The sequence below is a fragment of the Sphingomonas sp. GW821-FHT10C01 genome, assembly GCF_059415525.1.
This window is the reverse complement of sequence record NZ_JBWKNK010000001.1, coordinates 1,292,009-1,346,094: the sequence shown is the minus strand read 5'-3', so window position 1 is coordinate 1,346,094 and position 54,086 is coordinate 1,292,009. Positions and strand designations below refer to the sequence as shown.

Genomic DNA, 54,086 nt, shown 5'->3' with positions numbered 1-54,086 from the left:
TGCCACCAGCGCAGCCAGCGACAGCGCGACCGAGATCAGCGCCAGCCGCAGCACCTGCGCCTCCCCGTCCGGCGTCTGGAGCGCGGCGTAGATGGCGAGCGGCAAGGTTTGCGTCTCGCCCGGCACGTTGGAGACAAAGGTAATCGTCGCCCCGAACTCACCCAGCGCGCGGGCGAAGCCCAGCACCGCCGCCGCCAGCACGCCGGGCAAGGCGAGCGGCAAGGTGATCGTGCGGAACACGCGCGCGCGTCCGGCTCCAAGTGTCCGCGCGGCATTTTCCAGCCGCCGGTCGACCGCCTCGATCGACAGGCGCATCGCGCGCACCATCAGAGGGAGCGCCATCACCCCCGCCGCGATCGCCGCGCCGGTCCAGCGGAACATCACACTGATCCCGAACCACTGCTCAAGCCATCCGCCGACCGGTCCCGCGGGCGCGAAGGCGAGCAGCAGCAGCCAGCCCGTCACCACAGGCGGCACGACGAGGGGCAGATGCACCAGCCCGTCGACCAGTATCTTCCCCGGAAAACGCGCCCGAGCGAGCAGCCAGGCGAGCGCGAAGGCGATCGGCAGCGTGACGATGGTCGCGACCAACCCGACCTTGAGCGACAGCGCGACGACCGGCCAGATGCCGCCCTCCAGCATCACCGCCGCGAGAAGCCGTAGCGGGTGAAGATCGCGTGGCCTTCGTTCGAGAGCAGGAAGCGCCGGAACCCGTCCGCCTCGGGGTGGGTCGAACTCCGCAGACGTGCGAGCGGATAGACGATCGGCGGATGGCTCGATTGCGGGAACACGCCCGCCACGCGCACCCGCGTCGAAGCCCGCGCGTCGGTGGCGTAGACGATGCCGTATGGTGCCGCTCCGCGCTCGACCAGCGCCAGCGCCGCGCGGACATTCTCCGCCCGCACCAGCTGCGGTGCGGCGGCATCCCACAATTTCAGCTTGCGCAGTGCCGCCTCGGCATAGCGGCCTGCGGGCACCGACGCCGGATCGGCTACCGCGATCCGGCCACGCAGCATCGCCGTCAGCGGACGCGGCTCGGGTGACGCCCCTGCCGAAGTCACCAGCACCAGCCGGTTGCCCAGAAACGGCGCGCGCGTCCCCGGTGCCAGCATCACCCGCTGGTCGAGATAATCCATCCATTCCTGGTCGGCCGAAACGAACAGGTCCGCGCGCGCGCCCGCCGCCGCCTGCCGCGCCAACACCGAGGATGCGGCGAAGGAGATCACCGGCCGCCGAAACCCCTTGCGCGCCCAGGCATCCGCCGCAGCGGTCATCGATTCCTGCAGGCTCGCCGCCGCCAGCACCAGCGGTCCGTCGCCGCGCTGCGCCTGAGCCGGGATCGCGACGAGGCCAAGCCCCAACGCAACCCCGATCATCCAGCGGCGCGCGACGATCATCGGGGCTATTCCACCGTCACCGACTTGGCGAGGTTGCGCGGCTGGTCGACATCGGTGCCCTTGGCCACCGCGACATGATAGGCGAGCAGCTGGACCGGCACCGCATAGACGATCGGTGCGATCAGCGGGTGGACCTTGGGCATGGTGATCGTCGCGATGCACCCCTCGCCCGCCGCCTCGATCCCGTCATAGTCGCTGATCAGCACCACCTTGCCGCCGCGCGCCTGCACTTCCTGCATGTTGCTGACGGTCTTCTCGAACAGTGGCCCGCTGGGCGCGATCACGATCACCGGCACATTCTCATCGATCAGTGCGATCGGCCCGTGCTTCATCTCGCCCGCGGCATAACCTTCGGCATGGATGTAGCTGATTTCCTTGAGCTTGAGCGCCCCTTCCAGCGCCAGCGGATAGTCGGTCCCGCGGCCCAGATAGAGCACGTCGCGCGCGCCCGCGACGACGCCCGCCATCCCCTCGATCGCCTCGTCATAGGCGAGCGCGGCGTTGAGCGCGGCCGGCGCTTCGGCCAGGTGCCGGACGATCTCCTTCTCCTCGGCCGCATCCATCCGCCCCTTCGCCTTGGCGAGGTTGGCGGCGAGCGCGGCGAGCACCGCGAGCTGGCAGGTGAACGCCTTGGTCGATGCGACGCCGATCTCCGGCCCGGCATGGGTCGGCAGCAGCAGGTCCGCCTCGCGCGCCATCGTGCTGGTCGGTACGTTGACCACCGCCGCGATCGTCTGCCCCTCCGCCTTGGCGTGACGCAGCGCGGCGAGCGTGTCGGCGGTCTCACCCGACTGGCTGATGACGATCATCAGCCCGCCATCCTCCATCACCGGCGCGCGGTAGCGGAACTCACTCGCGACATCGATGTCGACCGCGACGCGCGCGAATTGCTCGAACCAGTATTTGGCGACCATGCCGGCATAGAAGCTGGTGCCGCACGCCACGATCGTGACGCGCTTGATCGAAGACAGGTCGAAGTCGGGGATCGGCAGCGTCACCGTATCCTCAAGCCGCTGGAGATAGCCGCGCAGCGTCTGCGCCACGACGATCGGCTGCTCGTAAATCTCCTTCGCCATGAAGTGGCGATGGTTGCCCTTGTCGATCAGCTGGCCCGACGCGCCCGAATTGACGATCGGCCGCTCGACCGGATTGTTGTCGACGTCATAGACCTGAACCCCCGACCGGGTCAGCACGACCCAGTCGCCCTCTTCCAGGTACGAGATGCGCTGGGTCAGCGGCGCCAGCGCGAGCGCATCGGAACCGAGATAGGTCTCGTCGTCACCATAGCCCACCACCAGCGGCGAGCCGAGGCGCGCGCCGATCAGCATGTCGGGATGCTGGCGGAACAGGATGGCGAGCGCGAAGGCGCCGTGCAGGCGCGGCAGCACGCCCTTCACCGCCTCGACCGGATCGACGCCATTCTCGATCTGTTCGCTCACCAGGTGCGCGACGATCTCGGTGTCGGTCTCGCTCTCCAGCTTGCGGCCGCGCGCGAGCAGCTCCTCACGCAGCGGCTTGAAGTTCTCGATGATGCCGTTGTGGACCAGCGCGACCTCACCCGTGGCATGCGGGTGGGCGTTGTTGGTGGTCGGGCCGCCATGCGTCGCCCAGCGCGTATGGGCGATACCGACATGGCCGGGCAGCGGATCGGCCGCCAGCTCGCGGCCGAGATTGATCAGCTTGCCCGATGCGCGCCGGCGATCGATCGCGCCATCGACAATCGTCGCGATGCCCGCTGAGTCATAGCCGCGATATTCGAGGCGCTTGAGGCCATCGAGCAGCCGGTCGGCGACATCTTCCTTGCCCAGGATTCCGACAATTCCGCACATTTCAGTTCATCCCCAGCCGCATCAATGCGGAAAATTGGTGTCGACGAAAAACCGGGTGAACTCTTCCGGGTCCGGCTCGCGTCCATTCGCCTCGACGAAGCGGGCATGGCCGCTCTCCCAGACCTGACGGATCGCCTCGCCGATGCCTTCAGGGAACTTCATCCGCGCTACCACGATCTCGCGCCAGTCCCCTTGTTCGCCAAAGATCTCGCGGAATTTCGGCGTCATCTCGGTAAGTTGCGCATCCTGGCCCGGATCGAGATGTCCGATCGCGTCGAGCACATAGCAATCCACCAGCCGGAGGAAGGGCTTGCCTTCGTAACGGTCACTCATTTCGCTGCTTTCCTTGCCTGCATCATCGCTCGAAACCGCTTCGCCCAGCCTGGCTTGGATACCTGTTCGGGCCGGACCAGCGCCAGCGCATCAGCCTCTACATCCTTGGTCACCACCGCGCCCGCCGCGACGATCGCGCCCTCGCCGATCGCCACCGGCGCGACCAGCGCGCTGTTCGATCCGATAAAGGCGCCCGCGCCGATCCGCGTCCCGTATTTGAAGAAGCCGTCATAGTTGCAGGTGATCGTCCCGGCACCGATGTTCGCGCCCGCGCCCACCTCCGCGTCACCCAGATAGGTCAGGTGATTGGCCTTCGCACCCTTGCCCAGAACGGTCTTCTTGGTCTCGACGAAATTGCCGATCTTGACCTTCTCGCCGACAATCGTACCGGGGCGCAGCCGGGCATAGGGACCGATCTCGGCGCCGGTCGCGATGGTCGCGCCCTCGATATGGCTGAAAGCACGGATATCGACCCCGTCCGCGATCGTCACGCCGGGTCCGAACACGACATTGGGCTCGACCGTCACATCGCGGCCCAGCACCGTGTCATAGGCGAACCACACCGTCTCCGGCGCGGTCAGGGTCGCCCCGTCGGCCATCGCCCGCGCGCGGCGTGCCTGCTGCCAATCGGCCTCGACCGCAGCCAGATCGCTGCGGCTATTCACCCCGGCCACCTCGGCGGCATCGGTCTCGATTACCGTCGCCCCGCCGGCATGGGCGGTCGACAGCTCGACGATGTCGGTCAGATAATATTCGCCCGCGGCATTGTCGTTGCCCAGCCGATCCAGCAGCGCGAACAGATCGCGCGACCGCACCGCCATCAGGCCGGAATTGCACAGGGTGACCGCGCGCTCATCGGGCGAGGCGTCCTTGAATTCGACGATCTTCTCGATGCGGCCGTCGCCGTCGACGATCACCCGGCCATAGGCGGCCGGATCGGCGGGGCGGAAGCCGAGTACGACCACGCTGGGCGCGTCGGACTCGTGCAGCCGGCCGGCCATCCGTCGCATCGTCTTCTCGGTCACCAGCGGCACGTCGCCATAGAGGACCAATACATCGCCGTCGAAGCCGGTCAGTGCCTCGCGCGCCTGCATGACGGCATGGCCGGTCCCGAGCTGTTCGGCCTGGTGCGCGCTGACCGCGCCATGCGGCGCCACCGCGGCCTCGACCTGTTCGCGACGCGCGCCCACCACCACCACCGCGCGCTCGGGCGACAGCGTGGCGACCGTGTCGATCAGATGCAGCAGCATCGGCCGCCCGGCGATCGGGTGCAAAACCTTGTGAAGATCCGACTTCATCCGCGTGCCGCTGCCTGCGGCAAGGATGACGGCGGCGATGGGTGATGTGGTCATGGTCGAAATCGGCCTCCCGTCACGCGCCACTGCCACGATCATCTTGCTATTTCCATAGCGCGGCGGGCATTTGCCGCGACATGACCAATTTCCCCTTCGACATTGTCGGATTCGATCTCGACGGCACGCTGCTCGACACCAGCGCCGATCTCGCCGCCGCGACCAATCATGCGCTCGCGCTGGCGGGGCGGCCCGCGCTTTCCCTCGACACCGTCAAGTCGATGCTCGGCCTGGGGGCCAAGCACATGCTCGAACAGGGGCTCGAGGCCTCGGGCGGATACGACGCGGACACGATGGCACGCGTCTATCCCGAACTGCTCGATTACTATGATGCCAATCTGACGCGCGGCACCGTCGCCTTCCCCGGCATGATCGCCGCGCTCGACGAGCTCGATTCGCGCGGGGTGAAGGTCGCGATCGTCACCAACAAGTTCGAACGCTTCGCGGTGAAGCTGGTGGCCGAGCTTGGCCTCACCCACCGCTTCGTCTGCGTGATCGGCGGCGACACGATGGGCAAGGGTAACGCCAAGCCCTCCGCCGCGCCGATCCATGAGATGATCGCGCGCTGCGGCGGCGGACGCGCGGCGTTCGTCGGCGATTCGATCTACGATATTCAGGCCGCGAAGAATGCGGGCATCCCGAACATCGCGGTCAGCTTCGGCTTCCTGATGCAGCCGATCGAGGAACTAGGCGCCGACGCGGTGATCGACGGCTATGACGAGCTGGTCCCTACGCTGCTGCGCCTGGGCGATAGCCCTTCCGCCACTTTGTCCACAGGTGCCGCAACAGCATGAGCGGCGGCATGCGCAGCCAATGGCCGCGCAGATAGAAGGCAAGCTCCGTCAGCTTGCGCGTCGGGCGACCCCAGCCATCGCGGGCGAGCAGGCGGCGGGCGTAGAAGCGATCCGCCAGGGTCAGGCTCGCACCGTCGCCGAACAGATGATCCGACAGGCGCAGAGCCCGCTCCACTTCGCGCGTCAGGCCATGCAGAGCTGCGCAGGCCGCGAGCTTGAGGTCGAACTCGACGTCCCCGAACTCGTCGGTCAGACAGCGAATATCCCACAGATTGCGCAGGCCGCCCTGTAAATCGCCATCTGCGAGGAGGTGAGCCGCGGCGTGGACGATCATCGCCTCGGGCGGCAGCACGGACAGTCCACTCCCGAACGTCACCCGGCTGTCAATCAGCGCCGCCGCATCGGGCGCGATCCGCGCGGTGAGCGGGAGGATCGTGTGGTGGACGTCGATCATCCGGTCGCGCTCGCGGTGGATCAGCGGGGGCAGCTCATGCATCCACCGGCGGTAATAGTCGTCGTCATAGGGATCGGGCTTCACCCATTCCCAGCCCGCCGCGATCAGCGCCGCCTCGGCCTCGTCGATCCGCTCACGCGGGACCAGGATATCGAGATCGCCGATCTGCCGCCCCTGCCCCGCCGACAGCCCGGTGGCGACAAACGCCGTGCCCTTGAGCAACACCACGGGCATGCCCGTCGGGGCAAGCGCGCGCCGCGCCATCTCGGCTTCCCACAATGCGACCAGCCGCCCCTGCTCGACCGTCGCACGCGCATCCTCCAGCACGCGCCGCGCCGCCTCCGGCATCGTGAGTCCATCCACGCGCCAGGCCAGCGTCCCGATCAACTGCTCCGCCCGCGCCGCCGCGAGCAGCGCCGTCCAGTCGCTCGCATCCAGCCCTTCGACCAAAGCCGGGTCGCGCAGCGCCCGTGCCAACAGCGCCCCGCTCATGCGAGCTCACTCCAAAGCCGCTCGACCGTCGCGATGGCGGTCTTGGTATCGGGATAGTCGATCGCCCGTGCCGGCACGCCGCGCACCAGCCCGGTCAGCGCGTCGAACCCCACCTCGCCCAGGGTGACATAGTTGGTCGACGCCTGAGTCAGCCGCACGAAGCATTCGCTCGGAAACACCTCGCGCTCCGCGCCCTCGAACCCGAAGGACGGGAACAGCACCAACGCGGGCCTGGCGGGTTCCGCCATCGCAGCGATCGACCGGGCGTCGGGCACCAGATGCCGGATCGCGCCCTTGGGCGTTCCCTCAAGCAACGGCCCCCAGCGCCCGCCTTTCGCCTCATGCTCCATTACCGCAATAGCGTCGTTCTTGAGGCTGATCAGCCGAGGAAAGCCGTGAATCACGCCCGTTGCGGGATCGAGCAAGGCGAATTCGTCGCCCATCAACCGCCAACCGCGCGTCATCAGCAGCGCCGCCAGCGTCGACTTGCCCGCGCCCGACTCGCCCGTCATCAGCAGCGCCTTGCCGTCGCGCTCGACCGCCGATGCATGGAGCAGCAGATAGCGGCGCTGCCCCAGCGCCATCTGCAGGTTCATCGCCATCTCGGCCGCGAGCAATCCTTGCGCCAGCGGGAGCGGCGCGGCGTCGGGAATGACGAAATCGCCGCCGATCTGCACCGACGGCCGCAGCCAGCGCCGCCAGAAGCGCGCCGCGAACAGGCGGACATTGAAGTCGGGGATGCCGTCCTGCGGCTGCGCGTAATCGCGGTAGAGATCCTCCAGAAGCGCGATGGGCGCGCGCCAGTCGCTGCCCACCCGGAACCCGACCGGACCGATGCGAAGTTGCGTCGAATGGCGCATCAGATGGCTTCGACCAGACCGGCGGCGACCAGTTCGTCGAGCCGGGCCGCCAAGGCCTCGCGGTCCGGGTCGATCAGGTCATGCGCTGCCGCAAGCGCCGCCAAGGCTTCATCGATCGCAAGCGGTTGATCTTGAAGTATTTCAATCAGTTCTGGCACCGGGGAATCAACGACATGCGTAATCCCCGACGCGCGGTGAAACACCAACGTCAGCACGTCGAGCGGAACGATCCGGAGCGTCGCGGCAGGCGCGGCGCGATAGCGGGTCACGGCACTAGCCGCGCGGCATCTGGAGCGATGCGAAGCAGGTGAAGCCGCTCGTCCCGCGCTGCAGGCGGCGGATATAATTGGTGTAGGCGCGGCTCTGGTCGGAGGTCGTGCCCGGCAGGTTTCCGCCGTTCATCGCCTTCTTGACCTCCTCGCCCCGGAAGGGACGCACGGCTGGCGGGAACGCGCCCTTGGTCCCGGCGGGCACCACCTTTCCATTGGCGTCGATATAGCTGCCCGCACGGCCCGGATCGGGCACCGGAATCTCGCAGTTGAGCACCGACCCTGCAGTCTGAGCCAGCGCCGGCTTGATCGAGACGATCGCCGACGCGCTCACCGCGCCCAGCATCAGCGCGCGGCGGCTGGCGCGCACGCCCCCACCGGCCTCTGCGCCGGCCCGCGGCCCCGTGTCCTGGGAATTGTCGTCGCCCATAATCTGCTCCTGCCACATCTGCCTTTCACAAAGGTGAATCGGGTGCAAGCGTCGAAGCGCTATCGCGATGTCCCAACTCTGGGCTAGATGCCCGATATGCTTGGGCTTTCCCGATCCCGTACGATCTTCGCGCTCGCGGCGATATTGGCCACCGCAATCGCCACATGGCTGGCTGCGGGGATCGAGGCGGGCGGAATCGCGCTGGTCGGCGCCACCGTCGCCGCGCTGATCGCCGCACCGCCCGCAGAACCCGAGGCGGCGGAAGCGCTCCAGCCCGATCCCGCCACAGACAGCATCGCCGACGCGATCGAGGCAATCTTCGAGCCGGTGCTGCTCGTCGCCGATAACCGCGTGCTCGCCGCCAACCAGGCCGCCCGCACCTTGCTCGGCGCGCATATCCTGGACGAGGACGTCCGCGTCGCGATCCGCCACCCCGCTGCCGCCGAGCGCCTGCTCAGCACCGAAGAGGCGTCGGGCGCCCCGATCCAGCTCGTCGGCCTCGGCGCGCGCGATCAGCATTGGGAGATGCGCGCCCGCACCCTTCCTGGCGGACACCGCATCGTGCACCTGGGCGACCGCACCGGCAGCCACGCCGCCGACCGCATTCGCGTCGACTTCGTCGCCAATGCCAGCCACGAGCTTCGCACCCCGCTCGCCTCGATCCTCGGCTTTATCGAGACGCTGGAGGACGCCGCCGACGATCCCGAAACGCGGACCCGCTTTCTGGGCGTGATGGGCAATGAGGCACGCCGCATGCAGCGGTTGATCGACGACCTCATGTCGCTGTCGCGGATCGAGGCCGAGAAATACCGGGCGCCCGACGATTTGGTCGATCTGCCCGAGTTGATCGACGAGGTTCAGGCGGAGCTGGCCGCCCTCTCCCCGAATCGCGCGGGCGATATCGTGATCGACGCCGATCCCGTCGCCGCGATCCGCGGCGACCGGGTCCAGCTGTCCCAGCTGCTCCACAATGTCGTCGGCAACGCGATGAAATATGGCCGCGCCGGCACGCCTGTTTCCGTATCGCTTCGCGCCGCCGGCGAATCGATGGTGCGCCTGTCGGTCAGCGACGAAAGCGAGGGGATCGCGCCCGAGCATCTTCCCCGTCTGACCGAGCGATTCTATCGCGTCGATTCGAGCCGAAGCCGCGCCGCGGGCGGCACCGGCCTTGGCCTTGCCATCGTCAAGCATATCGTCGAGCGGCATCGTGGACGGTTGGATATCGCCAGCACCGTGGGCACCGGTACGACGGTGACGATTCTTCTGCCCATCGCCCCGCCTCCGGGGTCGTTGTCATCATAACGTAACGCAACTGCAACACAGGGCCGGCGACGGGGTCGGCCACCCGCCACTCGCGACTCGCAAAACGGCCGAGGGGACTTTTCAGATGCGCAGCTTCACTTTGATCGCGCTCACCGCGCTGGCTCTGGCCGGCTGCGATCGTCAGGCGACCCGGGACCAGATCAAGGTGGTCGGTTCCTCGACCGTCTATCCGTTCACCACCGCCGTCGCCGAAGCCTTCGTCAACAAGAGCACCCAGGCCAAGGCCCCGGTGATCGAGCAGGGCGGCACCGGCGCCGGCATGAAGCTGTTCTGCGGCGGCATTGGCGTCGCGCACCCGGACATCGTCAACGCATCGCGCCGGATCAAGAAATCCGAATTCGAGCTGTGCCAGAAGAACGGCGTCACCGAGATCATCGAGGTCCAGATCGGCAATGACGGCATCGCGCTGGCCGAATCGAACGCGGGCCCGAAGATGTCGCTGACCCGCAAGGACATCTACCTCGCCCTCGCCGCCAACCCGATGGGCAAGCCCAACACGGCGAAGACCTGGAAGGACGTCAACGCGTCGCTCCCGGCGATCCCGATCAAGGTGCTCGGCCCGCCCTCGACCAGCGGCACGCGCGACGCGTTCGCCGAGCTGATCCTGGAAAAGGGCTGCGAAGAGGCCAATCCCGAGGCCAAGGCGCTCAAGGATTCGGACAAGAACAAGTTCGAAAATCTCTGCCTGCTGATCCGCAGCGACGCCGCCTATGTCGACTCGGGCGAGAACGACAATCTCATCGTCCAGAAGCTGTCGACCGATCCGAACGCGCTCGGCATCTTCGGCTATTCCTATCTGGAAGAGAACGCCCAGCGCCTGCACGGCGTGCCGATCGACGGTGTGACCCCGACCTATGAGACGATCGCCGGCAACAGCTATCCCGGTGCCCGCGCCCTCTACATCTACGTCAAGAAGCAGCACCTGAAGGCGGTACCGGGCCTCAAGGAGTTCCTGACCCAGTATTCGCAGATGTGGGCGCCGGACGGTCCGCTGGTGAAGCGCGGCCTGATCGCCAGCCCGCAGGCAGCACGCGACGCCGCGACCAAGGTGATCGACATGGAAACCACGCTCGACCCCGCGTCGCTGAAGTAAGGCCGGAACCAGCCCCGTGAACCCTTACGCACTTATCTTCCTTGTCGCGGGGCTGGGCGTCATCGCCTGGCTCACCGGCCGCGCGCGCGCCGCGCGGTTCGGTGCGGCCAGCAAGCACCGGCTCCACTCGCTTCCGGGCCAGCACGGCCTGTATGTCGCGATGTGGACGGTGATCCCGACGCTGGTCTTCGTGATCGCCTGGAACATCATCACGCCGAGCCTCGCCACCGACGCCGTGCTGCGCGCGCCGGAAGCATCGGGCCTTCCGATGTTCGGGTATGAGCGCGACGCGATCCTCAACGAGGTTCGCGCGCCAGCGGCGGGCGGCAATTACGGCTTCTACCCGCTCTCCGAACAGCTTGCCCCGGTCTATAGCCAGGCCAGCCGTTTCTATGGCTGGCTGGGCACCGGGATCGCAATCCTGCTCGCCTTTGCCTGCGGCGCGTTCGCCTATACCCGAGTGAAGGCCGATTTCCGTGCCCGCACCCGGGTCGAGCGTACGGTGATGCTCGCGCTGCTGGTGGCCTCGCTGATCGCGATTCTCACCACGCTCGGCATCTTCCTGTCGCTTCTCTTCGAATCGCTGCGCTTCTTCTCGATGGTGCCGGTCACCGACTTCCTGTTCGGGACGCTGTGGAGCCCGCAGGTGATCGACCCGGCCGATCCGGGCGCGACGCTGGGCGCGGTGCCCTTGTTCTGGGGCACCTTCTTCATCGGCGCGGTGATCGCGATGCTCGTCGCCATCCCCTTCGGGCTGATGAGCGCGATCTACCTGACGCAATATGCCCGTCCCGCGGTGCGCCAGTGGATGAAGCCGCTGCTCGAGATCCTCGCGGGCGTGCCGACCGTGGTCTATGGCTATTTCGCCGCGCTGACCGTCGGCCCGGCGATCCGCGACGTCGCCGTCTCGCTCGGCTTTACCTACGCCAGTTCCGAAAGCGCGCTGTCGGCGGGCCTGGTGATGGGCGTGATGATCATCCCCTTCGTTTCCTCGATGGCCGATGACTCCATCGCCGCAGTGCCGCGCGCGATGCGCGACGGCAGCCTGGCGATGGGCGCAACCACCAGCGAGACGATCCGCCGCGTGCTGCTCCCCGCCGCGCTTCCCGGCGTGGTCGCGGGCGTGCTGCTCGCGGTCAGCCGCGCGATCGGTGAGACGATGATCGTGGTGATGGCCGCTTCCGGCGCCGCCAACATCACGCTCAACCCGATGGAAAGCGCGACCACCGTCACCAAGCAGATCGTCGACCTGCTGACCGGCGAGGCCGAGTTCGACAGCCCCAAGACCCTCGCCGCGTTCGCGCTGGGCCTGACGCTGTTCATGATCACCTTCCTCCTCAACATCGTCGCCCTGCGCGTCGTGAAGAAGTATCGCGAAGCATATGAGTGAGCTGAGCCACCGCGCGCCCACCGACTGGAAGACGGATGCGATGCAGAAGCGCATCCGCAAGCGCTACCGCGCCGAACGACGCTTTCGCGCGATCGGCATGGCCGCCGTCGTCATCTCGGCGTCGTTCCTGTTCTTCCTGCTCGCGACGATGATCGGCAACGGCGCCGCCGGCTTCATGCGGACCGAGGTCGCGCTGCCGATCGACTTCAAGTCGGCGCCGCTCGAGGTCGATCGCGCCCAGCTCGCGACGCGCGGCGCCGATCTGGCGCTGGCTGGCGCGGGCCTGGAAGATCGCGTCAAGACCGCGGCGACCGCCGCGTTCGGCGCGAAGGGCGAGGAGCTGATCGCGGAGAACGCGTGGACCGCCGTGCGCGACGCGATCAAGGAAGACCCTAATCTGCTGAGCCAGAGCGCGCATATCTGGGTGCCCGCGTCGAGCGAGCTGGACACCGCTGCCGATGGCGGCGGCGAGCCGGAATTCCGGACGCTGGTCCAGCAGCTGCGGGATCGCGGTGCGCTGCAGAGCGGCTTCAATGCCGCCTTCCTCAGCCGCGCGGACTCGACCGATCCGACCTCGGTCGGCATCTGGGGGGCGCTCAAGGGTTCGATCCTGACGATGCTGGTGACGCTGCTGATCGCCTTCCCGATCGGCGTGCTGTCGGCCGTGTATCTTGAGGAATATGCCCCCAAGAACCGCTGGACCGACCTGATCGAGGTGTCGATCAACAACCTGGCCGCGGTGCCCTCGATCATCTTCGGTCTGCTCGGGCTTGCCGTATTCCTCGGCACGCTCGGCCTGCCGCGCTCGGCGCCGCTCGTCGGTGGCTTGACACTCGCGTTGATGATCATGCCCGTGATCGTCATCGCCGGCCGCAACGCGATCAAGGCGGTGCCGCCGTCGATCCGCGACGCCGCGCTCGGCATTGGGGCGAGCCGGATTCAGGTCGTGTTCCACCACGTCATCCCGCTCGCTTTGCCCGGCATCCTGACCGGCACGATCATCGGCATGGCCCGCGCGCTGGGTGAGACCGCGCCGCTGCTGCTGATCGGCATGCGCGCCTTCATCGTCACGCCGCCGGGCGGTGTGTTCGATCCCGCCACCGTGCTGCCCGTCCAGATCTTCCTTTGGTCGGACGAGGTCAGCCGCGGCTTCATCGAGAAGACGAGCGCAGCGATCATCGTGCTGCTCGCGTTCCTGCTCGCGATGAACGCCCTCGCCATCTATCTTCGCAACAAGTTCGAGACCCGCTGGTGATGACCGCAGTGATGACCCAATCCGATATCGCAGAAACCGCCGACACCGACCCGGTGCAGGCCGAGACCGCCACCAAGATGTCGGCGCGCGGCGTCAACGTCTTCTATGGCGAGAAGCAGGCGATCCGCGACGTGTCGATCGACGTCGACATGGACCATGTCACCGCTTTCATTGGCCCGTCGGGCTGCGGCAAGTCGACCTTCCTGCGCACGCTCAACCGCATGAACGACACCGTCGCCAGCGCGCGGGTCGAGGGTGAGATCACGCTGGACGGCGAGAATATCTACGACAAGTCGATGGACGTGGTGCAGCTGCGCGCGCGCGTCGGCATGGTGTTCCAGAAGCCGAACCCCTTTCCCAAGTCGATCTACGAGAATGTCGCCTATGGTCCGCGTATCCACGGGCTGGCACGCGCCAAGGGCGACATGGACCAGATCGTCGAGCGCTCGCTCAAGCGCGCCGGCCTGTGGGATGAGGTCAAGGACCGGCTTCAGGATAGCGGCACCGCACTGTCGGGCGGCCAGCAGCAGCGCCTGTGCATCGCCCGGGCGATCGCGGTCGATCCCGAGGTGATCCTGATGGACGAGCCCTGCTCGGCACTTGACCCGATCGCAACGGCCAAGATCGAGGAGCTGATCCACGAACTGCGCGGCCGCTATGCGATCGTGATCGTGACGCACAACATGCAGCAGGCGGCGCGCGTTTCGCAGCGCACCGCCTTCTTCCACCTCGGCACGCTCGTCGAATATGGCGAGACCGATCAGATCTTCACCGCCCCGCGCCAGGAGCGGACCAAGGACTATATCACCGGAAGGTACGGCTAATGGCCACGGGTCACGAACATACCGTCAAGGCATTCGATCAGGACATCAAGCAGCTCCGCGCGCTGATCTCGCAGATGGGGGGGCTGGCCGAGGAAGCGATTCGCGATGCGATGATCGCCCTCCAGCGCGGCGATACGAAGCTCGCCAAGGAAGTCCGCGCCAAGGACAAGGCGATCGACGCGATCGAGGCCGAGGTGGAGAAGCTGGCCGTCCGCGTCATCGCGCTGCGCGCGCCGATGGCCGACGACCTGCGCGAAGTGGTCGCCGCGCTCAAGATCGCGGCGGTGATCGAACGCATCGGTGACTATGCCAAGAACATCGCCAAGCGCACCCCGCTGATCCATGCGTCGGAGGGGGATCGGATCGATGCGATCTCCATTCTGCCCGCGATGGCGCAGATGGCGGGGGATATGGTTCATGATGTGCTCGACGCCTTCTCCGCCCGCGACGCCGAGGCGGCGATCCGCGTGTCCGAGCGCGACGCGCGGCTGGACGATTTCTACGACAGCATCTTCCGTACGCTGGTGACCTATATGGTCGAGAACCCGCGCACGATCAGCGAGGTCGCGCACCTGCTGTTCGTCGCCAAGAATATCGAGCGGATCGGCGATCACGCCACCAACGTCGCCGAGATGGTGTATTTCGCCGCGACCGGGCAATATCTGGCCGATCGCGACACGGATACCGCGGAGAACTGATATGAGCCGCGCACGCATGCTGCTGGTCGAAGACGACGCCGCGCTCGCCGAGCTTCTGACCTATCATTTCAAGCGTGAGGACTTCGACGTCCGCCACACGCCCGATGGCGAGGAAGCGCTGTTGCTCGCCAAGGAGAGCGCGCCCGACATCGTGCTGCTCGACTGGATGGTCGAGAGCCTGTCCGGGATCGAGGTGTGCCGCCGCCTGCGCCGGATGAGCGAGACGGCGAACGTCCCGATCATCATGCTGACGGCGCGTGGCGAGGAAGAGGATCGCGTCCGCGGCCTCGAGACCGGCGCGGACGACTATGTCACCAAGCCTTTCTCCCCGCGCGAGCTGGTCGCGCGCGTCGGCGCGGTGCTGCGCCGCGTGCGTCCGGCGCTGGCCGGTGAGGCGCTGATCTACTCCGACATCGAGATGGACACGGTCGGACATAAGGTGCGCCGCGGCGGCGATGTCGTGCCGCTCGGCCCGACCGAATTCCGCCTGCTCAAGCATTTCCTGGAGCATCCGGGCTGGGTCTTCTCACGTGAGCGGCTGCTCGACGCGGTGTGGGGCCATGACAGCGACATCGAGAGCCGCACGGTCGACGTCCACATCCGCCGGCTGCGCAAGGCGATCAATATCGGCGACCGCCCGGACATCATCCGCACGGTTCGTTCGGCGGGCTACGCGCTCGACGCGGGATAGCCTCGTCCCATTTCGGGTCAACGCGGCTTCACGATCCAGTTCCGCTTGGCGAGCCGCAGCATCGGCACGCGGCAAAAGGCGCATCTGCTTTCGAAGCTATCGCCCATACGCCTTATAGCCGCTTCGGAGCGGACATGGCGTCCGCGCAGGCATTCCAACCGGCCCCTCAACCACTTGACCATAGATCACCCCGGCAATCGGCCAGGCAGACATGGCGGAAATCGGTGAAGTCGGTCGAGTGCCATTTAGGACTTGCGCCGACGCCTCTTCGACTCGCTTCTCTTGCAGAAGTGTTGTGTACCCGTCACTAGCCGTACGGAGATTCGAGGAGAGGGTATGGCGATCAGGTTCGACGGGCGCGTAGCCATCGTGACGGGAGCCGGCGGCGGACTTGGTCGCGCCTATGCGCTTGAGCTCGCGCGGCGCGGCGCGAAGGTCGTGGTCAACGACCTGGGCGGCAGCCGCGACGGCACCGGCCATTCCGATGCCGCTGCCAGCGTGGTCGAAGAGATCGAAGCACTGGGCGGCGATGCATTTGCGAACGGCGGAAGCGTCACCGACTATGCCCAGATGGAGGCCATGGTCGCTGCCGCGAAGGAGAAATGGGGCGGCGTCCATATCCTGATCAACAATGCCGGCGTCCTGCGCGACAAGAGCTTCGCGAACATGGAGCCGGAGGATTTCCGCTTCGTCGTCGACGTCCATCTCAACGGATCGGCCAACGTGACCAAGGCGGTATGGGCGACGATGCGCGACCAGAATTACGGCCGCATCCTGATGACCGCATCCTCGACCGGCCTCTACGGCAATTTCGGCCAGGCCAATTACGGCGCCGCCAAGCTCGGCCTCGCCGGGCTTGCCAAGACGCTTTATCTTGAGGGCGCCAAGTACAACATCCGCGTCAACACCATCGCCCCCACCGCCGGCACGCGGATGACCGAGGACATTTTCCCCGAAGCCGCCTTCCAGGCCTTCACGCCCGAAAGCGTCGCACCCGCCGCGCTGTTCCTGGTTAGTGAGGACGCGCCGACCAACATGATTGTCGGTGCCGGTGCCGGCGTCTTTCAGGCCGCCTATGTCACGCTGACCCCCGGCGTCCGGTTGCAAGGCGAGGAACTCAGCCCCGAGGGAGTCGCCGCCAACTGGAGCACGATCACCGACCGGATGGGAGAGATCGTTCCCAAATCCGGCGGAGAGCAAGCGATGACGATCATGGCAAAGCTTCAACGCTGAACCCGTCGGACACGGCGGAGAACAAGCCTCCGTTCGTGTCCGCAACGACCCCATCTGCCCCCCGAACCGCTCGGTCACGCGCCTGCGAAGCCGTGGCCTGAGCAAAACTACTCAAAATGATACGACTTGCCGCGCAAGCGAGCAAAATGAGTAGTTGATGCGTTGCACGCCCCACCAATTCCGCCTTCACTTCACTTGTATTGGGGGAATTCAAAGCGTTGTTGCGTTGTGTATTCTTTGCTGGAGGGACGCCAAGTGATGGCGTTTGAACCAGCCCAGCAGCACCAGGCTGCCGCGCCCTTGCAGGGGCCGCTGTTCGAAGCCTTGTTGGCGGAATTCGCTGCATCCGCCATGTCGGCAAGCATCACCGCACTCGGCGCACCAAACCGCGCTCTGATCTTCGCTGCGGCGGCGCGAGCGTGCGGACCGTTCGACTACGGGCCAGGTCGTTCGCATCCTGTCAGCGTCAATGCGCTCTCCGCATCACTGGCGCGGCCGTTCGAGACAATCCGGCGCCAGGCCAATATGCTGATCGAATTAGGTCTGTTGGTCCGCAGCGAGACCGGCCTGTCGATGCCACTCCAGATGATCTGCGATCCGCGCGTCGCACTGATGGCAGACGGCTGTCACGACTTGTTGGTCCGGCTGGTCGAGGATGTACGCGCCGCGAACCTGCTGCTCCCCGAGCCGCGACCCGGCATACTCTATGATCCACGCGCAGGAATCGGGATCGCATTCGACCTGTTGCTTGCAACGATCGAATGCCACCATCAGCGCCGCGAGAACTGGACGCGCCTGTCGATGATCTTCGCGATCGAATGGGCAAACCGCCGTTTCGCCCATGCCGCCGGCCCGTATCTGGCGCCGGTCAAACCGAGCACGGTCGCCCGGATCCTCGGCCTCCCCTACGCCACCGTCTCCCGCAACCTTGAAGGGCTGGTCGCGTCGGGCAGATTGCGCCGCGTGCCGGAAGGCCTGGTGATCGCGCCCGAGCTTTCCGCCGCCCCCGCAGCGGTCGATGCGCGCCTCGCGCTCGCCAACCGCGCCCGTCAGCTTCTCGGTCGGCTGGGCCAGGTCGGCTTCCCGCTCGACCAACCGGCACGCGCCTATATCGGGGCGAGACCAGCTCTGCCTGCGCTCGGCTGAAACCGCTTCCGGGCGGGCCGAGGAACCTCGGCCACCGCCCGGCCGTTCCCACGGCATCACCTTTCCCGGAGATGCAGCATGCCTAGCCCACAGGAATTACAGAAGAAATTCTGGAAGGCGCTCGATAGCGACCGTACCCTCTTTCTCGGCCTCGACGGTATCGATGACGGTCATGCCCAGCCGATGACGGCGTTGCGCGACAATGAGCGGGACGGCGGCCCGATCTGGTTCTTCACGACCAAGAACAATGGTATCGTCCAGGCGATGCGTGAAGGGCACCGCGCAATGGCCCATTTCGCGTCCAAGGGGCACGATCTTTGGGCAACGATCCACGGCAACCTTGTGCTCGACCATGACCGCGCGGCGATCGACCGGCTGTGGAATCCCTTTGTCGCGGCCTGGTTCGAGGGCGGCAAGGACGATCCCAACCTCCAGCTTCTCCGGCTCGATACTGAACGCGCCGAGATTTGGCTCAACGAGAATAGCCTCTTCGCCGGGGTGAAGATGCTGCTCGGCGTCGATCCCAAGCAGGACTATCGGGACAAGGTCGCCGAGGTCTCGCTCACCTGATCGACCGCATGCCACCGGCGCAACGATTCCGTCGTTGCACCGGTATGCGTCCGCAGCCTACAGGCACCTGACGCCGCCCGACCCGGTTCGCGGCCAGACAGGATCGCCCGACGCTCTCCATGGCCGCCCACCCCTTCGCTATCCACAACTACCGCGCTTATTGGATCGCCCGGCTCGCTTCGACGCTGGCTGGCCTGTCGATGGTGGTGGTGATCGGCTGGCAGGTCTACGACCTCGCCCGCGAGACGATGGGGATCAAGCAGGCGGCGCTCCAGCTTGGCCTGGTCGGGCTTGCCCAGTTCCTGCCGCTGCTCGTCCTCACGCTCTTTACCGGCTGGGTCGCCGACCGGCTCGACCGACGCTGGATCATCCGCGCCGCGATCGGCCTCGAAGTGTTCTGCGCGCTGAGCCTCGCCTGGCTGACCTGGACCAATACCGTCACGTTGCCGGCATTATTCGGCGTCGCGGCACTGCTCGGCGTGGCGCGCGCGTTCCTCGCGCCCGCGCAGCAGGCGCTCGCGCCGAACCTCGTACCCGCAGCCTCGCTGCCCACCGCGATCGCCCTCAGCGCACTGGCCTGGCAGGCGGGATCGATCGTGGGACCGGCGATGGGCGGTTATCTCTACGCCGCTGCGCCTGCCCTTCCCTATGCCGTGTCCGGCGGCCTGTTCCTTGTCTCGTTGCTGATGATGTTTCTGGTGACGCCCGTGCCGCGCAGTCAGATCGCGCGCACCGGCAGCCCGCTACGGCAAATGCTCGATGGCCTGACCTATGTCCGCCGGAACCGGCTCGTCCTTGGCGCGATCTCGCTCGACATGTTCGCGGTGCTGCTGGGCGGGGCGACCGCGATGTTGCCCATCTATGCGCGCGACATCTTGATGACCGGAGCCGATGGCCTCGGCCATTTGCGCGCCGCGCCCGCCGTCGGTGCGGTGGCGGTGGGGCTGGTCCTGTCCTGGCGCCCGCTCAAGACCAATGTCGGCGTGAAGATGCTGTGGTCAGTCGTGGGTTTCGGCGCCGCGACCGCCGTGTTCGGCTGGGCCGGACCGCTGATGACCAGCCTGTGGGGACCATCGATGATCGGCAGCGACTTCGCGCCGGCGGTGATGGTCTCGCTCGTGGCGCTGGCGCTGCTCGGCGCGTTCGACATGATCTCGGTCTATGTCCGATCGTCGCTGATCCAGCTCTACACGCCCGATGCGATGCGCGGCCGGGTCGGATCGGTGTCGACCCTGTTCATCTCGAGCTCGAACGAGCTGGGCGAGGCGCGGTCGGGGTTTCTCGCCGCGGCGATCGGCCCGGTCGTCGCGACGGTGGGCGGCGGCTTCCTGGCCATCTTGGTAACTGCGTATTGGGCGCGTATCTTTCCCGAATTGCGGCGGGCGCGAACCTTCGACCCGCCGATAAATCTTGCGGAGCCTATTCCTGAGGAGACGAAGACGTGAAGGCCAACACCATCCTCGAGACGATCGGCAACACGCCGCACATCCGCATCCAGCGCCTGTTCCCGGGTGCCGAAGTGTGGGTGAAGTCCGAACGCTCCAATCCCGGTGGATCGATCAAGGACCGCATCGCGCTGTCGATGGTCGAAGCGGCGGAGGCTGACGGCAGCCTGAAGCCCGGCGGCACGATCGTCGAGCCGACCAGCGGCAACACCGGCGTCGGCCTGGCGATGGTCGCGGCGGTCAAGGGCTACAAGCTGGTCCTCGTCATGCCCGAAAGCATGAGCATCGAGCGCCGCCGCCTGATGCTGGCCTATGGCGCGACCTTCGACCTCACCCCGCGCGAGAAGGGCATGAAGGGCGCGATCGAGCGCGCGGTCGAGATCGTCGAATCGACCCCCGGCGCATGGATGCCGCAGCAGTTCGAGAATCCGGCGAACATCGACGTCCATGTGAAGACCACGGCGCAGGAGATCCTGAAGGACTTCGCCGACGCGCCGGTCGACGTGATCATTACCGGCGTCGGCACCGGCGGCCACATCACCGGCGTTGCCGAGACGCTCAAGAAGAGCTGGCCCAATCTCAAAGTCTATGCGGTCGAGCCGGAGCTGTCGCCGGTCATTTCGGGCGGCCAGCCCGGTCCGCACCCGATCCAGGGCATCGGCGCCGGCTTCGTGCCGCGCAACCTGCACACCGATTCGATCGATGGCGCGATCCAGGTCGATGCGGGCGACGCCAAGGACTATGCCCGCCGCGCCGCGCGGGAAGAGGGGCTACTCGTTGGCATCAGCTCGGGCGCGACATTGGCGGCGATCGCCAAGAAGCTGCCGGACCTGCCTGCCGGATCGCGGGTGCTGGGCTTCAACTACGATACCGGCGAGCGCTACCTCAGCGTTCCCGACTTCCTGCCCGAAAGCTGATCGAAGCGCCGGAGCGGGGGCACGCGCCGCCGCTCCGGACGCCGGGCAATGGTTCCAACTTCGTCACGCGTGCGTTATGGGCGGCGGCCTTTCGCCGTCCGAGGACAAACAACGCCCGTGACCGACCCTGCCGCCGAACCGACGCGCATCGCGCCTGGCCTGTGGATCGCGCTCGCGCTGATCGCGCTGCTGGCGGTCCTTGCCCCCCTCTTGATCGTTCTCAACGCACCGCCGGTCCGTCCGGACGACGCCGCGACGCTCGCCGAGATTCGCAAACCCAAGCGCGTCGTCCCGCAGGCCGAGCTTCCTGAGGTCGAGCCGGTACGCCTAGCCGAACTGCCGATGGACGAGGCGCGGCGCTTCAACGCGACCATCCCGTTCGTGACCGGCCCCAACCCCGCCGCCCGCCCCTTCTTTGTCACCGGTGCTGCCGACGATCAGGCGCGCGCGGTCGACTGTCTCGCGGCCGCGACGTGGTACGAGGCGGGCGACGATCCGGTCGGCCAGCGCGCTGTGGCGCAGGTCGTGCTCAATCGGATGCGCCATCCCGCTTTTCCCAAGAGCGTCTGCGGAGTGGTGTTCCAGGGACAGGAACGCCGCACGGGCTGCCAGTTCACCTTCACTTGCGACGGCGCGATGACCCGGACGCCCTCTACCGCCGCATGGGATCGTGCACGTGTCCTCGCACGGCAGGCGCTTGCCGGTTATGTCTATACAAAAGTAGGGAACTCGACCCATTACCATACCGACTGGGTGGTGCCGTACTGGAGTTCGAGCCTCGACAAGGTGGCGGAGGTGAACACGCATCTGTTCTTCCGCTGGACGGGCTGGTGGGGCACCCCGCCCGCCTTCCGTCGCGCCTATGCCGGTGCCGAGCCGGTGATCGCCAAGATGGCGCGCCTCTCCCCCTTCCACGCGGTGGGCGGCGACCCGACCGCATTGGCGGCGGAAGGCGTGGCGATCGACCCCGCCGCGATCCCGGAATCTGCGATCCCCCAACCCGCGACCGGCAACGACAACAACGTCTTCCACGTCGCGCTCGATCGCAACATGGGCGCCGACGCCTTCGCCGCGCTCGCGATCCGCACCTGCGCTGAACGGCCCTTCTGCAAGTTCTTGGGCTGGACCGACCGCGCCAAGCTGCCCCCGGCGGGCGGTACGCCGAACGCCGCGCAGATCGAGGCGATGTCGTTCAGCTATCTGCGCGATCAGGCGCAGGGCTTTGGCAAGGCGCTGTGGAATTGCGGTGAATTCAAGCGGCCCAGCCCGGTGCAGTGCATGCGCCGCATGCCTCCGCCGCCCGCAGCCGCACCCACATCGCTGCCCGAGAGCGAATCCAAGCGGGCAGCGATTCCTGACGGCCTTACCGGTGTGCGCCGCAAGAGCGATGTCGTGCCGCCGGTCGTGCCGGTGCCCGTCGCGGCGCCAACGCCCGCGCGCTAACCGATCTGCTCGACCAGCCCGGTCGCCAGCGCCCGCGCATCGGTCAGGTTCAGGTCGACCACGTCCGGCGTCCCGCCACCGCCCGCGCCGGCGGTATCGACAAGCACGCTTGCCACCCCAAGCCAGCGCTGGATCAGGCCTGCGCGCAGCGTCACGACCTGAATATTCTCGAACGGCACGATCCAGTCGCGCTGAGCGATGACTCCGCGCATTACCTGAAGGCTGGTGTCGCGTAGCGCGTAGCGGTGGAAACGGCGCTGGAGCAATGCCGCACCGGCCATCGGGATCATCAGCAACATCGCCAGCCAGGCAAGCGGAGTCACCGCCAGTGCGACGCCCAAGATCAGCAGCGGCCAGGGCAGCGCGAGCAGCACGCAGCGGATCGCGTGCCCGGCGGCGACCGGGCGCAACGGCAGCCGCTCGAACGGAGGAAAACCCGCCATCTCGACGATCGCGGCGACCTCATGATCGCGCGCCAGCGGCGCCATCACCTGCCGGCCGCTGGGATCGTTGCTGCCGCCAAGCGTCTGGAAACTGAGCGCGTTCCAGCCGAATGCACCGCGCAGAGGTCCGCGCTGGACCATCGCCAGCTGGATGCGGCGCATCGCCACCACCACCTCGCTGCGGGTCAACAGGCCACGGGTGCGACGGAAGCGCCCGCCCCCCGCCCGCAGCGTGAAGCCATAGTCACGCAGGGTGGTACGGATCACGCCACTGACCACGCCCAGCACCAGTGCCGCCCCGGCGACCGCGAGCGCGGCGGCGACGCTGAAGCGGGTCTGCACCTGGTCCCTTGCAACCTCGGCCCAGTTGTCCGGCTCACCAAGGCCGAGGTCCAGGAACTGGTCGAAGAACTGGAGGACACCGAACAGCGCGGCGATCCAAACCAGCGAGAAGCTGAACATGCCGAGCAAGATCACGCGGCCGAGCGGCATTTCGAAAACGACCGGCAAATCGGCCGCGCTTCCCGTTTCAACAGCAACCTCACCGGCTTCCTGCAGCACGGGAGGCGCACCATATCCGCGCAACGCGGCGCGCAGACGTTCAGCCTCCGCCATCGAGACGCTGTCGAGCACCGCCTCGTCCTTCTCACCCCCGCCGGTTTCCACTTTCACCTCGGCGAGGCCGAACAGGCGAGCCAACGGTTTGCGCTCGATCGACACGTCCTGGATGCGCGCGAGCGGGATCGATCGGCGGCTGCGGTTGAGCAGCCCGCGCTCGATCACCAGCTCATGCTCGCCGATCGTATAGGTGAAGCGCCGCCAACCGACCCAGGTGACGACCAGCATCACCGCGCCGATCACGCCCGCCGCCAGCAGAATCCAGCCGATCCCACGCCCCGAGCTCCAGCCCGCGATCGCGGGAAGGCCGATCACCGTCTGCGGCGCGCGGCGCAGGAAGTCGATCGCGATGGTACCGGGATGGACGCGTTTCGGCCCGTGATCGACGGACTCGCTCACATCCTCGTTCACCAGGGGTCGCTCGACAGATGCGTACGGATCGCATCGCGGATCTCCTCCGCGGTCTCGCGCGAGATGCCGGGCAGATCGACTTCGCTGCCCGCCGTGCCCGCGGTGTGCAGCACCAACGTCGCGACGCCGAACATCCGCTGGACCGGCCCCTGGGTGACGTCGATATGCTGGACGCGCGCGGCCGGAACGATGGTGTGCGAGCGGACCAGCCAGCCAGAGGCGACGTGCAGCTCCCTGCCCGTCCACGCCCAACCCCAGCGCGCCCAGCGCCGCTGGGTGAAGGCGAGCGACCAGATCCCAATCAGCGCCATCGCGAGCGGCGCGGCCCAGACCGGCAACCATTCCCAACTGTGCGAAAGCGCCCAGCTGGCGATTGCGACGACGATCGTCGCGCCGGCGAAGCCGATGGCGCCGGTCAGGCGCATCACGTTGAGCTGACCGCGTTCGAGCGGCTGGAGCGGAATATCGGGGAGTAGCATCGGCGCCGGTTATGCCTGAGGTGCGATCAGGCTCAAGCGGTATCAGTCGGTTTCAACCGCGACGATCAACCCGTCGCCGAGCCACTGGCCGAGCATCTGCCCCGCCTGCACGATGCCGTCGTCATCGCCATAGGTATCGACCATCGCGGCGCAGAGCGCAGCGAAGGGCAAGCCCCGACGGACCGAGAGTAGCGCCTGCCGCTCCCACTGGCCGATCGCGCGGAAGCGGGACTCGCCGGCATGGCGCCAGACGATCATGGCACCGGCTTCGGGGAGTATCTCGACGCCCGGTGGGGTTATGCCATTGGCGAGGGTCGTCCAGATCGCGGTTACGTTGGTGGTCAGCTTTGCGAGATCGAGCGTGGGGGTGAAGCGCAGCACGGCGCGGTCCCAGTCGATCCGGGTGAGGTCTTCGTCCAGCATCGGGCTGTCGGGTCCGACGAACGCTTCCCCCAGCGCCATTTCGAGCCAGGCAAGTTCGGCGACCTCGGGATCGTCGGGATAGAGCAGCGCCAGCGTCGCGGGGAAATCGCGGGGATAGGCGTCGAGCGTCCAGCTGCTGGGCGGGACGCGCGCGATATGAGCGATCACCGCCTGCTCGAACGCCTCGCCGCCGATCCAGGCGCGCGTGCGCGCGAAGCTTTCCTCAAGGCAGGCGACAAGCTGTGCGCGGTAATTGTTGAGATAGACGCGCAGCCCCGGATCCGCCCCGACGCCGAGGCGAGCGGTGATCGCTTCATCCTCGCGCTTCAGCCAGCCGCGCATATCGCGCTGAAGATCGAGCAGGCTCATGCCGCCACCCGCGCCCCATCCGCCGCGATCCGACGGGCGATGGCCAACTCGCCAAGCAGTTCGTGCAGCGGGGGGATCGCATCGTCCCGCTCGATCATGGTCGCGACCGGACCGAGGCGCGGCAAGACATGCGCGTAGAGGTCCCACACCGATGCGGGCACGGGCTGGTCGTGCGTGTCGATCAACAGCTCCGTACCCTGGCTATGGCCTGCCAAATGGATCTGGCGGACCCGGTCATGGGGTACGCCATCGAGATAGGCGAGCGGGTCGAAGCCGTGATTGGTGGCACTGACGAAGACATTGTTGACGTCGAGCAGCAAGTCGCAGCCGGTGCGCGCGCACATCGCCGCGAGAAATTCCCATTCGGTCATCTGCGCAGGCGCGATGTCGAGATAGGATGAGGGGTTTTCGATCAGCATCGTACGCCCAAGCGCGTCCTGCGCGCGGCCGATATTGGCGCAGACCAGATCGAGCGCCTCGAACGTATAAGGCAAAGGGAGCAGGTCGTGCGAGTTGAACCCCTCGATCCGTGTCCAGCTCAGGTGATCGGAGACGAACAGCGGATCGATCTCATCCACCAGCGCGCGCAACCGGGCGAGATAGGCGGGGTCGAGCCCGTCGGCCGAGCCGATCGACATCGACACACCGTGCAGCGCGACGGGATAGCGCGCGCGGACGTCGCGCAGGATTTCGCGCGGCCGGCCGCCATCGACCATGAAATTCTCGGAAATCACCTCGACGAAGTCCACCGCGACGCGATGATCGAGGAATTCGGCATAATGCGGCTTGCGCAGGCCGAGGCCGAAGGCGTGGCGGGAAACGGGCATCATCGTCCTTTCGGAACCGCCGGCCCGGCGCAGGCACCGGGCCGGCACGCCTTTACTTGGCCTCGGTCAGGCTGCCGCCTGCCGCCTTGCATGCCTTCACCGTCAATGACTTGAAACCCTGGCCCTTGCAGGTGTTCTGGCCGCGGCATTCGTTGGCTGCGGTCTTGCAGTCCGACGAGCCCTTGCAGGTGTTGATGCCGTAGCAATGGACGGTCTTGGCGGCGCCCGCCTTTTCCTTGGCGACCGCGACCGAGGGCATGGCGGCGAGCGCGACGACGGCGGCGGATGCGGCGATGCTGGCGCCGGTACGAACGGTGATCATCGGGAAATCTCCAGAATTGGATACAGCCGGATTGGCTTCCCGAATTCGACGCCGCCGCCCCGGCGGTTACAGCCGGCGCGGAATTTACCAGCGCAGCAGACGCGGCCCGACCAGCGCACCGAGCGCCGAAGCGAGGACGATGCCGAGCGAATACCAGGTGAGCACGAACACCGCCGACACTTCGGGACAGTGGAGACAATAGATGGTCGCCGAGAACGCGCCCGCCGCCAGCCCCGCCGCCGCCCCCGCTGCGCGCAGCCGCGTGGGCGCGAGCCGGCGGAACGACCAGAGCAGGCCGACAAAGATCGGGATGGCGAGCAGCAGCACATGCCATGGGCAGCTCGCCCAGCTATGCCCCAGCAGCATGTGGAGCCAATGGCTTGTCGGGACCCGGCTCAGTTCGACCGCGCCCATCACCGCCAGCGGCACCACGGGGACCAGCAGTAGCCAGCGCCAGCGCAGCATGTTGCTGTCCGGGCGGGCGAGCTGGACGGTGAGGACCAAAGCGACCAATGTCAGCGAAATGGTGTAACCCCATTTCATCCAGAAGCTGACGCCGCGCATCGCCAGCATCAGATCCGGACGGATCCCGAGCCACATCAGCGCCCAGACCGCCGACACCAAAGCGCCGAGCAGCAGGCCGATCGCCAGCCGCCGCCCGACCGCGTTGCGGCGGACCGGGGCCACGTCGTCCGACAGGCGGCGGATGAGATCGCCGGTATCCATCATGCCCTCCCCTGTATCCGCGCGGCGAGCGCCTTCAACCCGCGATGCACCGAGACCTTGACGTCGGATTCGCCGAACCCGCCGGCCGTCGCGGCCTCGGCGACGCTCAACCCGTCGATCCGCGTCGCACGGATTAGCCCGGCCTGTTTGGCGGGCAGCGTTTCGAGCAGATCGTCGACATCGATCCGGGCGGCGGCAACGCTTTCGAAATCCTCGGCGACCAGCACATCCTCCAGCCCCTCGATCGGGCGGAGGCGGCGCCCGCGGCGAAAATGGTCGATCATCTTGTAGCGCGCGATCGCGAACAGCCACGCGGTGAAGGCGCGGCCAGGGTCGTAGGTTGCGCGGCGCACATGCACCGCAATCAGCGTTTCCTGCACCAGATCCTCGATATCGTCATCCGAGCCGCTGGCGCGGCGCCGGTAGAAGCCGCGCAGCAGCGGAACGAGCACGCCGAGCAACGCGGCATGCGCCGCGGCATCGCCGTCCAGTCCCGCGACCATCAGCTCGCGCAACGCCTCTTCATTCGCCCGCATGCATGCTCCTCGACCGGAGTTCGGCGTAGCCGGGGAGAAGGTTACACCGGATTGCGACGAAATCTTTCAGCCCATCTGTAACCGCGATCGGCGGGCACGCGAACTGGATCCCGTGACCCCGGCATCCCGCCTCCTTCCGGGGCACCGCGCGGCCCGGCTTCCCCTGTACCGGGCCGCGCACCGGAGGCCCCGATCGAAAGGACAGATTATGCGTTCCACTCATGCCACGCTGGCCGCCGGCCTTGCCCTCGCCACGCTTGGCGGCGCCGCGCTCACCGGCACGGCTTCGGCCCAGACCAAGCCCAAGATGGAGAAATGCTACGGCGTTTCGCTGGCAGGCAAGAATGACTGCGCCGCCGGCGCCGGCACGAGCTGCGCCGGCACGTCGAAGGTCGATTACCAGGGCAATGCCTGGAAGCTGGTCAAGGCCGGCACCTGCACCGCGATCCAGACCCCCAAGGGCAAGGGTTCGCTGACCCCCAAGGCCTGAACCCGCCAGCCATGACGAAGGCGGCCGGGGTTTCGCGCCCCGGTCGCGCTTGTTCGGAGACGATGATGATTTCGCTCTATCGCCGCTTCGCGCGGATCGCATCGGCGCTGCTGCCCGACGCTCTGCTGTTGCTGGTCGCACGGCTGGGCATCGCCGCGATCTTCTTCCTGTCGGGCCGGACCAAGGTGGAAGGGCTGCTGCACATCACGGACGCCACCTATTTCCTGTTCGAGAACGAGTATGCGCTGCCGCTGATTCCGCCGCATATCGCCGCGATGGCCGCGACCGGGGCCGAGCATCTGTTCCCGCTGCTGCTGGTTCTGGGGCTCGGTACGCGGGTGTCGGCGCTGGCATTGCTCGCCATGACCGCAACCATCCAGATCTTCGTCTATCCGGACGCCTGGCCGACGCATCTGAGCTGGGCGGCGATCCTGTTGCCGCTGGTCGCGCGCGGCGGGGGAGCGATCAGCATCGATGCACTGCTTGCGCGGGGGCAGCCTTGGCGGGACCGCGCTCAACCCAGTGGGTCGATCGTGAAGAACTCGTAGCTATTGCCATCGCGATCCCACACATAGACCCCGCGTCCGCCATTGAGACGGTTGATCGCCGCATCCCGCGAGAACGGCCCCGAGCCGAAAGGCAGGTCACCCGCCAGGACGCGATCCAGGATCGCATCGAAATCGCCATCGTCGACCAGAAAGGCGAAATGACCGAAGGCGAAGGGCGCCGCATCGTAGAAGTCGAGCGTGAGCCGGTCATTGACCCGCACGGCCATGAACGGTCCCGAAGCCTGCGCGGGCGCGGCGCCGATCAGATCGGCGAAGAATTGCGCCGCCGCACCCCTGTCGGTGCAGCGCATGATGGCGTGGTTGAGTTCGAAACCCATGTCGCGGTGTCTTTCCGGAAAATGGTCGACGATCAGTGCATCAGCCGGCCGCCGGCGATGTCGAGCGTCGCCCCGGTCAGCCATCCCGCGCTGTCCGACGCCAGGAATAACGTCGCCGCGGCGATATCCGCCGGCGTTCCCAGACGGCGGAGCGGATGTGCATCGGCGATTTCCTGTCGTACCGCGGGCGGCATGCGATCCGCCGTGCGATCGGTCAGCACCGCGGACGGCGATATGCAGTTCACCCGCACGCCATCCGGCCCCATGTCCTGCGCGAGCTGTTGGGTCATCAGGATGATTCCGGCCTTCGCGACGCCATAGCCGAGCGGCGCCGAGGACGGTGCCCGTCCCGCGGTCGACGCCATCGTGACGGCGGCGCCACGGCTATTCCTGAGATCCGGGGCGAACGTCCTCAAAGTAAGGAAGGTCGCGGTGACATTATGGTCCAGGCTGGACCGCCAATCCTGTTCGGTCACCTGCTCGATCGGCACAGGCCGGCTGGTGCCGCCGCCGGCAAAGGCGATCAGGATATCGAGGCCGCCCTGCCGCTCGATCAGCGCCGTGCGCGCGGCATCGAGCAGATCGGCGCGCGTGCAGTCGAGCTCGATCGCCGCATGGCCCGACGATATGTCGGCGAGCGAAGCGTGGACACGGTCCAGTCGCGACCGGTCGCGGCCGGCGATCGTCACCCGGACCCCGTTGCGCGCAAGCCAGCGTGCCGTTTCGGCGCCGATCCCGCCGGAGCCGCCGGTGACCAGAGCGGTCTTGCCGGCGAGATCGGGAAAGCGGGGAATATCGTTCATGGTCTCTACCTCAGACATAACGCGACACGGCCATGCAGATGACCGTGACGACGAGCAGCACGGCGGACAGGCGATAGCCGACGGTCACGCGCGGCGAAGGGTCCACGGATCGCAGCCCCGGCCGCACCACGGCGACCTGGATCAGAAAGGCCAGGATTGCCGCAGCGGCGCCCGTCGCGAGGATCATCTCGACGCGCTCGAAGCTGCCCCGGTGCAGGAGATGCCAGAGCAGCAGTCCCGTCAGGATCGCAACGGTCGCGGCGCCAACCTGTGGGCGGAACAATGCCCCCGCCCCCTGTCCGCCGCTTCTGGCGAGAACGAAGGTCGATCCCGCCCAGAAGATCGACGACAGGACATGGACAGCGCTGGCGATAATCAGCAGGGTTTGCATGTGTAAGGCTCCGGGGTCGACAGGCCCATCTCAGATTCGATATACACACTGTATAGTCATGACTCCCGATAAACCGTCAAGGCCCTATTCGACCGAAAAGCGCGACGCGAAGGCGGCGGAGACGCGCACGCGCCTGATCGCCGCCGCACTGGATATTCTGGGTGAAACCGGCGGGCAGGCATTGTCGCTCGACGCGGTGGCCAAGGCCGCGGGCGTCACCCGGCTGACGGTCTATAACCAGTTCGGCTCGCGCAACGGGTTGCTGGAAGCCGCGTTCGATGCGCTGGCCGAGCGAGGCGGCCTGTCGAACCTGGCGGGCGCGATGGCGACGCCCGAGCCGTGTGCGGCACTCGCGCGGGTCGTCGGGACATTCTGCGATTTCTGGATGTCGCACGAAGGGCTGGGCGGGATTTTCGCGGCGTCTGCGGTGGATGCCGAGCTGAACCAGGCCCTGGCAGTGCGCAACGAGCGGCGACGCGCATTATTGGGAATATTGGTCGATCGTCACGGCGTTGCCGATGGCCGGAGCAAGGCGGACATCGTGGACCTGCTGTTCGTCCTGACGAGCTTCGCGACCTTCACCGGCCTGCGTGGCGAACGGCGCAATGGCGAGGCGGTGCGTGATCTGCTGCTGCCGCTTTGCGACCGGGTCCTTTCGGGTCAAGATCCGCGCTGATCCGTGGCCGTGGACAGCAAGGCCCTCGCTGCGCGCCGCATCGGCCGTTGGCGACGGCGCGGGCGGGCGGTCAGCGGATCGACGAACCCTATTCAAAGGGTTCGTCGATGTTCGTCGGAGCGCGGCAGCAAGATCGTCGCGAGGCCCAGAAGGGGCAGATACGCGCAGAACTTGTACACCCAGACGATGCCATAGACGTCCGCAAGCTGGCCGAGCCCAGCCGCCCCGATCCCGCTGATCCCGAACATCAGGCCGAACATCAGCCCTGACACCAGCCCGACGCGGCCCGGGACGAGTTCCTGAGCATAGACGACGAGCGCGGCGAACGCCGACGACATGATCAGGCCAATCGAGATGGCGAAGACCGTCGTCCAGAAGAGATTGGCGTGCGGCAAGATCATCGCGAAGGGCGCGACACCCAGGAAGGACGCCCAGATGACGGCTTTCCGGCCGATGCGATCGCCGACCGGACCGCCGGCGAAGGTTCCGACCGCGACCGCGGCAAGGAAGCAGAAGAGATAGAATTGGGACTCGCGCGCCGTCAGGTCGAAACGCTCGATGAGGTAGAAGGTGAAATAGTTGGTGAACGCACCGATGTAGATGAACTTCGCGAACATGAGGATGCCGATCGCCGAAAGCGCGCGGATGATCTCGCGGCGGCTGTGAGGCGAGGCATGCGAAACGGCGGATGCACCGACCTGCGTCCGGCTCTTCTGCGTCCGCCAACGCGTGACGCCGAACAATACCCAGATCGCCGCGATGGCGACGAAGGCGAGCCAGCCGACCGCGGTCTGCCCGAACGGCAGGATGATCGCCGACGCGACGATGGGGCCGAGGGCGGAGCCCGTGTTTCCGCCGACCTGGAAGGCCGACTGGGCCGTGCCGAACCGCCCGCCCGACGCCATTCGGGCGACGCGCGATGCCTCGGGGTGGAAGGTCGCCGATCCGATGCCGATCACGGCGGACGCCAGGATCAGAGCCGCATAGCTGTCGGCCATCGCGAGAGCGCCGACGCCAGCCAGCGTGACGATCATGCCGAGCGGCAGCAGATAGGGCAGCGGACGCTTGTCGGTATAGAGACCGATCCACGGCTGAAGCAGCGACGCCGTGATCTGATAGACCAGGGCGATCCACCCGATCTGGCCGAAGCTCAGGTGATATTTCTCCTTGAGCAGCGGGTAGATGGCCGGAAGCACAGCCTGGATCAGGTCGTTCAGAAGATGGGCGAACGCGACCGCGCCAACGATCCGTACTACGAGCCTGGGCCCATCCTGTCGCGGCGCGGCGGGGGGAAGGATGCTGGGGCCGGCCGTCAGGCCGGCGGTGGAATCGGTCACGATCGGATCTTTCGGTGTCTGGAAGCGCCCGCCTAGCAACCGCCCCTCTTTCCCGCTTGCTTGTATGAGCCAATCAATTCTGCGAGTGGGACATGGTGCAATTTTATCCCGACGAGAATGATCATGTGGCGCGACCCGTCATCGCCATCGGCCACAACTATCCGGACTCGTTCGAGCTGGCGGAGCATCGGCATCGCCGCAGCCAGTTTCTCTATGCCGCGACCGGCGTGATGGCGGTCAGCACGCCCACCGGTGCCTGGGTGGCGCCGCCCGAACGTGCGGTCTGGATTCCCGGCGGCACACCGCATTCGGTGCGCATGGTCGGCGCGGTGCAGACCCGCAGCGTTCTTGTCGAACCGGAAGAATGTTTGCGGCGGGGCGCCGAGTGCCAGGTCGTCGGCGTATCGCCGTTGCTCCGCCACCTGTTGCGTGCCGCGGCCGATGTGCCACCCGAATATGATGTCGCCGGCCGCGACGGGCTGGTCATGCATCTGCTGATGGCGGAAATCGACGATGCGCCGCTGATCCCGCTGGCGGTCCCCTTCCCGTCGCACCCCGCGCTCGCAAGGCGATGCCACGCCTTTCTGGAGCGGCCGAACGCCACAGCGACGATCGACGAGTGGGCGGATGCCATGGGGATCAACCGCCGCAGCTTCACGCGGCTCTTCCGACTCGAGACGGGGATGAGCTTTGCCGAATGGCGTCAGCAGGCCTGCCTGTCGGCAGCGCTCCCCAAACTGGCGGCCGGAGAGCCGGTGACATCGATTGCCTATGACCTCGGCTATGACGGTCCGGGCAATTTCTCGACCATGTTCAAGCGCATGCTCGGCGTTCCGCCGAGCCGTTACCGCTCGCCATAGCAAGCGGGGACGTCGCGGCCGGGCCGCGACGTCCCCTTCTCCTCACGCGGCGCGGAACATCTCGGGCGGGAGCGCCATGATGGTCTCCGAGCCGCCCTCGATCTTGCGGCGGAGCGCGCCCGCGTCGGGCATGATGCGTTCGGCATAGAAGCGCGCGGTGACGAGCTTGGCTTCGAGGAACGCCTTGTCCTCGGCCTCGCCCGAGGCGAGCGCGGTGACGGCGGCGTCGGCCATGCGAAGCCACATCAGGCCGATCGCGACGATACCGGTGAGCTGCATGTAGCTATAGGCGCCGGCGCCGACCTGATTGGGGTTCTGCATGCCATTGGCCATGAACCACATGGTCGCGGCCTGCAGCTGGCCATTGGCCTTTTCCAGTGCCTCGGCGAAGCTCGCCAGCTCGGGCTTGCCCTTGGCGGCGGCGACTTCCTCACCCACCACCTTGAAGAAAGTCTGGATCGCGCGGCCACCATTCTGGGCGAGCTTGCGCCCAACCAGATCCATCGCCTGCACGCCGTTGGTGCCTTCGTAGATCATCGCGATGCGGGCATCGCGGACGTACTGCTCCATGCCCCATTCGGCGATGTAGCCATGGCCGCCATAGACCTGCTGCGCGTCGGTCGCGATCTTGTAGCCGGCATCGGTGCCGACGCCCTTGATGACGGGCGTCAGCAGACCGACGAGATCGTCGGCGAGCTGGCGCTCCTCCTCGGTCGCGGCGAGATGGGCGAGATCGACCTGGAGGCCGCCCCACAGGCATAGCGCGCGCAGGCCCTCGGTCATCGCCTTGGCTTCCATCAGCATGCGGCGGACATCGGGATGGACGAACAACGTGTCGGCCTTCTCCTCCGGATCCTGCGCGCCGGTGAGCGCCCGGCCCTGGCGGCGGTCGCCGGCATATTGGACGGCGTTCTGATAGGCGACTTCTCCGATGCCGAGGCCCTGGAGACCGACGCCGAGGCGCGCGGCGTTCATCATGATGAACATCGCGGCGAGGCCCTTCATCTCCTCGCCGACCAGCCAGCCGGTGGCGCCGTCATAGTTCATGACGCAGGTCGAGTTGGCGTGGATGCCCATCTTGTGCTCGATCGAGCCGCACGAGACCGCATTGCGATCACCCAGTGAGCCGTCGTCGTTGACGATGAACTTGGGCACCACGAACAGCGAGATGCCCTTGCTGCTCTCCGGCGCACCCGGCGTCTTGGCCAGCACGAGGTGGATGATGTTGCTGGTGAGGTCATGCTCGCCGGCCGAGATGAAGATCTTGGTGCCCGTGATCGACCAGCTGCCGTCGGCGGCCGGCTCGGCGCGGGTCTTGATGAGGCCGAGATCGGTGCCGCACTGCGGCTCGGTCAGGTTCATCGTGCCGCCCCATTCGCCCGAGATCATCTTCGGGACGTATTTGGCCTGCTGTTCAGGGCTGCCCTTGACCAGCAGCGAAGCGATCGCGCCATGGGTAAGGCCCGGATACATGGCGAAGGCCATGTTCGAGCTGATCATGAACTCCTGGAACGCGGTCGAGACAACGTGCGGCATGCCCTGCCCGCCGAATTCCTCCGGCGCGGAGAGCGTGCCCCAGCCGCTCTCGACGAACTGGGCATAGGCTTCCTTGAAGCCGTCCGGCGTGGTGACGCTGCCGTCGGGGTTGCGCTTGCACCCCTGCTGGTCGCCCGACAGGTTGATCGGGAACAGCACCTCGGCGACGAACTTGCCGCCCTCCTCCAGCACCGCATTGACGACATCGGGGGTCGCGGCGGCAAAGCCGGGGAGGTTGGCGTAACGGTCGATCTTCAGAACCTGGTCGAGCACGAAACGGGTGTCGCGCACCGGGGGCGTATATTGCGGCATCTCTCTGTTCCTGTTCTTATTTCGCGGGTTGCGCGCGGCCTTCGAGGACCGCGACGAAATCTTCGAGCTCGGCAATATGCGCGTCGATATCGACCTTCTGGCGCTCGAGCAGCTCGATGCGCGCGCGGCACTTGTCGAGCGTCACCTGATGCTGGGTGCGGCGTTCGTCGCCGAGATCGTAGAGGTCGATCATCTCGCGAATCTCGGCGAGACTGAACCCGACGCGCTTGCCGCGCAGGATCCAGGCGAGTCGCGCGCGATCGCGATGCGAGTAGATGCGGGCAAGGCCGCGCCGCTCGGGCGCGATCAGGCCTTCATCCTCGTAGAAGCGCAGCGCCCGCGCCGTCACCTCGAACTCGGCGCACAGGTCCGAGATCGAGAAACTCTCCTTGTCAGGCCGGACTTCGGTCGGAGCGAAGCTGGCCACATGCTTCACGGTCGTTGCCATGAACCATGTTTACGCCGACCTTACGTTAACGTCAATCTTCACAAAGACGCTTTCCTTCGGCGCTGCGCAGCGCCCGCGCTTCGGCAGCGGAACCGCTCAGCCGCTCGGCATCGAGCGCGGCGAAGGACGCGCGCGGACCGCAGAATTTGGCGCATTCGGGCGGTACGGTCGCCGGAAAGCGGATATGTTCGCCGTCGAAGCGCGCGTCGAAGGAGCAGGTGACGCCGCCCTTCCCGGTGAGCGTCACCGCCAGCGTCTCACCCGATCGCGTAACGATGCCCGTGCCGGTGCAGGACAGGCCCTCGCCATAGTCGACGAACGCACCGATCCGGTAGCTGTCGCCCTTCTGGACGATACAGACCCGATCGGTGTCGCGCGCATAGAGGCCGGTCAGATCGGTCTCCGCAGGGTCGCGGACCAGGCCACGCTCAATCGCGGCGGATTCGAGATCCTGGGGCGTGGCGGACTGGTTCTCGTTCCCACCGCCCGAACAGGCGGCGAGGAAGAACAGCGCCGCGACCGCCAGCCTCATGCGTCGCGCACCAGCGCGCCATGCTCGATTCGCCGGAAGAAGCAGCTGCGCTCGCCAGTGTGGCAAGCAGGGCCGGCGGCATCGACCTTGAGCCACAGCGCGTCCTGATCGCAGTCGATCCGCGCTTCGACCACGCGCAGCACGTTGCCCGAGCTTTCGCCCTTCTTCCACAGCCGCCCCTTGCTGCGCGACCAGAACCATGCCTCGCCGGTGTCGAGCGTCTTCGCCAGCGCATCGGCGTTCATATGCGCGAGCATGAGGAGCTCACCGGTCGCCGCGTCGGTGGCGACGGCGGTGATCAGGCCGTTGGCGTCGTATTTGGGGTCGAGGGCGAGCGTGGAGTCGCGTGGGTCGGTCATGGAGGCGTGTTAGCCCCACTCCCTTCGGTCGTCACCCCGGCCTTGTGCCGGGGTCCACCGGGAGGCGCGTTGAGGGCTTCAGGCTCGACGGCATCGCGTGAGGCTGCGTGGATCCCGGCACAAGGCCGGGATGACGGAGAGAGCTGGATAGCTGAGGGACAAATGGAAACGGCCGCGGTTTCCGCCGCGGCCGCTCCTGATCGCATCGACTCGCTCAGGCGAGGTCGAAGCGATCGGCGTTCATCACCTTGGTCCAGGCGGCGACGAAGTCCTTGACGAACTTCTCCTCATGCCCGGTCTCGGCATAGACTTCGGCGACCGCGCGCAGCTCCGAGTTCGAGCCGAAAACGAGGTCGGCACGGCTGGCACGCCAGGTCTCGCCACCGCTGGTGCGGTCGGTGGCGACATATTCCTCGTCATCCGACCCGTCGACGGCCTTCCAGACATTGGTCATGTCGAGCAGGTTGACGAAGAAGTCGTTGGTGAGCTGGCCCGAGCGCTTGGTGAAATGGCCATGGCCGCGCTCACCGTGATTGGCGCCGAGCACGCGCAGGCCGCCGATCAGCACCGTCATCTCCGGCACCGACAGGCCGAGCAACGACGCGCGGTCGAGCATCAGCTCCTCGGTCTTCACCGCCAGCTTCTTGGGCAGATAGTTGCGGAAGGCGTCAGCCTGCGGCTCCATCACCGCGAAGCTGTCGGCATCGGTCTGCTCAGCCGTCGCATCGCCACGGCCGCCGGTGAAGGGCACCGCCACGCTGGAGCCGGCATCCTTGATCGCCTTTTCCAGCCCGACCACGCCGCCGAGCACGATCGCATCGGCGAGCGAGAGGTTGCCGCGCAGCCCGTCGAGCGTGGACAGAACCTTGGCGAGCGACGCCGGCTCGTTGACCTCCCAATCCTTTTGCGGGGCGAGCCGGACGCGCGCGCCATTGGCACCGCCGCGGAAGTCGGACTTGCGGAAGGTGCTGGCCGAAGCCCAGGCAGCCTTGATCAGCTGACTGACCGTCAGACCACTCGACGCGATCGCCGCCTTCACCGCAGCGACATCACCGTCCGAAGGCTTGGTGCCGGCGGGGATCGGATCCTGCCAGATCAGGTCTTCGGCGGGGACTTCAGGGCCAAGGTAGCGGACCTTGGGCCCCATGTCGCGATGGGTCAGCTTGAACCAGGCGCGGGCGAAGGCATCCTTGAACGCTTCATGGTCGTTGCGGAACCGCTCGCTGATCGCGCGATAGGCCGGGTCGCGCTTCAGCGCCATGTCGGCGGTGGTCATCATGGTCGGGACCTTGATGTTCGGATCCCACGCCGCCGGCGCCATGTCCTCCTCTTTCTGGTCGATCGGTTGCCACTGATTGGCGCCCGCGGGGGACTTCACCAGCTCGTATTCATAGTCGAACAGCAGGCGGAAGAAATTCTCGGTCCATTCGCGCGGGGTGTTGGTCCAGGCGCCTTCGATGCCGCTGGTGACGGTATGCTGGCCGATACCGCCGCTTTCATGGCCACTGACCCAGCCAAAGCCCTGCGCGGCGAGATCGCCGCCAGCGGGTGCGGCACCGAGCAGCGAGGCATCGCCATTGCCGTGCGCCTTGCCGAAGGTGTGACCGCCGGCGGTGAGCGCGACGGTCTCCTCGTCGTTCATCGCCATGCGCGCGAAGGTTTCCTTCATGTCGCGCGCCATGCCCGCATCGTCGTGGGGATTGCCCTGCGGTCCTTCGGGATTAACGTAGATCAGGCCCATCTGGATCGCGGCGAGCGGGCCTTCGAGTCCTTCAAGGCCCTTGTCGGGCGCGATGCGGGTCTGGACGCCCTCATTCACCCATTTGTCTTCCGAACCCCAATAGATGTCGCGCTCGGGCTCGAACACGTCGGCACGGCCGCCGCCGAAGCCGAACACCGGGCCGCCCATCGATTCGATCGCGACATTGCCAGCGAGAATGAAGAGATCGGCCCAGCTGATATGCTTGCCGTATTTGCGCTTGATCGGCCACAGCAGGCGGCGCGCCTTGTCGAGATTGCCATTGTCCGGCCAGCTGTCGAGCGGCGCGAAGCGCTGCTGCCCGCTATTGGCGCCACCGCGCCCGTCGGCGGTGCGATAGGTGCCCGCGGCGTGCCAGGCCATGCGGATGAAGAACGGGCCATAATGGCCATAGTCCGCTGGCCACCAGGGCTGGCTGTCGGTCATCAGCGCGGTGAGATCGGCCTTGAGCGCGGCATAATCGAGCTTCTTGAAGGCTTCGGCATAATCGAAATCGGCGCCCATCGGGTTGGACGCGCCGTTGGGGTTGAGGATTTCGGTGGCCAGCATCTCGGGCCACCAGTCGCGGTTGGTGCGCCCAAGCAGGGCGCGGACGCCGCCGTTAAACGGGCAGCCGCCGCCGTCGATCGATCCGGTCTTCGCGTCCATGTGCCTGATCCCTCCGTGTGGTTTTGGTTGAGGGGAGGCTATGCGAACGCCTTCCCCCGCCAAAACGAGTTAAACAGGTCAGTGCGAGCGGGAAAATCGATCAATACCCCCTATTTTGACATATTCGTTCAATGAGAGCGGATCGCGGCGATCGAATTGCCCCGATCCACCGTCAAACTTCCAACGATTCCAATCCCCTTTGCGCCCCGAACGCGTCTGGAAACGCTCGCGCTCGATCGTTGATGTTACAAAAGGGCGACAAGCGCGGATCGAGTGCCTATATGCGCGCCCATCGACCAACGATTCCCCCGCGAAGGGCCGATGCTGACCACGAATCCGTTTGATGACGACAAGCTGCGCGAAGAGTGCGGCATCTTCGGCGTTTCCGGCGCCGACGGTGCAGCCGCACTCGTTGCGCTGGGCCTCCACGCGCTCCAGCACCGCGGCCAGGAGGCCGCCGGTATCACCAGCTGGGACGGCACCCATTTCCACAGCCATCGCGCGATGGGCCATGTCGCGGGCAATTTCGACCGCGACGAGGTGATGCGCACGCTATCCGGCAGCGTGGCGTGCGGACATGTCCGCTACGCCACCACCGGCGATTCGGGGATGCGCAACGTCCAGCCGCTCTATGCAGAACTGGCGAGCGGCGGCTTCGCAGTGGCGCATAACGGCAACATCTCCAACGCGATGCACGTGCGCCGCGAGCTGATCCAGCGCGGGTCGATCTTCCAGTCCACGTCGGACACGGAAACGATCATCCACCTGGTCGCGACCAGCGGCTATCGCGACCTGCTCGACCGCTTCATAGACGCGCTCAAGCAGATCGAGGGCGCCTATTCGCTGATCTGCATGACGCCTGAGGGCATGATCGCGTGTCGCGACCCGCTGGGTATCCGTCCGCTGGTGATGGGCCGGCTGGGCGACGCCTATATCTTCGCGTCGGAAACGGTCGCGCTCGACGTGGTTGGCGCCGACTATGTCCGCGACGTCGAGCCCGGCGAGCTGGTGATCGTGCAGAATGGCGAGCTGCGCTCGATCCGCCCCTTCACCGCGATCGCGCCGCGCCCGTGCATCTTCGAATGGGTCTATTTCTCGCGCCCCGATTCGATCTCGGAAGACCGCTCGGTCTATTCGGTGCGCAAGAACATCGGCGCCGAAATCGCGATCGAATCGCCGGTGGAAGCCGATCTGGTCATCCCGGTTCCCGATTCGGGCGTGCCTGCGGCGATCGGCTATGCCCAGCAATCGGGCATCCCGTTCGAGCTCGGCATCATCCGTTCGCATTATGTCGGCCGGACCTTCATTCAGCCGAGCGCCGAAGTCCGGCGGCTGGGCGTCAAGCTGAAGCACAACGCCAATCGCGACCTGATCCAGGGCAAGCGCATCATTCTGGTCGACGACTCGATCGTGCGCGGCACCACCAGCCTGAAGATCGTCGAGATGATGCGCGAAGCCGGCGCCGCCGAGGTCCATATGCGCATCGCCAGCCCGCCAACGACGCACAGCTGCTTCTATGGCGTCGACACACCGGAGCGCTCGAAGCTGCTCGCCGCCCGGATGGACGTTGCCGGCATGGCCGAGTTCATCAAGGCCGACAGCCTGGCCTTCGTATCCATCGACGGCCTGTACCGCGCGCTGGGCGAAGCGAAGCGGACGCAGGTGCTGCCCAAATATTGCGATGCCTGCTTCACCGGTGAGTATCCGACGCAACTGACCGACCATAATGAGCAGGCGGAAAGCCAGCTCGCCCTTCTCGACGAGCCGGCCTGAACCCCATGACCGAACAGATTCTTGCGGGGCGCGTCGCGCTCGTCACCGGCGCGAGCCGCGGCATCGGCGCCGCCACCGCGATTGCGCTTGCCGCCCAGGGCGCGCATGTCGTGCTAACCGCCCGCACCGCCGGGGGCCTCGAGGAAGTCGAGGAGGCGATCTTCGCCGCGGGGGGCAGCGCCACCATCGCCCCAATGGACCTGCTCGAGACCGATTCAATTCCGCGCCTCGCCGCCGCTCTGGCCGAGCGTTGGGGGAAGCTCGACCTGCTGGTGCTCAACGCCGCCGCGCTGGGCACGCTGTCCGCCATTGCCGCGTTCGATCCCAAGGAAGTCGCCAAGACCCTCGCGCTCAACGTCAGTGCGCAGGCGGCGTTGATCGGCGCGTTCGACCCGCTGCTGCGAAAGGCCGATAATGGCCGGGTCATCGGCCTGACCTCAACCGTCGCGCGCAAGCCACGGGCGTTCTGGGGCCTCTATGGCGCGACCAAGGCCGCGTTCGAGAATCTGGTGCTGAGCTATGGCGAGGAAGTGCGTAACCTGACCAAGGTGCGCGTTGCCCTGCTCAACCCTGGCGCGACCCGCACCAAGATGCGCGCGCGGGCCTATCCGGGCGAAGCGCCTGAGAGCGTCAAGGCGCCGGAAGTCGTGGCGGAGCGGATCGTTGCGCTGCTGGCACAGGATTTCGAGACCGGGGCGTTCGAAACGCTCGACTGACCGGTCGGACCCAATCGGACTCGGTTCGTCGCAATTGCGACGGACGGCCCCTTTCGAACCGAGGATGGCTTCCTAGCTAAGACCCGAGAGGGAGAGCAGGAATGTATTCGCCGCCCGCGACGATCGCGCCCGAGATCATTGCCTGCATCTATGAGGGGCGGCTGCCCACCTTCGGCGAGTTGCGCCGCGTCGCAAGACGCATTCGCGAGGAGCTTCGTGGCGCGCGGAGCGTGTTCCGGTGGGAGCGCAACACCGACGTGCGCGAACGCCGCATGATGCTGCGCGCGGCGCTGGCCGCGCTTGCCGGCAGCGGGATCAGGCGGCGCAAGGTCGTCACCGCCTGATCGATCGCGTCAGGAGGCCGGCTCGATCCCGAGCAACTCCACCGTGAACAGCAAGGTCGCGCCGCCGGGGATCGGGCCGCGCCCCTTGGGCCCATAGGCGATCTGCCAGGGGATCGCGAACTCGACCTTGTCGCCGATGCCCATCAGCTGAACCCCCTCGGTCCATCCCGGGATCACCCGGTTGAGCGGGAAGGTGGCGGGCGTACCGCGCCGGACAGAGCTGTCGAACTCGGTGCCGTCGGTAAAGGTGCCGACATAATGGACGGTGACCTGATCCGTGGGCCCGGGATGCTTGCCGCTGCCGTTGCCGGCGATGAGGCGCCAGCGCAGCCCGCTGGCCGTCGCGTGCCAACCCTTGCCACCATGGCGCTCGGCGAGCGCGAGCATCTGCTTGTTGTGCCAGGCAGCGTCCTGAGAGACGTCAGGCGCATCGGTCTGGGCGTTGGCGGCCGGGATCGCGGCGAGCGCGCAGCCGAATGCAATCAAAGAAGCCTTGAACATCGTATCTATCATTTCCCTGTAAGTGTCTTCACGCCGCGAGGAAGGCCTTGACCTCCGCCTGGAAGAAGGGGGCGTTGTCCCACATCAGAAAGTGCGCGGCATTGGGCACGCGCTTGAGCACCGCGCCCTTCAGCGGGGCGTAGGACATCTGGTAATAGCCATCCATCTGGACGTCGGTGATCGGCGCGCCCTTCGGCGTGACATAGAGCACGAGCGTCTTCGCGGTGATCTTCGGCAGCTCGGGCATCAGGTTGGTCATGACCAGCTCACCATAGGAGCGCGCCACCACATCGCGGTCGGACTTCATCGCGTCGTCGAGCGCGCCGGCACGCATATTCTCGGTCGCGACCATCGAGGCGATCGTCTGCTCCTGCCGCTTCGCATAGGCGTCGGCGGGTGAGGTCCGCATACTGGTCATGATCCCGTCGGCGATCGGCTTCAACGTCTCCGGAGTGGCGCTAGGGCCGCCGAACATCGCGCCCATGAACGGGAACATGTCGACCACCATCAGCTTCGACACACTCGCCGGATGGCGCGCCGAAAGCATCATGCCGATCGATCCGCCCATCGAATGGCCGATCACCGCCACCGGACCGAGCTTCCGCTCGGCGATGTAGCGGGCAATTTCCTCCGCGACCGGTGCGGCGACATTACCCTCGCTGTTGCCGCCCTTGTCGGTGCCGGCGAAGCCATGGACCTGGACCTTGTGCCAGCGATAGCCGGGGGTCGCGGCGATCATCTCCGTCCAGACGCGTGGGGACGAGGTGAGGCCGGGGATCAGGACCACATCCTTGCCCTTCCCTTCCACCGTGACGGTGATGCGGGTGGAGGCGAAATCCTTCGCCATAGCGGGCGCCGACGAGACGATGGCGGTGAGCAGCAGCGCGACGAACGCGAACAAGCCGCGACGATGAATCATGACAGGTCCTCCCGGTTTCGCGCGGAAACTATCGGGGGGTGATCGGCTCGTCCATCTCGATCACGATATCCTCGTCGATCGCAGCTTCCTCATCCAGCTCCTCGACGGCGAACGCCTCGCGGTTCATCACGAAGCTGCCGTGATAGCCAGAAAAGCGCCATTCGCCGGTCACCTCGGTCCCGTCATCGTTGATCGTCCCGGCATAGGCGACCGAATGGGCGAGCGGCCCCGCCGGGTCATATTGTTTCATGAAGCGCAGCCGGGCACCCGTGCGGTCGCCGTCGACAAAGGCGCGGCGAATCTCCTCGACTCCGCTATTGTCGGGTTCGGTGATCGTCCCGCTCACCTCGCCGCCGGTCTCGTCGAGTTGCGCGATGAAGCTGTTCTCATCGGCTCCGAAAGAGGTAGCAAAATAACGACCATACCAGACGCCAGTCACGTCCTGCGGATCGGTGATCAACTGCTGTGATCCGCCATGATCTTCCAGCCGCGCGTCTCGCGCCGGAAGAGCAGTGAAGTCATTCCGGTCTGCACCGCGCCTCCTGCCGCCGGGGTCAGCGTCCAGCGCGCGATCAAGTGCGCGTGCATCGATCCAATCAGTCGGAAATCCTCAAACTTGAAACTCAGCCGTGTGCGCTTCGGCCGCTCGCCGGGGCCGAACTGGTCGGCATAATTCTTCGCATAGCGCGCGCGGATCGGTCCCAACCCGCGTTCAAAGCCCTTGGAACCGGTGAAGCTGGTGGCGGGATCGTCCGAATAGACGGCGAGAAAGGTATCAAGGTCGCCATGGTTCCAACCCTGTGCACTGTCCGCCATCGCCAACGCGATCTGAGCCTGAGCATCGGCCGGTTCCTTCGCCGTGGAGGGAAGCGCCATGAAGGCGATCAGCAACGCGAGCAGCCATCTCATTCGCGTGTCTCCACCAACTGCTCGAGTTCCGTGATCGTCAACGGCTCGGCGCACAGGAAACCTTGGTAGAACTGGCACCCTTCCTTGGCGAGCAGTTCGAGCTGTTCTTGTGTCTCAACCCCCTCCGCGACAACCGCGAGGCCAAGCGAGCGGGCCATATCGATCACGCCGCGCACCACCACCCGATCGCGGGCCGATCCGGTGATGTCCTGCGTCAGCTTGCGGTCGATCTTGAGATAGTCGAGCGGCAGCGCCTTCAGATAGGCAAGGCTGGAATAGCCAGTCCCGAAATCGTCGATCGCGACGCGGCAGCCCGCGACGCGCAACCCGGCAAGCAGGCGCGCGGCTTCACTGAGGTCACCGATCAGCCCGCCTTCGGTAATCTCGACCGTCAGGCGGCCACGCGGAAAGCCGCTCGAATCCACCCAGTCGAGGAACAGATCGGCGAATCCCATGCGCGTGACGTCCGCCGCGGTGACGTTGACCGAAAGGCGCAGGCCGCGCAGCTCCGCCGGCCACGCCGCGGCCTGGTTCAACGCAAGCCGCTGGACGTGCTCCGACAAAGCAAGTTCCAGCCCCGCGCGCGCCGCAGCGGCGAACAGCATCTCCGCTCCGATTTCGCCCGTCGCATGGCGCCAGCGGGCCAGCGCCTCGACCCCGACGATCGCACCGGTCGAGACCACCACCTGTGGCTGGAAGCGCAGCTCGATCTCCCCCGCCTCCATCGCCCGGCGCAGATCGACCGCGAGCGTATCGACCGGAACGCTCCCCTCAGGGGCATCGTTGCCCGCCAGCGTATCGCTGGCGCGGCGCAGCAGGCTTGCGGCGCTATCGTCCGGTTCGGATATGGCGATCGCGGTGCGGGCGCCCAGCGGCATGATCTCGTCCCCGATCACAAAGGGGCGTGACAACGCTTCTTCGATCCGCATCGCCACGGCTTCCAGCAGGTCGGCCGCCGCCCCTTCGGAAGCGACGACGAATTCGGCCCCGGCGACACGCGCCGCCACGAAATGGCGCCCCAGGACCTCGCGTGCGGCCTCACCCAACCGACCGGAGGCCGCGCGCAGCAGCGAATCGCCCGCAGTTCGGCCATAGGCGGTGTTGACCATTTCGAACCGGTTGAGCGCGGCGAGCACGACGCCCACCGGCTGCTTCTCGCCCAGTCGCCGCTCGATCCAGCGGCGCACACCCGCCCCGTCATGCACTCCGGCGAGCGCGTCACGCACCGCCGCGCCGGCATCCACCTCTCCCAATCGCTCGATCAACGCATGGATTCGCCCAGTGCGGGCATCATGCTGAAGATGCTCGACCACTCGGCCCGCCCCCTTCAGCTCATGCGCGAACGCTGTGGCCGAAAGGCCGCCGCGCAACCGCCCGAACGCAGCGCGCAACGCACGCCTGTCGCCCGCTTCCACCCGACGCAGCATCGCCCGCACCGAAGGTTCCTCGCCCAGCCCGAGCATTGCCGCCAGCGCTGGAGTCACCTGGACCGAGGCGAGCGCGGAATCGTAACGCCAGCCCAGCGGCTCGGCATCGCCGACGATCACCGGCCCCTCGCCACCGACGCGCTGCGCATGACGGGCGGCGAAGCGCAGCGCCTGGACGAACTCGGCTTCGCGCATAGGACTGGCCAGGAAGTGGGTGGCCCCGGCGTCGTAGAATTCGCCGAGCCGCGCGGAATCATTTCTTGAGACCAACGCGAGCAGCGCCCCGCCAGTCGCGCCCGCGACCCCGGCCAGCGAGCGCACCGCGGCCAGCCCCTCCTCCACCGCGCCGCGCGCATCCACCACCGCGACAGCGGCCCCGCTCGCCAGCAACCGCCGCTCCGCGCCGTCGGCACGGCGTGCCGCGACCACGCGCCAGCCCGCTGCGGCGGCAAGCGCGGCAAGCTCGTCACGCTGACGAAACGACAACAGGAAAACCGGCCGTTTGCGCGCGGTGATCGGCGTGGCTTGGATGGGCGCGGCTTCGGTCATCGGCGCCATTCCTAACCCAAGGCTTGCTGCGAAGTCATCAACGGCTTAGCTGCTTTTTCATGGCGACCGCGCCCGCCCTGATCGACCGTCATGGCCGCACGATCCGCTACCTCAGGGTATCGGTGACGGACCGGTGCGATCTGCGCTGCCGATATTGCATGGCCGAGAAGATGAGCTTTCTCCCCCGCAGCCAATTGCTGGCGCTGGAGGAGATCGCGCTGATCGCCGAACGCTTCATCGCCCGGGGCGTCACCAAGATCCGGCTGACCGGCGGCGAGCCGCTGGTGCGCAGCGACGCGATCGATCTGGTTCGACGGCTGGGACGGCATGTCGGAGCGGGCCTCGACGAACTGACGATGACCACAAATGGGACACGGCTGACAGAATATGCGCGGACGCTGGCCGATGCGGGCGTGCGGCGGATCAATGTCAGCCTGGACAGCCGCGACCCCGAAACCTTCCGCCACATCACCCGCCAAGGCGATCTGCGCCAGGTGCTGGACGGCATCGCCGCAGCACGGGCGGCGGGCCTTACGGTCAAGATCAACATGGTCGCGCTCAAGGGCCTGAACGATCATGAAGTCGCGCCGATGCTGCAATGGGCCGGTGCGAACGAGATGGACCTGACACTGATCGAGACGATGCCGCTCGGTGCGATCGACGAGGATCGCGCCGAGCGCTTCATGCCGCTGAGCGAAATATTCGACGATCTGTCGCACCGCTTCACGCTGACGCCTGATCGGCATAACAGCGGCGGCCCGGCACGTTATTGGCATGTCGCGGAGACCGGCGCGCGGCTCGGTCTGATCACGCCGCTGACCGGCAATTTCTGTGAGAGCTGCAACCGCGTGCGGCTGACTACGGAGGGGAAGTTGTTCACCTGTCTCGGTCATGAGGACCAGGTCGATCTCAAGGCGGCGATCCGTGGCGGCGGAATCGCCGCTGTCGACGCCGCGATCGACGATGCGCTCGCGGTCAAGCCCGCGCGGCACGATTTCAGCGTCGCATCCGGCGCAGCGCCTGCCGTCACCCGCCATATGAGCGTGACCGGCGGATGAGCGGCATCCGCCGGGCGCTGGTCGCCTCCCCCACCAATCCCGCCGAGGTCGCCGCGCATGAACTGCTCGCGGCGCATGACTGGGTGCACCCGGACGAGGCGGAGATGATCGTCGCGCTGGGCGGCGACGGCTTCATGCTCCAGACGCTGCACATGCTGCTGGAAAAGCACCGCAACCTGCCGGTGTTCGGGATGAACCTGGGCACGATCGGGTTCCTGATGAATGAATGGCGGCCCGACGGGCTGGATTCGCGCCTGAACCGCGCACGCCCGTTCAAAGTGACGCCGCTGGTGATGACCGCGACCACGGTCGAGGGCGAGACCCATCACCTGCCCGCGATCAACGAGGTGTCGCTGCTGCGCGAGACGCGCCAGACCGCCAAGCTCGAAGTGACGGTGAACGACCGCGTCGTGCTGCCCGAACTGGTGTGCGACGGCATCCTGGTCGCGACGCCGGCGGGATCGACCGCCTACAACCTGTCCGCGCATGGGCCGATCCTGCCGCTGGGCTCGCAGATGCTCGCTTTGACCCCGATCAGCCCGTTCCGGCCTCGGCGCTGGCGCGGCGCGATCCTGCCTGAAAAGGCGCGGATCTCGCTGGTGGTGCTCGACCCCGGCAAACGCCCGGTGAGCGCCGTCGCCGATCAGCGCGAAGTCCGCGACGTCGCGCGCGTCGATATCGAGATCGATCCCAAGCGGGACCTGACGCTGCTGTTCGATCCGGAACATGCGCTGGACGACCGCATCACGATGGAACAGTTCGTCGCCTAGAAGGCGTCGGAAACGCCGGCGGAAATCTTTCGAAAATTGTTGCCCGCACCCGCTTGCAATGCGCGAAACCCCTTCGTATAGGCGCCCCTCGCTGTCGTTCCCTGATAGCTCAGCGGTAGAGCTCTCGACTGTTAATCGAGCGGCCGTAGGTTCGAATCCTACTCAGGGAGCCAGCGATTCCTCCTTCAGACTCGCCAATCCGCCAGCGGCGCGCCATCGCGCCCGGGCCATTACGGGTATGCGCGCGCCACTCCGTTCCGTGAATGATCGTTCAGCGAATGGACATTTGCGTTAGACTATTCGTTACAACCACATATCGGCACGAGTCGCCGCAGTTGATTAGGAGGAATATCATGCGCACCAGTCAGTCCCGCCGTTCGCGGGTCGCGGCGCTTGCCCTCGCCCTTGCGTCGGCATCGGTGCTTGCGTCCTGCGCGACGCCCACGCCCTATCAGCCCGCCACCGGCAGCGGTTCGTACCGCAACGGATATTGGGACGAGCAGATCGAGAGCGACCGGTTCCGCGTCAGCTTCTCGGGCAACAGCCTCACGTCGCGCGAGACGGTCGAGCGCTATCTGCTCTATCGCGCCGCGCAGCTCACCGTGGAGCGCGGCTTCGACTATTTCATCCTTTCGGACCGCGACACCGAGAAGAAGACCAACACCTATATCGACCGCCCTTTCAACTCCGGCCCCTGGGGCTATTGGGGACCGTCGTGGCGCTATTACAGCCCGCGCTGGGGCTGGCGCGGCTGGAGCCCCTTCTATGGCGACCCGTTCTGGGATCGCGACATCGATGTCCGCACGGTTGATCGCTACGAGGCGACCGCCGAGGTGATCGTCGGCCGTGGGCGCAAGCCGGACAATGTCCGCGCCTTCAACGCGCGCGAAGTACTCGAGAATCTCGGCCCGTCGATCAGCCAGCCCAAGCCACGCTGAACGACACCAAGGTACAAAAAGGGCCGTCCGGGAAACCGGGCGGCCCTTTTCGTTGCCGGCATCATCGCAATCCAGTCTTCACGCCGGCCTTGAGCCGCGGGGGGACCGGGCGGCGAACGCCGTCTTGCGACTCCACGGCGTCGCCTGACGCATCGTGGGCCCCGGCACAACGCCGGGGTGACGGTTTTGGCTGGAGGTGATGGAACGCCGTTACAGCGAGCCGTGGCAGTGTTTGTACTTGTTGCCCGACCCGCACGGGCACGGGGCGTTGCGGCTGACGCGGCCCGCCCATTCCGACGGATCGTCGCCCAGGGCCTCGCCATCCGGACGCGGGATCTGAAGCGCGGGCAGCTCGTTCGAGATCAGCCCGGCCGAACCGGCATCCCAATCGGCGCTGTTGTCGATCCCGGTCAGCGGATCGATATGCGTCGTCAGGAAGTCGGGCAGTTCGGGAAGCTCGGGCGGGGCCTGGAACTGGAACTCCGCCCAGGCGAGCGTGCGCGTGACGTCTTCACGGATGTTGCCGAGCATGCGCTCGAACATCGCAAAGGCTTCCTGCTTATACTCGTTGATCGGCGTCTTCTGCGCATAGGCGCGCAGGTGGACAACCTGACGCAACGCATCGAGCGTGCCGAGATGCTCCTTCCAGTGATGGTCGAGATTCTGCAGGAGGATCGACTTTTCGATCTGCACCCAGGTCTCAGGATCGAGATCGTCGGACTTGGCCTTCACGCGTGCGTCGGCCTGCTCACGGATGCGGTTCTCGACATCCTCGGGCTCGAGCCCGTCCTTCTCGGCGATCCACGTCTCGACCGGAACCTCAAGGCCAAGCGTCTTCTGGACATTTTCCTTGAGCCCCTCGACATTCCACTGCTCGGGATAGGTCTCTGCCGGGCAGAAGCGGCCGACGAGATCGTTGACCGTCTCGGCGCGCATGTCCTCGACCACATCGCCGACGGTCTCGGCGTCCATGATGTCCGAGCGCTGCTCGTAGATCACCTTGCGCTGGTCGTTCATGACGTCGTCATATTCGACGACCTGCTTGCGGATATCGTAGTTGCGCGCCTCGACCTTCTTCTGCGCGGTCTCGATCGCCTTGGTCAGCCACTTGCTGCCGATCGCCTCGCCATCGGCGATGTTGTTGCGCATCATCTTCGCGAACAGCGTGTCCGGACCGAAGATGCGCAACAGATCGTCGTCGAGGCTGAGGTAGAAGCGCGACAGGCCCGGGTCGCCCTGACGGCCCGAACGGCCGCGCAGCTGGTTGTCGATGCGGCGGCTTTCATGCCGCTCGGTGCCGAGCACGAACAGGCCGCCGGCTTCGAGGACCTTCTGCTTCTCCGCCCCGACCTCAGCCTTGATCTGCTCGATCGCCGCATCGCGCTCCGGCCCTTCGGCCATTTCCTTGAGTTCGTCCTCGACGCGGAACTCGACGTTGCCGCCGAGCTGGATGTCGGTGCCCCGGCCCGCCATGTTGGTGGCGATCGTCACCGCGCCGAGACGGCCGGCCTGCGCCACGATATGCGCCTCATTCTCATGCTGGCGCGCGTTGAGCACCGAGTGATCGACGCCTTCCTTGGCGAGATATTCGGACAGCAATTCCGACTTTTCGATCGAGACGGTACCGACCAGCACCGGCTGCCCCTTCGCCGCATGCTCCTTGATCGAGCGGGCGATGGCGATGAACTTGTCCTGCTGGGTCTTGTAGAACTCGTCGTCCTGATCGACGCGCTGCACCGGCTTGTTGGTCGGGATGGTGACCACGTTCATCTTGTAGATGTCGAAGAATTCGGGCGCCTCGGTCGCGGCCGTGCCGGTCATGCCCGACAGCTTCGGGTACATGCGGAAATAATTCTGGAAGGTGATCGAGGCGAGCGTCTGGTTCTCCGGCTCGATGTTCACGCCTTCCTTGGCCTCGACCGCCTGGTGCAGGCCGTCCGACCAGCGGCGGCCGTCCATCATGCGACCGGTGAATTCGTCGATGATGACGACCTTCCCGTCCTTGACGATATAGTCGATGTCGCGCTTGCGCATGACGTTCGCCTGCAGCGACTGATTGAGGTGGTGGACCACCTGGGTATTCTCGAAATCGTACAGATTGTCGCCCTGGAGCAGCCCTGCCGCCTCGAGCATCCGCTCGGCGGTCTCGATGCCCTCTTCGGTCAGGACGACGCTCTTCTGCTTCTCGTCCTTGTCGTACAGCTTCTCGTCGAGCTGCTTCACCACCGCATCGACCTGCATGTACAGCTCGGATTTGTCGTCGGTTGGGCCGGAGATGATCAGCGGCGTGCGCGCCTCGTCGATCAGCACCGAGTCCACTTCGTCGACGATCGCCATGGCGAAGGGGCGCTGCACCATCGATGCGCGCTCATACTTCATGTTATCGCGCAGATAGTCGAAGCCGAATTCGTTGTTCGTGCCGTAGGTGATGTCTGCGTGATAGGCCTCACGGCGCAGATGATCGGCGAGGTTGGGGACGATCACGCCGACGGTGAGGCCGAGGAACTTGTAGATCTGGCCCATCCATTCCGCGTCGCGGCGGGCAAGATAGTCGTTGACGGTGATGACGTGGACGCCCTGCGCCGGCAGCGCGTTGAGGTAGGTGGCGAGCGTCGCCACGAGCGTCTTGCCCTCGCCCGTGCGCATCTCGGCGATCTCGCCGCGATGGAGGACGATGCCGCCGATCATCTGGACGTCGAAATGGCGCATGCCGAGCACGCGGCGCGACGCTTCACGGACAGTGGCGAAGGCTTCGGGAAGGATCGAATCGATCTTCTCACCGTTCGCGAGCCGGTCACGGAACTTCACGGTCTGTGCCGCGAGCTCCTCGTTGGAAAGGATTTCAAGCGCGGGCTCGAACGCATTGATCTTCTGAACAATGGCCCCGAGGCCTTTGACGTACCGGTCGTTGGACGAACCGAACAGGGATTTGGCCAAACCGCCGAACATGATGGATTCCAGTCTGATGAAATTGCGGGGTGTGCGCCCGGCAAGCGAGCGCAACTATTGCGTATGCGAAGGAGGCCACCCACCCGTTCGATCCGGGCGAGGCGGCGGCGCGGCTATTCCAGCCGGCGCTCGCTCGTCAGCCGTGCGGGACGAAGCGCCGGCGCGGCGTGAATGGCGAAAGACGCGGCGGCGGGAAGCTGCGGCGTCGCGGTTGAGGTGGAGATACGGGCCGCGGCAACCACGGTGACCGCGTCCGCGGCAACTTCTGCCGCGCGGGTGATCGCCGTTTCGCTCTGCCGCTGAGCCGCGCGCAGGTCACGGTCGCCAGCGAAGGCACCGGTCAGACCCGCCAGAAGCGCGGAGAGAAACAGCAGCAGTTGCACGATGTACCCTGTACCAACCCCATGTTGCCCGCCGCTGAACGGCGGAACGTGCAGGACATAGGGCGGGAGTCGGCTTCCTCCAACCCAAAAACTCGAAAATCAGCCGCCGATCACCCAACGCACCGGCAGAACCACCGTCGCCTTCACCGCCTTTCCCGCCACCCGCATCGGCGTGTAGCGTGCACGGACGGCGATCTGGAAGGCGGCGGTATCGAGGTCCGGAGACCCCGAACTCTGGTGCACCCCGCAATCGACCAGCGTGCCTTCCTGGGTCAGAGTGCAGCGCAGCAACGTCGTTCCCTCACGCTCCTCGGCGAGCGCGGCGGGCGGGTAGTAGATGCTGGGATCGGGCAGGAAGGTGAGGCGTGGGCGCTCGTCCCCCGCCGGGTTATCGATAGGAGCGATCGGTGTCGGAGGGGTCGGGCGCGGCGCGGGAAACGGCGCGGGACGGATCGGTGGCGTTGACTGCGCCGCGAACAACAAGGCGACCAGAGCTGCCTGCAACATCGATCCAATCCCCCCAGATCAATCGCGCACTCGTACGACTTCGCATCCTACGCGCGCATCGGGATAGACGTCGAGCTTCATCGACCGGACCTTGACCGCGCGCACGCGCGGATCAGCGGCGAGCGCAAGCCGCGCGACCGCTTCGCACAGCGTCTCCTGCAGCTCGATGTGCCGCGCGGCGGCCAGCGCGCGTATCCCCTCACGCAGATAGTCGTAATCGACCACCGCCTCGATCCGATCCGCAGGGACCACCTCGTAGGCGCAGGTCAGCCAGACACTCACCGCCACGCGCTGCGGCGCTACGCGCTCATGATCGTGAATGCCAAGGCCGATCGCGACCTCAAGCCCTTCGAGCAGGACCGTATATTCAACCATGCGGGCGCTCTCGCCCCTCGAACATCACATCCCCTTCGCGACGCACAAAGCGCTGGCCGCAATCGACGAACACGTTCTGACCGGTAATGCTGCGCGCGGTGAGCAGATGCTCGACCGTGCGGGCGATGTCGGCGATCTCCACCTGCCGTTCGAGCAGGTTCCGCGTCGCCGCCCTGGCGAACTCGGCCTCGCTCTGGTCGAGACTGGGCAGCGAGATGCCCGGCGAAACCGCATTGACGCGAATCCGCGGCGCCAACGCCATCGCCAACAGCCGTGTCGCCTCGGCCAGGCCCGCCTTGCTCAGCGTATAGGTCAGGAAATCGGGGTTCGGGTTGTCGAGTTTCTGGTCAAGCAAGTTGACGATCGCCCCCTGCCCCAACCCGATCTGCGCCGCCACCGCCGATGCGAGCACCAGCGGCGCGCCGAGGTTGACATGCATGTGGCGGTCGAGCCCGCCATAGTCCGCGACCGGCAGCGCGTCCCAGGCGAAGAGCGACGCGTTGTTGACCAATCCCTCGACCGGCCCGCCCAGCGCATCGGCCGCGGCTTGCACCAGCCCACGCGTCTCCGCCGCATCGGCAAGGTCGGCGGTGACGAGCACAACGCCAAGCTCCACGGCTAGCGCTTCCGCCTCGTCATGGGAGTCATGGTGATGCAACGCCACCTTGTGCCCGGCGGACACCAGGTGCCGCACGATCGCCGCGCCGATCCGCCGCGCACCACCGGTGACAAGAACACGCATGGCTTAATAGCCCATCAGCGCCAGCACTTCCTTGCGGCTGCGCTCATCCTCGCGGAACACACCCATCATCCGGCTGGTGACCATGCCGACGCCGGGCGTGCGCACGCCACGCGCAGTCATGCAGGCGTGGCTCGCCTCAATCACCACCGCGACGCCGCGCGGGTGGAGGTGATTCCAGATACAGTCGGCGACCTCGGCGGTCAGGCGTTCCTGAACCTGAAGCCGCCGGGCATAGGCGTGCAGGACGCGCGCGAGCTTCGAGATGCCGACGACATGATCCTGCGGCAGATAGGCGATCGACGCCTTGCCGATGATCGGCGCCATGTGATGCTCGCAATGCGACTGGAAGGGGATGTCTTTCAGCAGCACGATCTCATCATAGCCGCCGACCTCCTCGAAGATCCGCGACAGATGGTGCGCGGGATCCTCGCCATAGCCCTGGCAATATTCCTTCCAGGCACGCGCGACGCGCTTGGGCGTATCGATCAGGCCTTCGCGATTCGGATCGTCCCCGGTCCAGCGCAGAATGGTGCGAACCGCTTCCGCAACCTCATCCGGCACTTCGATCTTGGGCGGCGAGGCGACCATATCGCCATCCTCGGGCTCATCGTGATCGTGACAGCTCATCGTCCTGCAAATCCTGTGTTTCGTGCGTGACGCTACGGCAAGCTCACTTGCCTGTGTTGCGCTTCGGCAACAACCCGTTGCGAACCGGAATAGCAAGCATTTCCGGGGGATTCCTAGCGTGATTTGACGTTGACGTAAGGATTCGGGGAGCGGTAGCTTCGCCAATAGAA

The 54,086-nt window shown here is 66.3% G+C and carries 60 protein-coding genes and 1 tRNA gene (1 of these 61 cut by a window edge); 25 read left to right on the top strand and 36 right to left on the bottom strand.

Annotated elements, in window-relative coordinates:
- The 5 genes in view from modB to glmU are tightly spaced (at most 26 nt apart) and all read right to left on the bottom strand, a layout consistent with a single transcriptional unit that may run on beyond the window.
- Positions 1–642, bottom strand: the 5' portion of a protein-coding gene (gene modB / locus AC07M1_RS06610) for a molybdate ABC transporter permease subunit (RefSeq protein WP_495161762.1). 48 nt of this gene lie to the left of the window's left edge; 642 of the gene's 690 nt are visible here — the first part of the coding sequence; it begins with the start codon at positions 640–642; the stop codon falls past the left edge of the window.
- Positions 642–1,376, bottom strand: coding sequence for a molybdate ABC transporter substrate-binding protein (modA, locus tag AC07M1_RS06605; protein ID WP_495162824.1), 735 nt, complete (start codon positions 1,374–1,376; stop codon positions 642–644). Before modA ends, modB begins: the two co-directional genes overlap by 1 nt.
- Positions 1,377–1,402: 26 nt before the next feature.
- The gene (gene glmS / locus AC07M1_RS06600; protein ID WP_495161761.1) at positions 1,403–3,226 is read right to left on the bottom strand and encodes a glutamine--fructose-6-phosphate transaminase (isomerizing); all 1,824 of its coding nucleotides are present in this window, start codon (positions 3,224–3,226) and stop codon (positions 1,403–1,405) included.
- A 21-nt stretch (positions 3,227–3,247) separates the two neighbouring features.
- Positions 3,248–3,559, bottom strand: a complete 312-nt coding sequence (locus tag AC07M1_RS06595; protein ID WP_495161760.1) for a hypothetical protein — start codon at positions 3,557–3,559, stop codon at positions 3,248–3,250.
- Positions 3,556–4,911: a bifunctional UDP-N-acetylglucosamine diphosphorylase/glucosamine-1-phosphate N-acetyltransferase GlmU gene (gene glmU / locus AC07M1_RS06590; protein ID WP_495161759.1), complete on the bottom strand. Its 1,356-nt coding sequence runs from the start codon at positions 4,909–4,911 to the stop codon at positions 3,556–3,558. Before glmU ends, AC07M1_RS06595 begins: the two co-directional genes overlap by 4 nt.
- An 80-nt stretch (positions 4,912–4,991) precedes the next feature.
- Here glmU and AC07M1_RS06585 point away from each other — a divergent pair, with 80 nt between their 5' ends.
- Positions 4,992–5,705, top strand: coding sequence for an HAD-IA family hydrolase (locus tag AC07M1_RS06585; protein WP_495161758.1), 714 nt, complete (start codon positions 4,992–4,994; stop codon positions 5,703–5,705).
- Here the strand turns inward: AC07M1_RS06585 and AC07M1_RS06580 are convergent.
- The 4 genes from AC07M1_RS06580 to AC07M1_RS06565 are packed head-to-tail and all read right to left on the bottom strand — an operon-like array spanning position 5,641 to position 8,210.
- On the bottom strand, positions 5,641–6,651 hold the full coding sequence (locus AC07M1_RS06580) for a nucleotidyltransferase domain-containing protein (protein ID WP_495161757.1): 1,011 nt from the start codon (positions 6,649–6,651) through the stop codon (positions 5,641–5,643). The two genes, AC07M1_RS06585 and AC07M1_RS06580, sit on opposite strands and share 65 nt — an antisense overlap.
- Positions 6,648–7,511 carry an HprK-related kinase A gene (locus AC07M1_RS06575; RefSeq protein WP_495161756.1) on the bottom strand — a complete coding sequence of 288 codons (864 nt, stop codon included), beginning with the start codon at positions 7,509–7,511 and terminating at the stop codon, positions 6,648–6,650. The genes AC07M1_RS06580 and AC07M1_RS06575 overlap by 4 nt, the downstream gene beginning before the upstream one ends.
- A complete protein-coding gene (locus AC07M1_RS06570; protein WP_495161755.1) occupies positions 7,511–7,780 on the bottom strand; it encodes an HPr-rel-A system PqqD family peptide chaperone in 270 nt (89 codons plus the stop codon). Before AC07M1_RS06570 ends, AC07M1_RS06575 begins: the two co-directional genes overlap by 1 nt.
- 4 nt (positions 7,781–7,784) lie before the next feature.
- Entirely contained in the window at positions 7,785–8,210 is a 426-nt protein-coding gene (locus tag AC07M1_RS06565; protein ID WP_495161754.1) for a hypothetical protein, read from the bottom strand.
- 96 nt (positions 8,211–8,306) lie between these two features.
- Here AC07M1_RS06565 and AC07M1_RS06560 point away from each other — a divergent pair, with 96 nt between their 5' ends.
- The 13 genes from AC07M1_RS06560 to AC07M1_RS06500 all read left to right on the top strand — a co-directional run bounded on the left by AC07M1_RS06560 (position 8,307) and on the right by AC07M1_RS06500 (position 22,238).
- Complete coding sequence (locus tag AC07M1_RS06560; RefSeq protein WP_495162823.1) at positions 8,307–9,512, top strand: ATP-binding protein; 1,206 nt, start codon at positions 8,307–8,309, stop codon at positions 9,510–9,512.
- Between the two features lie 85 nt (positions 9,513–9,597).
- Entirely contained in the window at positions 9,598–10,626 is a 1,029-nt protein-coding gene (locus tag AC07M1_RS06555; RefSeq protein WP_495161753.1) for a substrate-binding domain-containing protein, read from the top strand.
- A 16-nt stretch (positions 10,627–10,642) separates the two neighbouring features.
- Positions 10,643–12,016, top strand: a complete 1,374-nt coding sequence (gene pstC, locus AC07M1_RS06550) for a phosphate ABC transporter permease subunit PstC (protein ID WP_495161752.1) — start codon at positions 10,643–10,645, stop codon at positions 12,014–12,016.
- Positions 12,009–13,271: a phosphate ABC transporter permease PstA gene (gene pstA, locus AC07M1_RS06545; RefSeq protein ID WP_495161751.1), complete on the top strand. Its 1,263-nt coding sequence runs from the start codon at positions 12,009–12,011 to the stop codon at positions 13,269–13,271. Before pstC ends, pstA begins: the two co-directional genes overlap by 8 nt.
- Before the next feature lie 77 nt (positions 13,272–13,348).
- Positions 13,349–14,095, top strand: coding sequence for a phosphate ABC transporter ATP-binding protein PstB (gene pstB / locus AC07M1_RS06540; protein ID WP_495162822.1), 747 nt, complete (start codon positions 13,349–13,351; stop codon positions 14,093–14,095).
- Complete coding sequence (gene phoU / locus AC07M1_RS06535; RefSeq protein ID WP_495161750.1) at positions 14,095–14,793, top strand: phosphate signaling complex protein PhoU; 699 nt, start codon at positions 14,095–14,097, stop codon at positions 14,791–14,793. Before pstB ends, phoU begins: the two co-directional genes overlap by 1 nt.
- 1 nt (position 14,794) lies before the next feature.
- The gene (phoB, locus tag AC07M1_RS06530; protein WP_495161749.1) at positions 14,795–15,484 is read left to right on the top strand and encodes a phosphate regulon transcriptional regulator PhoB; all 690 of its coding nucleotides are present in this window, start codon (positions 14,795–14,797) and stop codon (positions 15,482–15,484) included.
- Positions 15,485–15,820: 336 nt separating this feature from the next.
- Positions 15,821–16,717 carry an SDR family NAD(P)-dependent oxidoreductase gene (locus AC07M1_RS06525; RefSeq protein WP_495161748.1) on the top strand — a complete coding sequence of 299 codons (897 nt, stop codon included), beginning with the start codon at positions 15,821–15,823 and terminating at the stop codon, positions 16,715–16,717.
- A 258-nt stretch (positions 16,718–16,975) separates the two neighbouring features.
- Positions 16,976–17,863 (top strand): hypothetical protein, encoded by an 888-nt coding sequence (locus AC07M1_RS06520; protein ID WP_495161747.1) that lies wholly within the window; start codon positions 16,976–16,978, stop codon positions 17,861–17,863.
- Positions 17,864–17,941: 78 nt separating this feature from the next.
- Complete coding sequence (locus AC07M1_RS06515; RefSeq protein WP_495161746.1) at positions 17,942–18,433, top strand: pyridoxamine 5'-phosphate oxidase family protein; 492 nt, start codon at positions 17,942–17,944, stop codon at positions 18,431–18,433.
- A 119-nt stretch (positions 18,434–18,552) separates the two neighbouring features.
- Positions 18,553–19,878, top strand: a complete 1,326-nt coding sequence (locus AC07M1_RS06510) for an MFS transporter (RefSeq protein ID WP_495161745.1) — start codon at positions 18,553–18,555, stop codon at positions 19,876–19,878.
- Positions 19,875–20,795, top strand: a complete 921-nt coding sequence (gene cysK / locus AC07M1_RS06505; protein ID WP_495161744.1) for a cysteine synthase A — start codon at positions 19,875–19,877, stop codon at positions 20,793–20,795. The genes AC07M1_RS06510 and cysK overlap by 4 nt, the downstream gene beginning before the upstream one ends.
- A 117-nt stretch (positions 20,796–20,912) precedes the next feature.
- Positions 20,913–22,238 carry a cell wall hydrolase gene (locus AC07M1_RS06500; protein WP_495161743.1) on the top strand — a complete coding sequence of 442 codons (1,326 nt, stop codon included), beginning with the start codon at positions 20,913–20,915 and terminating at the stop codon, positions 22,236–22,238.
- Here the strand turns inward: AC07M1_RS06500 and AC07M1_RS06495 are convergent.
- The 7 genes from AC07M1_RS06495 to AC07M1_RS06465 all read right to left on the bottom strand — a co-directional run bounded on the left by AC07M1_RS06495 (position 22,235) and on the right by AC07M1_RS06465 (position 27,392).
- Positions 22,235–23,710 (bottom strand): PH domain-containing protein, encoded by a 1,476-nt coding sequence (locus AC07M1_RS06495; protein WP_495161742.1) that lies wholly within the window; start codon positions 23,708–23,710, stop codon positions 22,235–22,237. The two genes, AC07M1_RS06500 and AC07M1_RS06495, sit on opposite strands and share 4 nt — an antisense overlap.
- Entirely contained in the window at positions 23,707–24,189 is a 483-nt protein-coding gene (locus AC07M1_RS06490; protein ID WP_495161741.1) for a PH domain-containing protein, read from the bottom strand. Before AC07M1_RS06490 ends, AC07M1_RS06495 begins: the two co-directional genes overlap by 4 nt.
- 42 nt (positions 24,190–24,231) lie before the next feature.
- Positions 24,232–24,981 carry an HvfC/BufC N-terminal domain-containing protein gene (locus AC07M1_RS06485; RefSeq protein WP_495161740.1) on the bottom strand — a complete coding sequence of 250 codons (750 nt, stop codon included), beginning with the start codon at positions 24,979–24,981 and terminating at the stop codon, positions 24,232–24,234.
- The gene (gene bufB, locus AC07M1_RS06480; RefSeq protein WP_495161739.1) at positions 24,978–25,811 is read right to left on the bottom strand and encodes an MNIO family bufferin maturase; all 834 of its coding nucleotides are present in this window, start codon (positions 25,809–25,811) and stop codon (positions 24,978–24,980) included. Before bufB ends, AC07M1_RS06485 begins: the two co-directional genes overlap by 4 nt.
- Before the next feature lie 49 nt (positions 25,812–25,860).
- Entirely contained in the window at positions 25,861–26,130 is a 270-nt protein-coding gene (bufA2, locus tag AC07M1_RS06475) for a BufA2 family periplasmic bufferin-type metallophore (RefSeq protein WP_495161738.1), read from the bottom strand.
- Positions 26,131–26,214: 84 nt separating this feature from the next.
- A complete protein-coding gene (locus AC07M1_RS06470) occupies positions 26,215–26,856 on the bottom strand; it encodes a DUF1109 domain-containing protein (protein WP_495162821.1) in 642 nt (213 codons plus the stop codon).
- Entirely contained in the window at positions 26,856–27,392 is a 537-nt protein-coding gene (locus AC07M1_RS06465; protein ID WP_495161737.1) for a sigma-70 family RNA polymerase sigma factor, read from the bottom strand. The genes AC07M1_RS06470 and AC07M1_RS06465 overlap by 1 nt, the downstream gene beginning before the upstream one ends.
- A 208-nt stretch (positions 27,393–27,600) precedes the next feature.
- Between AC07M1_RS06465 and AC07M1_RS06460 the strand changes: the two genes are divergently transcribed.
- Both AC07M1_RS06460 and AC07M1_RS06455 read left to right on the top strand, forming a co-directional pair.
- On the top strand, positions 27,601–27,882 hold the full coding sequence (locus AC07M1_RS06460; RefSeq protein ID WP_495161736.1) for a BufA1 family periplasmic bufferin-type metallophore: 282 nt from the start codon (positions 27,601–27,603) through the stop codon (positions 27,880–27,882).
- A gap of 62 nt (positions 27,883–27,944) precedes the next feature.
- Positions 27,945–28,430: a DoxX family protein gene (locus AC07M1_RS06455; RefSeq protein ID WP_495162820.1), complete on the top strand. Its 486-nt coding sequence runs from the start codon at positions 27,945–27,947 to the stop codon at positions 28,428–28,430.
- Here AC07M1_RS06455 and AC07M1_RS06450 read toward each other — a convergent pair.
- From AC07M1_RS06450 to AC07M1_RS06440, 3 genes are read right to left on the bottom strand one after another with little or no spacing between them, the layout of a single operon-like run.
- Positions 28,397–28,768, bottom strand: coding sequence for a VOC family protein (locus AC07M1_RS06450; protein WP_495161735.1), 372 nt, complete (start codon positions 28,766–28,768; stop codon positions 28,397–28,399). The genes AC07M1_RS06455 and AC07M1_RS06450 overlap by 34 nt on opposite strands.
- Before the next feature lie 32 nt (positions 28,769–28,800).
- The gene (locus tag AC07M1_RS06445) at positions 28,801–29,571 is read right to left on the bottom strand and encodes an SDR family NAD(P)-dependent oxidoreductase (protein ID WP_495161734.1); all 771 of its coding nucleotides are present in this window, start codon (positions 29,569–29,571) and stop codon (positions 28,801–28,803) included.
- 10 nt (positions 29,572–29,581) lie between these two features.
- Positions 29,582–29,962 carry a hypothetical protein gene (locus tag AC07M1_RS06440; RefSeq protein ID WP_495161733.1) on the bottom strand — a complete coding sequence of 127 codons (381 nt, stop codon included), beginning with the start codon at positions 29,960–29,962 and terminating at the stop codon, positions 29,582–29,584.
- 58 nt (positions 29,963–30,020) lie between these two features.
- On the opposite strand from AC07M1_RS06440, the gene AC07M1_RS06435 reads away from it, so the two are divergent.
- Complete coding sequence (locus tag AC07M1_RS06435) at positions 30,021–30,638, top strand: TetR/AcrR family transcriptional regulator (protein WP_495161732.1); 618 nt, start codon at positions 30,021–30,023, stop codon at positions 30,636–30,638.
- Between the two features lie 92 nt (positions 30,639–30,730).
- On the opposite strand, the gene AC07M1_RS06430 is transcribed toward AC07M1_RS06435, so the two are convergent.
- Positions 30,731–31,975: an MFS transporter gene (locus tag AC07M1_RS06430; RefSeq protein WP_495161731.1), complete on the bottom strand. Its 1,245-nt coding sequence runs from the start codon at positions 31,973–31,975 to the stop codon at positions 30,731–30,733.
- Positions 31,976–32,067: 92 nt separating this feature from the next.
- Here AC07M1_RS06430 and AC07M1_RS06425 point away from each other — a divergent pair, with 92 nt between their 5' ends.
- Positions 32,068–32,835 carry an AraC family transcriptional regulator gene (locus AC07M1_RS06425; RefSeq protein ID WP_495161730.1) on the top strand — a complete coding sequence of 256 codons (768 nt, stop codon included), beginning with the start codon at positions 32,068–32,070 and terminating at the stop codon, positions 32,833–32,835.
- Positions 32,836–32,877: 42 nt separating this feature from the next.
- Here AC07M1_RS06425 and AC07M1_RS06420 read toward each other — a convergent pair whose 3' ends face one another.
- From AC07M1_RS06420 to katG, 5 genes are all read right to left on the bottom strand, one after another.
- Positions 32,878–34,683, bottom strand: a complete 1,806-nt coding sequence (locus AC07M1_RS06420) for an acyl-CoA dehydrogenase C-terminal domain-containing protein (protein WP_495161729.1) — start codon at positions 34,681–34,683, stop codon at positions 32,878–32,880.
- Positions 34,684–34,699: 16 nt separating this feature from the next.
- Positions 34,700–35,131: a MerR family transcriptional regulator gene (locus AC07M1_RS06415; RefSeq protein ID WP_495161728.1), complete on the bottom strand. Its 432-nt coding sequence runs from the start codon at positions 35,129–35,131 to the stop codon at positions 34,700–34,702.
- Positions 35,132–35,162: 31 nt separating this feature from the next.
- Entirely contained in the window at positions 35,163–35,663 is a 501-nt protein-coding gene (locus AC07M1_RS06410; RefSeq protein WP_495161727.1) for a hypothetical protein, read from the bottom strand.
- Positions 35,660–36,022, bottom strand: coding sequence for a phosphoribosyl-AMP cyclohydrolase (hisI, locus tag AC07M1_RS06405; protein ID WP_495161726.1), 363 nt, complete (start codon positions 36,020–36,022; stop codon positions 35,660–35,662). Before hisI ends, AC07M1_RS06410 begins: the two co-directional genes overlap by 4 nt.
- Before the next feature lie 214 nt (positions 36,023–36,236).
- A complete protein-coding gene (gene katG, locus AC07M1_RS06400; RefSeq protein WP_495161725.1) occupies positions 36,237–38,429 on the bottom strand; it encodes a catalase/peroxidase HPI in 2,193 nt (730 codons plus the stop codon).
- A gap of 321 nt (positions 38,430–38,750) precedes the next feature.
- Between katG and purF the strand changes: the two genes are divergently transcribed.
- The 3 genes from purF to AC07M1_RS06385 all read left to right on the top strand — a co-directional run bounded on the left by purF (position 38,751) and on the right by AC07M1_RS06385 (position 41,262).
- Positions 38,751–40,202 carry an amidophosphoribosyltransferase gene (purF, locus tag AC07M1_RS06395; RefSeq protein ID WP_495161724.1) on the top strand — a complete coding sequence of 484 codons (1,452 nt, stop codon included), beginning with the start codon at positions 38,751–38,753 and terminating at the stop codon, positions 40,200–40,202.
- Positions 40,203–40,207: 5 nt separating this feature from the next.
- Complete coding sequence (locus AC07M1_RS06390) at positions 40,208–40,918, top strand: SDR family NAD(P)-dependent oxidoreductase (RefSeq protein WP_495161723.1); 711 nt, start codon at positions 40,208–40,210, stop codon at positions 40,916–40,918.
- Between the two features lie 101 nt (positions 40,919–41,019).
- Positions 41,020–41,262: a hypothetical protein gene (locus tag AC07M1_RS06385; protein ID WP_495161722.1), complete on the top strand. Its 243-nt coding sequence runs from the start codon at positions 41,020–41,022 to the stop codon at positions 41,260–41,262.
- A 9-nt stretch (positions 41,263–41,271) separates the two neighbouring features.
- On the opposite strand, the gene AC07M1_RS06380 is transcribed toward AC07M1_RS06385, so the two are convergent.
- The 5 genes from AC07M1_RS06380 to AC07M1_RS06360 are packed head-to-tail and all read right to left on the bottom strand — an operon-like array spanning position 41,272 to position 45,567.
- On the bottom strand, positions 41,272–41,763 hold the full coding sequence (locus AC07M1_RS06380) for an FKBP-type peptidyl-prolyl cis-trans isomerase (RefSeq protein WP_495161721.1): 492 nt from the start codon (positions 41,761–41,763) through the stop codon (positions 41,272–41,274).
- A 28-nt stretch (positions 41,764–41,791) separates the two neighbouring features.
- Positions 41,792–42,682: an alpha/beta fold hydrolase gene (locus AC07M1_RS06375; protein ID WP_495161720.1), complete on the bottom strand. Its 891-nt coding sequence runs from the start codon at positions 42,680–42,682 to the stop codon at positions 41,792–41,794.
- A 28-nt stretch (positions 42,683–42,710) separates the two neighbouring features.
- On the bottom strand, positions 42,711–43,142 hold the full coding sequence (locus tag AC07M1_RS06370; RefSeq protein WP_495161719.1) for a hypothetical protein: 432 nt from the start codon (positions 43,140–43,142) through the stop codon (positions 42,711–42,713).
- Complete coding sequence (locus AC07M1_RS06365; protein ID WP_495161718.1) at positions 43,139–43,591, bottom strand: YybH family protein; 453 nt, start codon at positions 43,589–43,591, stop codon at positions 43,139–43,141. The genes AC07M1_RS06370 and AC07M1_RS06365 overlap by 4 nt, the downstream gene beginning before the upstream one ends.
- A complete protein-coding gene (locus AC07M1_RS06360; RefSeq protein WP_495161717.1) occupies positions 43,588–45,567 on the bottom strand; it encodes a putative bifunctional diguanylate cyclase/phosphodiesterase in 1,980 nt (659 codons plus the stop codon). The genes AC07M1_RS06365 and AC07M1_RS06360 overlap by 4 nt, the downstream gene beginning before the upstream one ends.
- Positions 45,568–45,626: 59 nt before the next feature.
- Between AC07M1_RS06360 and moaA the strand changes: the two genes are divergently transcribed.
- The 4 genes from moaA (at position 45,627) to AC07M1_RS06340 (ending at position 48,333) form a co-directional block, all read left to right on the top strand.
- A complete protein-coding gene (moaA, locus tag AC07M1_RS06355; protein WP_495161716.1) occupies positions 45,627–46,625 on the top strand; it encodes a GTP 3',8-cyclase MoaA in 999 nt (332 codons plus the stop codon).
- Positions 46,622–47,395, top strand: coding sequence for an NAD kinase (locus AC07M1_RS06350; RefSeq protein ID WP_495161715.1), 774 nt, complete (start codon positions 46,622–46,624; stop codon positions 47,393–47,395). Before moaA ends, AC07M1_RS06350 begins: the two co-directional genes overlap by 4 nt.
- 98 nt (positions 47,396–47,493) lie before the next feature.
- Positions 47,494–47,568: transfer RNA gene (locus AC07M1_RS06345), tRNA-Asn, on the top strand.
- Positions 47,569–47,748: 180 nt separating this feature from the next.
- Positions 47,749–48,333 (top strand): CC0125/CC1285 family lipoprotein, encoded by a 585-nt coding sequence (locus tag AC07M1_RS06340; protein ID WP_495161714.1) that lies wholly within the window; start codon positions 47,749–47,751, stop codon positions 48,331–48,333.
- A gap of 210 nt (positions 48,334–48,543) precedes the next feature.
- Here the strand turns inward: AC07M1_RS06340 and secA are convergent, their stop codons facing one another.
- The 6 genes from secA to folE form a co-directional block, all read right to left on the bottom strand.
- Positions 48,544–51,282, bottom strand: coding sequence for a preprotein translocase subunit SecA (gene secA / locus AC07M1_RS06335; RefSeq protein ID WP_495161713.1), 2,739 nt, complete (start codon positions 51,280–51,282; stop codon positions 48,544–48,546).
- Positions 51,283–51,395: 113 nt separating this feature from the next.
- Positions 51,396–51,665: a hypothetical protein gene (locus AC07M1_RS06330; protein ID WP_495161712.1), complete on the bottom strand. Its 270-nt coding sequence runs from the start codon at positions 51,663–51,665 to the stop codon at positions 51,396–51,398.
- A gap of 99 nt (positions 51,666–51,764) precedes the next feature.
- A complete protein-coding gene (locus AC07M1_RS06325) occupies positions 51,765–52,172 on the bottom strand; it encodes an energy transducer TonB (protein WP_495161711.1) in 408 nt (135 codons plus the stop codon).
- A gap of 18 nt (positions 52,173–52,190) precedes the next feature.
- Positions 52,191–52,547, bottom strand: coding sequence for a dihydroneopterin aldolase (locus AC07M1_RS06320; RefSeq protein ID WP_495161710.1), 357 nt, complete (start codon positions 52,545–52,547; stop codon positions 52,191–52,193).
- Positions 52,540–53,289 (bottom strand): SDR family oxidoreductase, encoded by a 750-nt coding sequence (locus AC07M1_RS06315; protein WP_495161709.1) that lies wholly within the window; start codon positions 53,287–53,289, stop codon positions 52,540–52,542. The genes AC07M1_RS06320 and AC07M1_RS06315 overlap by 8 nt, the downstream gene beginning before the upstream one ends.
- Positions 53,290–53,292: 3 nt before the next feature.
- The gene (gene folE / locus AC07M1_RS06310; protein WP_495162819.1) at positions 53,293–53,877 is read right to left on the bottom strand and encodes a GTP cyclohydrolase I FolE; all 585 of its coding nucleotides are present in this window, start codon (positions 53,875–53,877) and stop codon (positions 53,293–53,295) included.
- Positions 53,878–54,086: the final 209 nt, after the last annotated feature.

What these genes read in the sequence shown, in the direction of transcription:
- AC07M1_RS06490 (WP_495161741.1), bottom strand. Translation starts at nt 24,189, where the DNA reads ATGCTACTCCCCGATATTCCGCTCCAGCCGCTCGAACGCGGTCAGCTC.
- AC07M1_RS06580 (WP_495161757.1), bottom strand. Translation starts at nt 6,651, where the DNA reads ATGAGCGGGGCGCTGTTGGCACGGGCGCTGCGCGACCCGGCTTTGGTC.
- AC07M1_RS06390 (WP_495161723.1), top strand. Translation starts at nt 40,208, where the DNA reads ATGACCGAACAGATTCTTGCGGGGCGCGTCGCGCTCGTCACCGGCGCG.
- AC07M1_RS06375 (WP_495161720.1), bottom strand. Translation starts at nt 42,682, where the DNA reads ATGATTCATCGTCGCGGCTTGTTCGCGTTCGTCGCGCTGCTGCTCACC.
- AC07M1_RS06440 (WP_495161733.1), bottom strand. Translation starts at nt 29,962, where the DNA reads ATGCAAACCCTGCTGATTATCGCCAGCGCTGTCCATGTCCTGTCGTCG.
- phoU (WP_495161750.1), top strand. Translation starts at nt 14,095, where the DNA reads ATGGCCACGGGTCACGAACATACCGTCAAGGCATTCGATCAGGACATC.
- AC07M1_RS06470 (WP_495162821.1), bottom strand. Translation starts at nt 26,856, where the DNA reads ATGGATACCGGCGATCTCATCCGCCGCCTGTCGGACGACGTGGCCCCG.
- folE (WP_495162819.1), bottom strand. Translation starts at nt 53,877, where the DNA reads ATGGTCGCCTCGCCGCCCAAGATCGAAGTGCCGGATGAGGTTGCGGAA.
- AC07M1_RS06315 (WP_495161709.1), bottom strand. Translation starts at nt 53,289, where the DNA reads ATGCGTGTTCTTGTCACCGGTGGTGCGCGGCGGATCGGCGCGGCGATC.
- bufA2 (WP_495161738.1), bottom strand. Translation starts at nt 26,130, where the DNA reads ATGATCACCGTTCGTACCGGCGCCAGCATCGCCGCATCCGCCGCCGTC.
- pstA (WP_495161751.1), top strand. Translation starts at nt 12,009, where the DNA reads ATGAGTGAGCTGAGCCACCGCGCGCCCACCGACTGGAAGACGGATGCG.
- AC07M1_RS06420 (WP_495161729.1), bottom strand. Translation starts at nt 34,683, where the DNA reads ATGCCGCAATATACGCCCCCGGTGCGCGACACCCGTTTCGTGCTCGAC.
- hisI (WP_495161726.1), bottom strand. Translation starts at nt 36,022, where the DNA reads ATGACCGACCCACGCGACTCCACGCTCGCCCTCGACCCCAAATACGAC.
- AC07M1_RS06365 (WP_495161718.1), bottom strand. Translation starts at nt 43,591, where the DNA reads ATGAGATGGCTGCTCGCGTTGCTGATCGCCTTCATGGCGCTTCCCTCC.
- bufB (WP_495161739.1), bottom strand. Translation starts at nt 25,811, where the DNA reads ATGATGCCCGTTTCCCGCCACGCCTTCGGCCTCGGCCTGCGCAAGCCG.
- pstB (WP_495162822.1), top strand. Translation starts at nt 13,349, where the DNA reads ATGTCGGCGCGCGGCGTCAACGTCTTCTATGGCGAGAAGCAGGCGATC.
- AC07M1_RS06595 (WP_495161760.1), bottom strand. Translation starts at nt 3,559, where the DNA reads ATGAGTGACCGTTACGAAGGCAAGCCCTTCCTCCGGCTGGTGGATTGC.
- glmU (WP_495161759.1), bottom strand. Translation starts at nt 4,911, where the DNA reads ATGACCACATCACCCATCGCCGCCGTCATCCTTGCCGCAGGCAGCGGC.
- AC07M1_RS06325 (WP_495161711.1), bottom strand. Translation starts at nt 52,172, where the DNA reads ATGTTGCAGGCAGCTCTGGTCGCCTTGTTGTTCGCGGCGCAGTCAACG.
- AC07M1_RS06465 (WP_495161737.1), bottom strand. Translation starts at nt 27,392, where the DNA reads ATGCGGGCGAATGAAGAGGCGTTGCGCGAGCTGATGGTCGCGGGACTG.
- AC07M1_RS06410 (WP_495161727.1), bottom strand. Translation starts at nt 35,663, where the DNA reads ATGAGGCTGGCGGTCGCGGCGCTGTTCTTCCTCGCCGCCTGTTCGGGC.
- moaA (WP_495161716.1), top strand. Translation starts at nt 45,627, where the DNA reads ATGGCGACCGCGCCCGCCCTGATCGACCGTCATGGCCGCACGATCCGC.
- AC07M1_RS06380 (WP_495161721.1), bottom strand. Translation starts at nt 41,763, where the DNA reads ATGTTCAAGGCTTCTTTGATTGCATTCGGCTGCGCGCTCGCCGCGATC.
- AC07M1_RS06350 (WP_495161715.1), top strand. Translation starts at nt 46,622, where the DNA reads ATGAGCGGCATCCGCCGGGCGCTGGTCGCCTCCCCCACCAATCCCGCC.
- AC07M1_RS06575 (WP_495161756.1), bottom strand. Translation starts at nt 7,511, where the DNA reads ATGCGCCATTCGACGCAACTTCGCATCGGTCCGGTCGGGTTCCGGGTG.
- AC07M1_RS06560 (WP_495162823.1), top strand. Translation starts at nt 8,307, where the DNA reads ATGCTTGGGCTTTCCCGATCCCGTACGATCTTCGCGCTCGCGGCGATA.
- AC07M1_RS06525 (WP_495161748.1), top strand. Translation starts at nt 15,821, where the DNA reads ATGGCGATCAGGTTCGACGGGCGCGTAGCCATCGTGACGGGAGCCGGC.
- secA (WP_495161713.1), bottom strand. Translation starts at nt 51,282, where the DNA reads ATGTTCGGCGGTTTGGCCAAATCCCTGTTCGGTTCGTCCAACGACCGG.
- AC07M1_RS06485 (WP_495161740.1), bottom strand. Translation starts at nt 24,981, where the DNA reads ATGAGCCTGCTCGATCTTCAGCGCGATATGCGCGGCTGGCTGAAGCGC.
- phoB (WP_495161749.1), top strand. Translation starts at nt 14,795, where the DNA reads ATGAGCCGCGCACGCATGCTGCTGGTCGAAGACGACGCCGCGCTCGCC.
- AC07M1_RS06450 (WP_495161735.1), bottom strand. Translation starts at nt 28,768, where the DNA reads ATGGGTTTCGAACTCAACCACGCCATCATGCGCTGCACCGACAGGGGT.
- AC07M1_RS06555 (WP_495161753.1), top strand. Translation starts at nt 9,598, where the DNA reads ATGCGCAGCTTCACTTTGATCGCGCTCACCGCGCTGGCTCTGGCCGGC.
- katG (WP_495161725.1), bottom strand. Translation starts at nt 38,429, where the DNA reads ATGGACGCGAAGACCGGATCGATCGACGGCGGCGGCTGCCCGTTTAAC.
- AC07M1_RS06340 (WP_495161714.1), top strand. Translation starts at nt 47,749, where the DNA reads ATGCGCACCAGTCAGTCCCGCCGTTCGCGGGTCGCGGCGCTTGCCCTC.
- AC07M1_RS06510 (WP_495161745.1), top strand. Translation starts at nt 18,553, where the DNA reads ATGGCCGCCCACCCCTTCGCTATCCACAACTACCGCGCTTATTGGATC.
- AC07M1_RS06445 (WP_495161734.1), bottom strand. Translation starts at nt 29,571, where the DNA reads ATGAACGATATTCCCCGCTTTCCCGATCTCGCCGGCAAGACCGCTCTG.
- AC07M1_RS06425 (WP_495161730.1), top strand. Translation starts at nt 32,068, where the DNA reads ATGGTGCAATTTTATCCCGACGAGAATGATCATGTGGCGCGACCCGTC.
- AC07M1_RS06460 (WP_495161736.1), top strand. Translation starts at nt 27,601, where the DNA reads ATGCGTTCCACTCATGCCACGCTGGCCGCCGGCCTTGCCCTCGCCACG.
- modA (WP_495162824.1), bottom strand. Translation starts at nt 1,376, where the DNA reads ATGATCGGGGTTGCGTTGGGGCTTGGCCTCGTCGCGATCCCGGCTCAG.
- AC07M1_RS06435 (WP_495161732.1), top strand. Translation starts at nt 30,021, where the DNA reads ATGACTCCCGATAAACCGTCAAGGCCCTATTCGACCGAAAAGCGCGAC.
- AC07M1_RS06320 (WP_495161710.1), bottom strand. Translation starts at nt 52,547, where the DNA reads ATGGTTGAATATACGGTCCTGCTCGAAGGGCTTGAGGTCGCGATCGGC.
- AC07M1_RS06585 (WP_495161758.1), top strand. Translation starts at nt 4,992, where the DNA reads ATGACCAATTTCCCCTTCGACATTGTCGGATTCGATCTCGACGGCACG.
- purF (WP_495161724.1), top strand. Translation starts at nt 38,751, where the DNA reads ATGCTGACCACGAATCCGTTTGATGACGACAAGCTGCGCGAAGAGTGC.
- AC07M1_RS06565 (WP_495161754.1), bottom strand. Translation starts at nt 8,210, where the DNA reads ATGGGCGACGACAATTCCCAGGACACGGGGCCGCGGGCCGGCGCAGAG.
- AC07M1_RS06455 (WP_495162820.1), top strand. Translation starts at nt 27,945, where the DNA reads ATGATGATTTCGCTCTATCGCCGCTTCGCGCGGATCGCATCGGCGCTG.
- AC07M1_RS06515 (WP_495161746.1), top strand. Translation starts at nt 17,942, where the DNA reads ATGCCTAGCCCACAGGAATTACAGAAGAAATTCTGGAAGGCGCTCGAT.
- glmS (WP_495161761.1), bottom strand. Translation starts at nt 3,226, where the DNA reads ATGTGCGGAATTGTCGGAATCCTGGGCAAGGAAGATGTCGCCGACCGG.
- AC07M1_RS06415 (WP_495161728.1), bottom strand. Translation starts at nt 35,131, where the DNA reads ATGGCAACGACCGTGAAGCATGTGGCCAGCTTCGCTCCGACCGAAGTC.
- AC07M1_RS06520 (WP_495161747.1), top strand. Translation starts at nt 16,976, where the DNA reads ATGGCGTTTGAACCAGCCCAGCAGCACCAGGCTGCCGCGCCCTTGCAG.
- AC07M1_RS06385 (WP_495161722.1), top strand. Translation starts at nt 41,020, where the DNA reads ATGTATTCGCCGCCCGCGACGATCGCGCCCGAGATCATTGCCTGCATC.
- AC07M1_RS06360 (WP_495161717.1), bottom strand. Translation starts at nt 45,567, where the DNA reads ATGACCGAAGCCGCGCCCATCCAAGCCACGCCGATCACCGCGCGCAAA.